This window comes from Pseudomonas sp. 57B-090624, assembly GCF_003234055.1.
In the GTDB taxonomy this organism is placed as follows: domain Bacteria; phylum Pseudomonadota; class Gammaproteobacteria; order Pseudomonadales; family Pseudomonadaceae; genus Metapseudomonas; species Metapseudomonas tohonis.
In genome coordinates, this window is the sequence record NZ_QKRU01000063.1 from 1 (window position 1) to 42189 (window position 42189).

The window sequence follows — 42189 nt, forward strand, 5'->3', positions numbered from 1 at the left end:
GAGCCTGGCAGGGTGGGGCGGTCGCGGATCGCCGGTGCTGCGCTTGCGGCGGAACCAGGCACGGCCGTTGCGTTGCCCAGGGGGATCGGCCAGCGTCGAGTCGGCGGGTGGCGGATGGAGGGCAAGGGGCTGGCGCATGGTTCCCACTCTTTATTCTTGTCGTTATCGGCGTCGGCGAATGCGCCCCGCCTGGGGCGCAGCGTCACGACGGAGTATCGGAAGGCCCGGCGCGGCGCCGCTATCCTGCAGATGCGGGATGGCACTCCATCGGAAAGGGTGGTACGGCAGTGAAGAAGGTGAGGCCGAGGGTAACGGTTTCATTGAGCGCGCCATCACAGCTGAGATATAATGCCGCGCTTCCAATTTTCCCGCCTGGGAGCCCCGCCATGCTGCGCATCAGCCAAGAAGCCCTCACCTTCGACGACGTACTCCTGATCCCGGGGTATTCCGAGGTCCTGCCGAAGGACGTCAGCCTCAAGACCCGCCTGACGCGCGGCATCGAACTGAACATCCCCCTGCTGTCCGCCGCGATGGATACCGTGACCGAAGCCCGCCTGGCCATCGCCATGGCGCAGGAAGGCGGCATCGGCATCATCCACAAGAACATGACCATCGAGCAGCAGGCTGCCGAGGTCCGCAAGGTGAAGAAGTTCGAGGCCGGCGTGGTCAAGGACCCGATCACCATCGAGGCCGACGCCACCGTGCGCGACCTGTTCGAGCTGACCCGCCAGCACAACATCTCCGGTGTACCGGTGCTGTCCAACGGTGATCTGGTGGGCATCGTCACCTCCCGTGACGTGCGCTTCGAGAACCGCCTGGACGCCCGCGTCCGCGAGGTGATGACGCCCAAGGAGCGGCTCGTCACCGTCAAGGAAGGCGCCGACAAGAACACTGTCCGCGAGCTGCTGCACAAGCACCGCATCGAGAAGGTCCTGATCGTCGACGACGCCTTCAGCCTGAAGGGCATGATGACCGTCAAGGACATCGAGAAGGCCAAGGCCTACCCGCTGGCCAGCAAGGACGACCAGGGTCGCCTGCGCGTCGGCGCCGCCGTCGGCACCGGTGCCGATACCGGTGATCGCGTCACCGCGCTGGTCAACGCCGGTGTCGACGTGATCATCGTCGACACCGCCCACGGCCACTCCAAGGGCGTGATCGACCGCGTCCGCTGGGTCAAGCAGACCTTCCCCGAGGTGCAGGTGATCGGCGGCAACATCGCCACCGGCGAGGCGGCCAAGGCCCTGGCCGAAGCCGGCGCCGATGCGGTCAAGGTCGGTATCGGCCCGGGCTCCATCTGCACCACCCGCATCGTCGCGGGCGTCGGCGTGCCGCAGATCTCCGCGGTCGCCAACGTCGCCGCCGCCCTGGCCGGTACCGGCGTCCCGCTGATCGCCGATGGCGGCATCCGCTTCTCCGGTGACCTGTCCAAGGCCATCGTCGCCGGCGCCTCCGCGGTGATGATCGGCTCCATGCTGGCCGGTACCGAAGAGGCGCCGGGCGAGGTCGAGCTGTTCCAGGGCCGTTCCTACAAGGCCTACCGCGGCATGGGTTCGCTGGGTGCGATGGCCCAGGCCCAGGGTTCTTCCGACCGCTACTTCCAGGACTCCTCCGCCGGTGCCGAGAAGCTCGTCCCGGAAGGCATCGAAGGCCGCGTGCCCTACAAGGGCGCCATGTCCGCGATCGTCCACCAGCTGATGGGCGGCCTGCGCGCCTCCATGGGCTACACCGGCTGCGCCACCATCGAGGAGATGCGCACCAAGCCGGAATTCGTGCGCATCACCGGGGCCGGCATGGCCGAGTCCCATGTGCATGACGTGCAGATCACCAAGGAAGCGCCCAACTACCGCGTAGGTTAAGGGGCCGCGTAACAGGTGCCGGAAGCTGGAAGCTGGAGGACGGAAGCATGACTTTCGCCCTGCACTTCCAGCTTCCGGCTTTCCGCTTCAAGCTCTTTCCGAAGGAAAGCTCATGGCTCATCAAGATATCCACGCCCACCGCATCCTGATCCTCGACTTCGGCTCCCAGTACACCCAGCTGATCGCCCGTCGCGTGCGCGAGATCGGCGTGTACTGCGAGATCCACCCGTTCGACATGGAAAACGATGCCATCCGCGCCTTCGCGCCCAAGGGCATCATCCTGGCCGGCGGCCCGGAGTCGGTGCACGAGGCCAACAGCCCGCGCGCCCCGCAGGCGGTGTTCGATCTCGACGTTCCGCTGTTCGGCATCTGCTATGGCATGCAGACCATGGCCGAGCAGCTCGGCGGCAAGGTGCAGGGTTCCGACCTGCGTGAGTTCGGCTATGCCCGTGTCGACGTGGTCGGCAAGGCCCGCCTGCTCGACGGCATCGAGGACCATGTCGACGCGGACGGCGTGCTGGGCCTGGACGTGTGGATGAGCCACGGCGACAAGGTCACCGCCATGCCCGAGGGCTTCCACATCCTCGCCAGCACCCCGAGCTGCCCGATCGCCGCCATGGCCGATGACGCGCGTGCCTACTACGGCGTGCAGTTCCACCCGGAAGTGACCCACACCAAGCAGGGCGGTCGCATCCTCTCCCGCTTCGTGCTGGACATCTGCGGCTGCGAAGCCCTGTGGACCCCTTCCAACATCGTCAACGACGCCATCGCCACCGTGCGCGCCCAGGTGGGCAGCAACAAGGTGCTGCTGGGCCTGTCCGGCGGTGTCGACTCCTCCGTGGTCGCAGCCCTGCTGCACAAGGCCATCGGCGACCAGCTGACCTGCGTCTTCGTCGACAACGGCCTGCTGCGCCTGCACGAGGGTGACCAGGTGATGGCCATGTTCGCCGAGAACATGGGCGTCAAGGTGATCCGCGCCAACGCCGAGGAACTGTTCCTGGGCCGCCTGGCCGGTGTCTCCGACCCGGAAGAGAAGCGCAAGATCATCGGTCGCACCTTCATCCAGGTGTTCGACGAGGAAGCCACCAAGCTCAAGGACGTGAAGTTCCTCGCCCAGGGCACCATCTACCCGGACGTGATCGAGTCGGCCGGCGCGAAGACCGGCAAGGCCCACGTGATCAAGTCCCACCACAACGTCGGTGGCCTGCCGGAAGACATGCAGTTCGAGCTGGTCGAGCCGCTGCGCGAGCTGTTCAAGGACGAGGTGCGCAAGATCGGCCTCGAACTGGGCCTGCCCTACGACATGGTCTACCGCCACCCGTTCCCGGGCCCGGGCCTGGGCGTGCGCATCCTCGGCGAGGTGAAGAAGGAGTACGCCGACCTGCTACGCCGCGCGGACCACATCTTCATCGAGGAGCTGCGTGCCTTCGACTGGTACCACAAGACCAGCCAGGCCTTCGTGGTGTTCCAGCCGGTGAAATCGGTCGGCGTGGTCGGTGACGGCCGTCGCTACGCCTGGGTCGTCGCCCTGCGTGCCGTGGAAACCATCGACTTCATGACCGCGCGCTGGGCGCACCTGCCCTACGAGCTGCTGGAGAAGGTCTCCAACCGCATCATCAACGAGATCGAAGGCATCTCCCGCGTCACCTACGACGTGTCGAGCAAGCCGCCGGCGACCATCGAGTGGGAATGACGGCGCGCGCCTGAAGGCCAGCGTCGGAGGCGCGGACCGCATGCGGTCCGCGCCTTTTTCATATCTGCCCCGGCTTCCTCTCATCTGCCGCAGCAACCTGTCGCAGCCTTTTCTTGAGAATGAAGCGCAGTTGGTCCGTATAATCGTTTCCGATTATTGCTGAGTTGATAGGAGTGGCTTATGTCGGCACGTCTCGTAACTGCGTTGGCCCGCGCCTGCGGCGCGGGTGTTCTGTCCCTCGGCCTGCTGCTGCCCCTGGCGGCTCGGGCCGACGACGCAGTGACCCTGACTCTGTACAACGGGCAGCACGAAGCGACCGGCAAGGCCGTCGCCGAGGCCTTCACCAAAGCCACCGGCATCCAGGTGCGCATCCGCAAGGGCGGTGGTGGCCAGTTGGCCAACCAGATCGCCGAGGAGGGCGAGCGCTCGCCCGCCGACATCATCTACACCGAAGAGGCACCGCCGCTGATCAAGCTGGCCGGCCAGGGCCTGCTGGCCAAGGTGGACGACAGTGCCCTGAAGCAGGTCGAGCCGCAGTTCGCCGACCCCGCCGGCAACTGGATCGGCGTCACCTCGCGCGTGCGCGTGCTGGCCTACAACCCCGAGGAGCTGGGCGACCAGCCCCTGCCGCAGAGCGTGCTCGAGGTGGCCGACCCGGAGTGGAGCGGCAAGATCGCCTTCGTGCCCAGCAGCGGTGAGTTCCTCGGCCAGGTGGCCGCCATCATCAAGCTCCAGGGCCGCGAGAAGGCCGAGGAGTGGTTGACCGGCCTCAAGGCCTTCGGCTCCACCTACACCAACAACGTCATCGCCATGAAGGCGGTGGAGAACGGCGAAGTCGCCGCCGCACTGATCAACAGCTACTACTGGATGGCCCTGAAGAAAGAGAAGGGCGAGCTCAAGAGCAAGCTGCACTACTTCGCCGACGGCGATGCCGGCGGCCTGGCCAGCGTGTCCGGCGTGGCGGTGGTGAAGGCCAGCAAGCACCCGAAGGAGGCCCAGCAGTTCGTCGCCTTCATGCTCAGCGAAGAGGGCCAGAAGGCCATCCTCAGCCAGTCCGCCGAGTACCCGGTGAACCAGAAGGTGCCGGCCGACCCGCTGCTCAAGCCCTATGACCAGCTGCGCCCGCCCAAGCTCACCGCCGCCGACATCGGCCTGGCGGAAGACGCCCTTGAGCTGGAGCGCGAGGTCGGGCTGAACTGATGCAATCCGAAGTCCTGGACCCGGCCCTGGCGGCCTCGGCGTCGAAACCCCTCGGCCGCCGTCGCCGCACCCCGCCCATCTGGCTGCAGGTGCCGGTCCTGGCATTGCTGCTGGTCGCCGCGCTGCCCCTGTTCTACGTCGCCGTGCGCAGCTGGGAGTCCGGCTGGCACACCGCCTGGCAACTGCTGTGGCGCCCTTTCGTGTTCCACCTGCTGGCCAACACCATGAAGCTGATGGTGCTGGTGACCGCCGGTTGCGTGCTGCTCGGCCTGGCGCTGGCCTGGTTGGTGGAACGCAGCGACCTGCGCTGGCGCCGCCAGTGGAACGTGCTGCTGTGCCTGCCGTTCGCGATCCCGGCCTTCGTCGCCGGCTTCTCGTGGATTTCCATCAGCCCGGTGTTCGAAGGCCTCGGCGGCACGGCGCTGGTGATGATCCTGTCCAAGTACCCGCTGATCTACCTGCCGGTGGTGGCGACCCTGCGCAACCTCGACCCGGCGCTGGAAGAGTCCGCGCGCATGCTCGGCTACACCCGGCGCCAGGTGTTCTGGCGGGTGACCCTGCCGCTGCTGCGGCCGACCCTGATGGGCACCGGGCTGCTGGTGGCGCTGCACATGCTGGTGGAGTTCGGCGCGCCGTCGATCATGCGCTACCAGACCTTCACCACCGCCATCTACCAGCAGTTCGAGCTGGAATTCAGCAACGCCAACGCGGCGATGCTCTCGGCGCTGCTGCTGGCCCTGTGCATGCTGATGATGGGCATGGAGCTGCGCCTGCGCGGGCGCGGCTTCGCCCGCACCGGGCAAGGCGTGGCGCGGCGTACCGCGCCGGTGCGCTTGGGGCTGTGGGACTGGCCGATCCAGGCGCTGCTGGTGGCACTGGTGGTGGTCGGCTCGGGCACGCCGCTGGCCATGCTCGGCTTCTGGATCCACGAGGGCAGCTCGGCCGCCTTCCCGCTGATGGACATCCTGCGCACCCTGGGGTCGTCGCTGTACCTGTCCTTCGGCGGCGCGCTGATCAGTTGCCTGCTGGCATTGCCGGTGGGGCTGGTGGTGGTGCGCTACCACGGGCGCCTGGCGCGCCTGGCCGAGCGCCTGCCTTTCCTGCTGCACGCGTTGCCGGGGCTGGTGATCGCGCTGTCCCTGGTGTTCTTCGCCCTGGGGTATGCGCCGGCGCTCTACCAGACCACGCTGCTGCTGCTGGTGGCCTATGCCTTGCTGTTCATGCCGATGGCCCAGTCGCCCATCCGCGTGGCGCTGGAAAAGGCCTCGCCGCAGCTGGAGGAGGCCGCGCGCACCCTCGGCCAGACGCCGTTCCGGGCCTTCCTGCGGGTGACCCTGCCGATCATCTTCCCGGCCATAGGCGCCGGCTTCGTGCTGGTGTTCCTCGATTGCATGAAGGAGCTGACGGCCACCCTGATCCTCGGCCCGACCGGCCTGGACACCCTGGCCACCGCCGTCTGGTCGCACACTGCCAACCTGGAGTACGCCGCCGCCGCGCCCTATGCCGCGCTGATCGTGCTGGTGTCCGGGCTGCCGGTGTACCTGCTGACCACCCGCGCCTACCTGGGGCGCAACCGCTAGGCGGCTGTGGCATCTGGCCACGGCCCGGCGCTGCCCTGATGCAAGGGGGCTGTGCCAGAATGTGCCACCCGTGAGCCGGCCCATGCAGGCCGGCCTTCCTGTCGCCGCAGAGCGACAACGCACCGCCTGATGGCCCCGCGAAGCATTACTCACAGGAGCCTGGATTCCGTGTCATTCACCCGCAGACAGATTCTCGGCGGCCTGGTCGGCCTCGGCGTGGTCGGCCTGGGCGCCGGCGGCACCCGCTATTGGCTGGGCCGCAACCTCGATGCCAAGACCCACGACTACGAGCTGATCGCAGCGCCCCTGGACCTGGAACTGGTGTCCGGCCACGTCACCCCGGCCTGGGCCTATGGCGGCCAGGCGCCGGGCGTGGAGCTGCGTTCACGCCAGGGCGACTGGCTGCGCGTGCGCTTCATCAACAAGCTCGACGAGCCCACCACCGTCCACTGGCACGGCATCCGCCTGCCTCTGGAGATGGACGGCGTGCCCTACGTCTCGCAGCTGCCGGTGCTGCCGGGCGAATACTTCGACTACCGCTTCCGCACCGATGACGCCGGCAGCTTCTGGTACCACCCGCACCTGTCCAGCGCCGAGCAGCTGGGGCGCGGCCTGGTCGGCCCGCTGATAGTCGAGGAGCGCGAGCCCAGCGGCTTTCGTCACGAGCGCGTGCTCAGCCTGAAGACCTGGCACGTGGACGAGGAGGGCGCCTTCACCCAGTTCAGCGTGCCCCGCGAGGCGGCCCGCGAAGGCACCCGTGGGCGCCTGACCACCATCAACGGCACGCCGGCACCGACCCTGGAGCTGCCCGCCGGGCAGGTGGTGCGCCTGCGCCTGCTGAACCTCGACAGCACCATCACCTACCGCCTCAACATGCCGGGCGCGGAGGTGCGCATCTATTCGCTGGACGGCCACCCCATCGCACCGCGCGAGCTGGGCAAGGAGTATTGGCTTGGCCCGGGCATGCGCATCGAGCTGGCGCTCAAGGTGCCCGCCGCCGGCCAGGAACTGCCGCTGCGCAACGGGCCGCTGCGCCTGGCGACGCTGAAAAGCATCGCCACCGAGGAGGCCGCCGGCGACTGGCCGCCCGCGCTGCCGGCCAACCCGGTGCCGGAGCCGGACCTGGAAAAGGCCGAGACCCTCAGCTTCAAGTTCGAATGGGCCGCGACCCTGACCAGCGCCGCCGGCCGGCCGAGCAACTACTGGCAGATCAACGGCAAGGCCTGGGACATCCAGGACAAGACCTGCGCCGACCGCCCCATCGCCACATTGAAGAAGGGCGGCCACTACATCTTCGAGCTGCGCAACATGGCCCAGTACCTGCACCCGATCCACCTGCACGGCATGGCTTTCAAGGTGATCGGCTCGGACCGCAAGGACATCATTCCCTACTTCACCGACACCTACCTGCTGGGCAAGAACGAGACCGCGCGCATCGCCCTGGTGGCCGATAACCCCGGCGTGTGGATGTTCCATTGCCACGTCATCGACCACATGGAGACCGGCCTGATGGCCGCGATCGAGGTGGCCTGAGATGCGCCAGCCGATGATCGTCGACCGCAGCCGTGACGAGGACTTCATGCGTGAGGCCCTGGCCCTCGCCGCACAAGGCGCGGCCCTAGGCGAGGTGCCGGTCGGCGCCGTGCTGGTGCAGGACGGCCAGGTGATCGGGCGCGGCTTCAATTGCCCGATTTCCCGGCACGATCCCAGTGCCCACGCCGAGATGGTCGCCATCCGCGATGCGGCGCTGGCGCTGGAAAACTATCGCCTGGTGGGCAGTACGCTGTACGTGACCCTGGAGCCCTGCAGCATGTGCGCCGGGCTCATCGTCCATTCACGCGTGGCGCGCGTGGTCTATGGCGCCACCGAGCCCAAGGCGGGGGTGGCGATCAGCCGTGGCCAGTTCTTCACCCAGGACTTCCTCAACCACCGGGTGCTGGTGGAGGGCGGGGTACTGGCGGGGGAGTGCGGCGCGATCCTCAGCGAGTTCTTCAAGGCGCGGCGTTCGCCGAAGGGCTGAACGCCGCGCCGTACGCTGTCAGAGCGGCGGGGTGTCTTCGCTGGGCTTGCGCTTGTCGATGCCGGGGACGTGCAGGTTGCTTTCGGCCACCTGCGAGCCTTCCATCTGCGGCTGGGTCACCCAGGTGAGGATGTCGTAGTAGCGGCGGATGTTCTGCACGAAGTGCACGGTTTCGCCGCCACGGGCATAGCCGTAGCGGGTCTTGCGGTACCACTGCTTCTGCGACAGGCGCGGCAGCATCTGCTTCACGTCCAGCCACTTGTTCGGGTTCAGGCCCTCGGCCTCGGCCAGCTTGCGCGCGTCCCCCAGGTGGGCGATGCCGATGTTGTAGGCGGCCAGGGCGAACCAGGTGCGGTCCGGCTCCAGCAGCTCATCGGCCAGGCCCTGCTTGATCATGCCGAAGTACTTGCTGCCGCCGACGATGCTCTGCTTGGGGTCCAGGCGGTTGGCCACGCCCATGGCCTTGGCGGTGTCCTGGGTCAGCATCATCAGGCCGCGCACACCGGTCTTGGAGGTGGCGGTCGGTTGCCAGAGGGATTCCTGGTAGCCGATGGCGGCCAGCAGGCGCCAGTCCACCTGGTTGTCCTGGGAGGCCTGGCGGAAGTGCTGCTCGTACTTGGGCAGGCGCTGCTGCAGGTGCTTGGCGAAGGTGTAGGCGCCGACGTAGCCGAGTACGTCGACATGGCCGTAGTAGCGATCCTTGAGGCGCTGCAGGGTGCCGTTTTCCTTGGCCTTGTCGAGGAAGCCGTTGACCTCGCCGAGCAGGCTGTCGTCCTCGCCGGGCGCGACGGCCCAGGCCAGGTTGCTGGCGTCGCCCAGGTCGAAGGCGACGCGCACGTTGGGGAAGTAGACCTGGTTCATCGCCAGTTCGTTGGAGTCCACCAGGGTCAGGTCGATCTGCCCTTCGTCGACCATGCGCAGCAGGTCGACGATCTCGACTTCGTCGGACTCCTCGTACTTCAGCTCCGGGTACTGCACCTTGAGCGCGGCCAGTTGCTCGGCATGGCTGCTGCCCTTGAGCACCAGGATGCGCTGGCCGACGAGGTCTTCCGGGCGGGTAGGGCGGCGCTCGCCATTGCGGTAGATGACCTGCGGCGTGACTTCCAGGTATGGGTGGGAGAAGCGCGACTCGTGCTGGCGCGCATCGCTGGCGACGAGGCCGGCGGCGGCGAGCACCGGGCCGTTGGCCTGGCCGAGGCGGGCGAAGAGGTCGTCGAGGTTGTCGGCTGTCTCGATCTGCAGCTCGACGCCCAGGTCATCGGCGAAGCGTTTCACCAGTTCGTACTCGAAGCCGGTTTCGCCGTTGCGGTCCTGGAAATAGGTGGCCGGGCTGTTGCGGGTGACCACGCGTAGCACACCCTCCTCCTGAATGCGCTCGAGGGTGGACGGCTGTTTGCAGCCTCCGAGCAGCAGGAGGATTCCGGTCGCCAATAGCCAGAAGGCACGACGCTTGCGGAACACGGGTGGGGTGAACATCGGCGCAGTATACGCAAACCCCGATCCTTGCCATATCTCGACAGTGGAAATCTTCTCTGCTAGCCGCAGGCCCCCGGGGGTGGGCGTTTGCGGCCGATGCGCGCTCGCCCTGCCGCTCCTCGGAAGGCCGCTTCGAGCGGTACGGCACGGGTGCCGGAATCAGGTGCTTTGCGCTAGAATGCACGGCCTCTAAGCACACCCCTTCCCAGAGGCTGTCCAGAAGATGTTGATCCTGCGCGGTGCCCCCGCCCTTTCCGCCTTTCGCCACGGCAAACTGCTCGAGCAACTGACCCAGAAGGTTCCCGCCGTCACCGGTCTCTACGCCGAGTTCGCCCACTTTGCCGAAGTCACCGGCGTTCTTACCGCCGACGAGGAAAAGGTCCTGGCGCGCCTGCTCAAGTACGGGCCCAGCGTCCCGGTGCAGGAGCCGTCCGGCCGCCTGTTCCTGGTCCTGCCGCGCTTGGGCACCATCTCGCCCTGGTCGAGCAAGGCAACCGACATCGCCCGCAACTGCGGCCTGGCCAAGATCGAGCGCATCGAGCGCGGCATCGCCTACTACGTCGCCGGCCAGTTCTCCGACACCGAGGCGCAACTGATCGCCAGCGCGCTGCACGACCGCATGACCCAGCTGGTGCTGGGCGCCCTGGAAGAGGCCTCCGGCCTGTTCAGCCACGCGCAGCCCAAGGCGCTGACCGTGGTCGACATCCTCGGCGGTGGCCGCGATGCCCTGGCCCGCGCCAACGTCGAGCTGGGCCTGGCCCTGGCCGATGACGAGATCGACTACCTGGTGAAGAGCTTCAACGAGATGGGGCGCAACCCCCATGACGTCGAGCTGATGATGTTCGCCCAGGCCAACTCCGAGCACTGCCGCCACAAGATCTTCAACGCCAGCTGGGACATCGACGGCCAGGCGCAGGAGAAGAGCCTGTTCGGCATGATCAAGAACACCTACGAGATGAACCGCGAAGGCGTGCTGTCCGCCTACAAGGACAACGCGTCGGTCATCGAGGGCTTCACCGCCGGGCGCTTCTTCCCCAACCCGGAGACCCGCCAGTACGGGGCGACCGAGGAGCCGGTGCACATCCTGATGAAGGTGGAGACCCACAACCACCCGACCGCCATCGCTCCCTTCCCCGGTGCTTCCACCGGCTCCGGCGGCGAGATCCGCGACGAAGGTGCCACCGGTCGTGGCGCCAAGCCCAAGGCGGGCCTGACCGGGTTCACCGTCTCCAACCTGCAGATCCCCGGTTTCGAGCAGCCCTGGGAGAAGCCCTACGGCAAGCCCGAGCGCATCGTCACCGCGCTGGACATCATGATCGAGGGCCCGCTGGGCGGCGCCGCGTTCAACAACGAGTTCGGACGTCCCGCGCTGAACGGCTACTTCCGTACCTTCGAGCAGGCCATCGACACCCCCCACGGTGAAGAAGTGCGCGGCTACCACAAGCCGATCATGCTCGCCGGCGGCATGGGCAACATCCGCGCCGAGCACGTGCAGAAAGGCGAGATCTCGGTCGGCGCCAAGCTGATCGTCCTCGGTGGCCCGGCCATGCTCATCGGCCTGGGCGGTGGCGCCGCTTCCTCCATGGCCACCGGTGCCAGCTCCGCCGACCTGGACTTCGCCTCCGTCCAGCGCGACAACCCGGAAATGGAGCGCCGTTGCCAGGAAGTGATCGACCGTTGCTGGCAGCTGGGTGCCGAGAACCCCATCAAGTTCATCCATGACGTGGGTGCCGGCGGCATCTCCAACGCCCTGCCGGAACTGATCAACGACGGTGGCCGTGGCGGCCGTTTCGAACTGCGCGCCGTGCCCAACGACGAGCCGGGCATGAGCCCGCTGGAAATCTGGTGCAACGAGTCCCAGGAACGCTACGTGATGTCGGTGGACGCCGCCGACTTCGAGCGCTTCAAGGCCATCTGCGAACGTGAGCGCTGCCCCTTCGCGGTGGTCGGCGAGGCCATCGAGGAGCCGCACCTGACCGTCGCCGACAGCCACTTCGGCAACAAGCCGGTGGACATGCCGCTCAACGTCCTGCTGGGCAAGCCGCCGCGCATGCACCGCAGCGTGACCCGCGAAGCCGAGCAGGGCGATGACTTCGATGCCGCCAGCGTCGACATCGCCGACGCGGTCAGCCGTGTGCTGCACCACCCGGCCGTGGCCAGCAAGAGCTTCCTGATCACCATCGGCGACCGCACCATCACCGGCCTCGTGGCTCGCGACCAGATGGTCGGCCCGTGGCAGGTGCCGGTGGCCGACTGCGCCGTCACCGCCACCAGCTTCGACGTCTACACCGGCGAGGCGATGGCCATGGGCGAGCGCACCCCGCTGGCCCTGCTGGACGCCCCGGCCTCGGGCCGCATGGCGGTGGGCGAGACCATCACCAACCTGGCGGCGGCACGCATCGAGAAGATTTCCGACATCCGCCTGTCCGCCAACTGGATGGCCGCCGCTGGCCACCCGGGCGAGGACGCGCGCCTGTATGACACGGTCAAGGCCGTGGGCATGGAGCTGTGCCCGGCGCTGGGCATCACCATCCCGGTGGGCAAGGACTCCATGTCGATGAAGACCCGCTGGCAGGACGAGGGCGTGGACAAGTCCGTGACCTCGCCGCTGTCCCTGGTGATCTCCGGCTTCGCCCCGGTGCAGGACGTACGCCGCACCCTCAACCCGCAACTGCGCCTGGACAAGGGCGAGACCGACCTGATCCTGGTCGACCTCGGCCGCGGCCAGAACCGCATGGGCGGCTCGATCCTCGCGCAGACCTACGCCAAGCTCGGCCAGGCCGTGCCGGACGTCGACGATGCCGAAGACCTCAAGGCCTTCTTTGCCGTGATCCAGGGCCTGAACCAGGACGGCCTGCTGCTGGCCTACCATGACCGTTCCGACGGCGGCCTGCTGACCACCGTGCTGGAAATGGCCTTCGCCGGTCATTGCGGCCTCGACCTGCAGCTCGATGCCCTGGCCGATTCCGCCGACGAGCTGGCGGCCGTGCTGTTCAACGAAGAGCTGGGTGCGGTCATCCAGGTCCAGCTGGGTGCCACCGCTGAAGTGCTGGCCCAGTTCAGCGCCGCCGGCCTGGGCGACTGCGTGGCCGTCATCGGCCAGCCGGTCAACGGTGCCGACGTCGCCATCGCCTTCAACGGCGAGCCGGTGTTCGCCGGCGAGCGCCGCATGCTGCAGCGCCAGTGGACCGAGACCAGCTACCAGATCCAGCGCCTGCGCGACAACGCCGCCTGCGCCGACCAGGAGTTCGATGTCCTGCTGGACGAGGACAACCCCGGCCTGTCGGTGAAGCTCAGCTTCGACGTCAACCAGGACATCGCCGCTCCCTATATAAAGAAGGGCGCGCGTCCCAAGGTCGCCGTGCTGCGTGAGCAGGGCGTCAACGGCCAGGTCGAGATGGCGGCCGCCTTCGACCGTGCCGGCTTCGCCGCCATCGATGTGCACATGAGCGACATCCTCGCCGGCCGCGTCAGCCTGGAAGAGTTCAAGGGCCTGGTGGCCTGCGGCGGCTTCTCCTACGGTGACGTGCTCGGCGCCGGTGAGGGCTGGGCCAAGTCGGTGCTGTTCAACGCCCGTGCCCGTGACGGCTTCCAGGCCTTCTTCGAGCGCAAGGACAGCTTCGCCCTCGGCGTGTGCAACGGCTGCCAGATGATGTCCAACCTGCACGAGCTGATCCCGGGCAGCGAGTTCTGGCCGCACTTCGTGCGCAACCGCTCCGAGCAGTTCGAGGCCCGCGTGGCCATGGTCCAGGTGCAGGAGTCGGCGTCGATCTTCCTGCGTGGCATGGCCGGCTCGCGCATGCCCATCGCCATCGCCCACGGCGAAGGCCATGCCGAGTTCGAGAGCGAGGAAGCCCTGCTGGAAGCCGACCTGTCCGGTTGCGTGGCCATGCGTTTCGTCGACAACCACGGCAAGGTCACCGAGAGCTATCCGGCCAACCCGAACGGCTCGCCCCGTGGCATCACCGGCCTCACCAGCCGCGATGGTCGCGTGACCATCATGATGCCGCACCCGGAGCGCGTGTTCCGTGCCGTGCAGAACTCCTGGCGCCCCGACGAGTGGCAGGAAGACGGCGGCTGGCTGCGCATGTTCCGCAATGCCCGCGTCTGGGTCGACTGACGACGCCGGCGAGCGCCCGCTTCCGGACACGGGGGAGGGCGCTTCGCTACCGGAGGTGCGCCGGGTCGAACCCGGCGCCACCCTCCTGCTTTGCCGCTGCGGGCGCTCGCCCCGGCTTCCCGATTGCCCTTCCGACTGCCGACAGGGCCTCTCGCTTCACATCGAACGTCAGCAACTGCTCATTCTTTGCCGCTGCGGCCTATCGCGACGCTTGCCGTATTGCGATGGCAGCCACGCGCCCGCCACGCCCTCGCTGAGGGACAAGTGGCGTCGGTTCTGGCAGGGCGGCTGAGCCTGCCGCGCTCGTGGCCCGGCAACCCAATGCACCAGGGAGGGCGCTCGGGCTGGCCCCGCTTATGGCCAACTGCTCTATGGCGGCGCTGAACACTTTGACCGGTAGCCAGTCGAATGCCGGTATCGTGACGCTGGTCGCGACAAAGTATTGGCGAAGTGCCATCTTCCAGTGGCATCATCTGGCCACTAGCGTCCAGCCTGTAATTGCCTGTGGAGTGATTGATGTACAAGCTGTGCTTCTACGTTCCGGAGTCCCATCTCGAGCCCGTCAAGAAAGCGGTCTTCGCGGCGGGTGGTGGCCGAATCGGTGCCTATGACAGTTGCTGCTGGCAGAGCCTGGGCCAGGGCCAGTTCCGCCCGCTCGCCGAAGCCGATCCCTTCATCGGCGAGGTGGGCCGGGTGGAGCATGTGTCCGAGTGGAAGGTGGAGATGGTCGTTGCCGACGAGCTGATCCACGATGCCGTGCGCGCCCTCAAGCAGGCTCATCCCTACGAGACGCCGGCCTATGAGGTCTGGCGCCTGTCCGACCTGGTGTTCTGAGTCGCCCGTCTCCGCTTTCGCAGGAACCACTGAACGCAAAAAAGGCGCCCTGGGCGCCTTTTCCTGTTTGTCGCTCCGCTCCCTCAGGGGCGAATTTCGATCAGCGTGCCGTCCTTCACCAGGCTCCAGATCTCCCGCATGTCGGCGTTCTTCATGGCGATGCAGCCCTCGGTCCAGTCCAGGGTGTGGAAGTACCACTCGGGGTACTCCTCGTCCAGCGGGGTGCCGTGGATCATGATCATGCCCCCGGCGGGCACGCCCTTCTGGCGCGCCTGCAGGGAGTCGCGGGCATTGGGGTAGGAGATGTGCATCGCCAGGTTGTACTTGTCGCTGGTCTTGCGCCAGTCGATCCAGTAGAAGCCCTCGGGCGTGCGCTGGTCGCCTTCGCGCAGTTTCGGCCCCTTGGGCTGCTTGCCCAGGGAGATGCGGTAGCTCTTGAGGATGTTGCCGCGGTTCATCAGCAACAGCTTGCGCTCGGATTTGACCACCAGCACCTTGTCGATGCCCTTGCCTTCGAGGCTGGGGGCGGCGCTGGCGTGGGACAGGGAGGTAAAGCAAAAGATGAAGGCAAGGAGCAACCAGCGCATTTCTACAGCATCCCCAGAGTGTTCGAATTCGGCAGTGCGTTCAGGCTTTCTTGTAGTAGGCCTGCAAGGGTGCCAACGGCTCGTTGCGGACCGGATAGACCTGCTCGATACGGTCGGCGAAGTAGCATTCTAAGGTACGTCCGACAGTCGGAAAAGCCAGCTCGGACCAAGGGATGTCACGTTCGTGGAACAGCTTCACTTCGAGGCTTTCCTCGCCGGCGGCGAAGTCCAGGTCGACCAGCTGGGCGAGGAAGAAGGTGTAGACCTGGCTGATGTGCGGCAGGTCGAACAGGGTATAGAGCTGCAGGTCGCGTACCCGTGCGCAGGCTTCCTCGGCGGTTTCGCGGGCGGCAGCCTGCTCCATGGTTTCGCCGTTCTCCATGAAGCCGGCGGGCAGGGTCCAGTAGCCCTTGCGCGGCTCGATGGCGCGGCGGCACAGCAGCACCTGCTCGCCCCAGACCGGCACGCAACCGGCGACGATGCGCGGGTTCAGGTAATGAATGGTGTGGCATAGCTCGCAGACATGGCGCAGGCGGTTGTCGCCTTCGGGGATGCGCTGGATCACGGGGCCGCCGCACTGGCTGCAGAACTTCATCGGGAATCCTCGGGTCGAGGGCGCAATCTTGGCGCGGCCGGGGGCCCCACGGCAAGCGGGACGGGGGCTGCGAGGAGCCTCGAACCTCGGCTCGGGGGTTGGGCGGCCTGCGGGTTCGTGCCATGATGCCCGGCAGAATAAAAGCCGAGAATATCCATGTTGGATGACCTGCACCGCCGCGTGCGGAGCTATTCCCCGAAGACGCTGGTGACCGACCGCTCCTTCCCCGAGGCGGCGGTGCTGGTGCCCATCACCCGCAGCGCCGAACCCGAGCTGGTGCTCACCCTGCGCGCCAGCGGCCTGTCCACCCACGGTGGCGAGGTGGCCTTCCCGGGCGGCCGTCGCGACCCCGAGGACCGCGACCTGATCCACACCGCCCTGCGCGAGGCGGAGGAGGAGATCGGCCTGCCGCCCGGCCTGGTCGAGGTCATCGGCCCGCTCAGTACCCTGGTCTCACGCCATGGCATCCAGGTCACGCCCTATGTCGGCTTCGTGCCCGACTACGTGGAGTACAAGGCCAACGACGGCGAGATCGATTCGGTCTTCAGCGTGCCCCTGGAGTTCTTCCGCAGCGACCCGCGCGAGATGACCCACCGCATCGACTACCTCGGCCAGAGCTGGTATGTGCCGAGCTACCAGTTCGGCCGGTACAAGATCTGGGGCCTTACCGCGATCATGGTGGTGGAGCTGGTCAACCTGGTCTTCGATGCCGGCATCGAGATGCGCGAGCCGCCGGCCACCTTCGTCAAACTCAACTGAGCCCCGTTTCGAGGAGCGCCTGATGAAATACCGCTTGGGCAACGCCCGTGTCGAAACCCATCCCGACAGCTGGATCGCCCCCGACGCGACGGTGATCGGCAAGGTCCGCCTGGATGCCGGAGCCAGCGTCTGGTTCGGCGCCGTGCTGCGCGGCGACAACGAGCTGATCCACATCGGCGAGAACAGCAACGTGCAGGACGGCACCGTCATGCACACCGACATGGGGTTCGCGCTGAACATCGGCAAGGGCGTGACCATCGGCCACAACGCCATGCTCCACGGCTGCACCGTCGGCGACTACAGCCTCATCGGCATCAACGCCGTGGTTCTCAACGGCGCCAAGATCGGCAAGTACTGCATCATCGGCGCCAACGCCCTGATCCCCGAAGGCAAGGAAATCCCCGACGGCTCGCTGGTGATGGGCTCGCCCGGTAAAATAGTCCGCGAGCTGACCGAGCAGCAGAAGAAGATGCTCGAGGGCAGTGCCGCGCACTACGTGCACAACGCCCAGCGCTATGCACGGGAACTGGCCGAACAGGAAGACTGATGGAACGTGAACGCCCCGTCGCCTCGCCTTGCGTGCATGTCTGCGCGCTGGACGATGACGACATCTGCACCGGCTGCCAGCGCAGCGTCGACGAGATCACCCGCTGGGGCCGCATGGACAACACCGAGCGCCGCGAGGTGCTGGTGCGCTGCGTGGAGCGCGCGCGGGCCGCTGGCCAGTTCCTGATCCAGCCCCATTGAAGAAGTCGGCGGCCATGGGTCGCCGGCCGCGTGAATACCTTTCATCTTTCGAGGAAACACCGATGCCCCGTATTGGAACCCCGCTGTCGCCGAGCGCGACCCGTGTACTGCTTTGCGGCTCTGGCGAGCTGGGCAAGGAAGTGGTGATCGAGCTGCAGCGCCTGGGCGTCGAGGTGATCGCCGTCGACCGCTACGAGAACGCGCCGGCCATGCAGGTCGCCCATCGCAGCCACGTCATCAGCATGCTCGACGGCGAGGCCCTGCGCCGCGTCATCGAACTGGAGAAGCCGCACTACATCGTGCCGGAGATCGAGGCCATCGCCACTGCCACCCTGGTGGAGCTGGAGGCCGAAGGCTACACCGTGATCCCCACCGCGCGCGCCGCGCAGCTGACCATGAACCGCGAGGGCATCCGCCGCCTGGCGGCCGAGGAGCTGGGCCTGCCCACCTCGCCCTACCATTTTGCCGACACCTTCGAGGACTACCGCGCCGCCGTCGCCAGCGTGGGCTACCCCTGCGTGGTCAAGCCGATCATGAGCTCCTCCGGCAAGGGCCAGTCGGTGCTCAAGAGTGACGACGACCTGCAATACGCCTGGGACTACGCGCAGGAAGGCGGCCGCGCCGGCAAGGGTCGCGTGATCGTCGAGGGCTTCATCGACTTCGAATACGAAATCACCCTGCTCACCGTGCGCCATGTCGGCGGCACCACCTTCTGCGCGCCCATCGGTCATCGCCAGGTGAAGGGCGACTACCACGAGTCTTGGCAGCCCCAGGCGATGAGCCCCAAGGCCCTGGCCGAGTCCGAGCGCGTGGCCAAGGCCGTGACCGAGGCACTCGGTGGTCGCGGCCTGTTCGGCGTGGAACTGTTCGTGAAAGGCGACCAGGTGTGGTTCAGCGAGGTGTCGCCGCGCCCCCATGACACCGGCCTGGTCACCCTGATTTCCCAGGAGCTCTCCGAGTTCGCCCTGCACGCCCGCGCCATCCTCGGCCTGCCGATCCCGGTGATCCGCCAGTCCGGCCCGTCCGCCTCGGCGGTGATCCTGGTGGAAGGCAAGTCCACCGAGATGAGCTTCGGCAATCTTTCGGCCGCCCTGGCCGAGCCTGACACCGCGCTGCGCCTGTTCGGCAAGCCGGCGGTGGATGGCCAGCGCCGCCTCGGCGTGGCCCTGGCCCGCGATGAGTCCACCGACCTGGCCCGCGCCAAGGCGACCCGCGCGGCCCAGGCCGTCGACGTCAAGCTGTGAGCCGAGGGGCCGCGCTGCTGTGGTGGGCATCGGCGCTGGCGCTGATGCCCCTGGTGCTGCCCCAGGCCCTGTATACCAGGCGCACCGCCCTGCGCCTGTCTCCCGCCGCCGGTCCTGACCATGGGCTGGCGGACGCGGAGTATCCGGGCGAGCCCCTGCGCGTTTTGCTGATCGGCGAATCCACGGTCGCCGGCGTCGGCGTCTCCTGCCTGCAGCTGGCATTGCCGGGGCAGCTGGCGACGGCCCTTTCACAGCAGTTGCAGCGCCCCGTCGCCTGGCGTGCCTGCGGCGAGAACGGCATCACTGCGGGCGAGGCCTGCGAGCGCCTGCTGCCGCTGGTACGGGGCGAGCCGGTGGACCTGCTGCTGCTGGTCTTCGGCGTCAACGACACCACCCACTTCAGCTCTACCCGCGACTGGCGCGAGTCCCTGCGGCAGCTGGCGTCACCCTTCATGGAGCGTGGCACCCAGGTGGTGTTCGCTGCCGTCCCGCCGCTGCAGCACTTCAGTGCCTTGCCCTGGCTGCTGCGTCGCCTGCTGGGCTGGCGCGCGCGGCTGCTCGATGAGCAGGTGCGCACGCTGGCCGAGGAGCTGGACGCCGAGCACTGCGCCGCGTCCATCGCCATGCAGGCGGACTTCCTGGCCATGGACGGCTACCACCCGTCGCAGCTGGGGTGCCGGGTGTGGGGTGGTTTGCTGGCGGAATGGATCGTGCGGGCGGGCAGGGTGCGGCCGGCCGACTGCCGCCTCCTCGAGGAAGCGGCAGGAGCCTGAGGTTTCAGCGCACCGCGCCGAGGTCGTCGTCGCGGGTTTCCTTGAGGCAGAGCACCGCCAGCAGGCTGAGCGCTGCCGCGACCGACACGTAGCCGCCGACCCAGGACAGCCCGCCCATGGCCACCAGCTTCTGGGCGAAGAAGGGTGCGACCGACGCCCCGACGATGCCGCCGAGGTTGTAGGCCGCCGAGGCGCCGGTGTAGCGCACGTGGGTGGGGAACAGCTCCGGCAGCAGCGCTCCCATCGGGGCGAAGGTCACGCCCATCAGGAACAGTTCGATGCTGAGGAACAGGGTGACCGAGAAGGTCGAGCCCTGGGTCAGCAGTGGCTGCATGGCGAAGCCGGAGAGGATCGCCAGCGAGCAGCCCACGATCAGCACCGGCCTGCGCCCGAAACGGTCGCTCAGCCAGGCCGAGAGCGGGGTGGCTGCCGCCATGAACAGCACCGCGAAGCAGAGCATCCCGAGGAAGCTTTCGCGGCTGTAGCCGAGGCTGGCGACACCGTGGCTGAGGGAGAACACGGTGGAGATGTAGAACAGCGCGTAGCACACCACCATCGCCAGGGCGCCGAGTACGATCGGGCGCCAGTGGCTGCCGAAGGCTTCGATCACCGGCATCTTCACCCGCTCGTGCTGGGCCATGGCCTTGGCGAAGACCGGTGTTTCCGCAAGCTTCAGGCGCACATAGAGGCCGACCAGCACCAGCACCGCGCTGAGCAGGAAGGGGATGCGCCAGCCCCAGGCGCGGAACTGCTCGTCGCTCAGGCACAGGGCCAGGGTGAGGAACAGGCCGTTGGCGGCGAGGAAACCGATGGACGGGCCGAGCTGCGGGAACATGCCGAACCAGGCGCGCTTGCCGGGCGGGGCGTTCTCGGTGGCCAGCAGTGCCGCGCCACCCCACTCGCCGCCCAGCCCCAGGCCCTGGCCGAAGCGCAGCAGGCACAGCAGGATCGGTGCCCAGGCGCCGATGCTTTCATAGCCCGGCAGCACGCCGATCAGCGTAGTGGAGGCGCCCATCAGCAGCAGTGAGGCGACCAGGGTCGACTTGCGCCCGATGCGGTCGCCGAAGTGGCCGAACAGTGCCGAGCCCAGTGGCCGGGCGAGGAAGGCGATGCCGAAGGTGAGGAAGGCCGAGAGCATCTGCGCGGTGCCGGATGTCTGCGGGAAGAACACCGGGCCGATCACCAGGGCCGCAGCCGTGGCTTAGATGTAGAAGTCGTAGAACTCGATGGCGGTGCCGATGAAGCTGGCGGTGGCGACGCGGGCCGGCGAGTTGGCCGGTGGCGCGCCTGCGCTGTCGCTCAAGGTGGCGGTGGTCATCTGTGGTCCCCTGTCAGTCGTCGTGGCCGTCACGGCTCGACCTAGTCTCGTGGCTGTCGTGTTGTGCTGAGGGAAGGGGATGATACGGCGGGTCGCCGGATCAGGGGCCTTGCGGGCTGCGGACGGGCCTGTGGGGCCGTGGCAGGTGGTTCTCAGGCGGCCAGGCAGGCTGGCCGGTGGCGCGTGGGCGGGTAGCTGCGGCGGCCGGATGGGCAGGGTGGGCCCGGCCAGATTATAGAAAGCGCTGGAAAACCACGGCAAGGGGCCTTGGCCGGGGCTGCGGGAGGCTCAGGCGCGCCAGGCCAGCACGCGCTGTACGCGGTTCTCGCCGGACTGCAGGATCTCCAGGCGGTAGGGGCCTATCTTCAGGCACACGCTGGTGTCGGGGATCTGCTCCAGGGCTTCGGTGATCAGGCCGTTGAGGGTCTTGGGGCCTTCGCAGGGCAGGTGCCAGCCGAGCACGCGGTTGAGCTCGCGCAGGTGCAGGGAGCCATCCAGCTCGAAGCGGCCGTCCTCCTGGGGCTGGATCGCCGGGTTGGGTGCGAGGTCATCGAGGCTGCCGAATTCGCCGATCAGCTCCTGGAAGATGTCCTCCAGGCTGACCAGGCCGATCACGTCGCCGTATTCGTCGACCACGATGCCGACGCGGCGTTGTTCCTTCTGGAAGTTCACCAGCTGGGTGAGCAGCGGGGTGCTTTCCGGCACGAAATAGGTCTCGCGGCAAGCCGCCAGCAGGTCTTCGGCGCTGACCCCGTCCTGGGGCAACAGGCGGGCGACCTGGCGGATATGCAGGATGCCCTCGATCTGGTTGATGTCCTCGCGGTACACCGGCAGGCGTGTGTGGGTGGCGGTGCGCAACTGTTCGAGGATGCGCTCCGGCGACTGGCTGATGTCGATGCCCTGGATCTCGCTGCGCGGGACCATGATCGCGGCGATGGTGACGCGTTGCAGGGCTTCGGTCAGCGTGGCGGGCAGGCGTGGCGTCGCTTCGGGTTCGACCTGCACCGGCTGGCGGCGCCGACGCGACAGGCTCCAGGCCAGCACCGAGCCGGCGAGGCAGGCGAGCAGAAGCCCGAACAGCAGGCCGGCGAAGAATCCGTCGATGGGCATCTCAGATGTGCAGGATGAATTCGCGGACCAGCTTGCTGCCGAAGTAGGCGAGCATCAGCAGGCAGAAGCCCGCCAGGGTCCAGCGGATGGCCTTGTGTCCGCGCCAGCCCAGCTGGTGGCGGCCCCACAGCAGCACGGCGAATACCACCCAGGCGATGCATGACAGGATGGTCTTGTGGGCCAGGTGCTGGGCGAACAGGTTCTCGACGAACAGCCAGCCGGAGACCAGCGACAGCGACAGCAGGGCCCAGCCGGCCCAGAGGAAGCCGAACAGCAGGCTCTCCATGGTCTGCAGCGCCGGGAAGTTGCGGATCAGTCCGGAGGGGTGCTTGTGCTTGAGCTGGTGGTCCTGGAGCAGCAGCAGCAGCGACTGGAACACGGCGATGGTGAGCATGCCGTAGGCCAGGATCGACAAGAGGATGTGCGCCAGGATGCCCGGTTCCTCGTCGATCGCCTGCACCGTCCCGGAGGGGGCGAAGGCGGCCAGGAGCACCGTCAGCAGCCCCAGTGGCAGGAGCAGCAGGAGCAGGTTCTCCACCGGAATCCGCGAGATCGCCAGCAACGTGAGGAGGATCACGGCGGCGGCGATCAGGCTGGCGGCGTTGAAGAAGTCGAGGGTCAGGCCCACCGGGGTGATCAGCTGGATATAAAGGCTGAACGCATGGGCGACGAGTGCCAGGGCACCGAGCGACACGAGCAGGCGTTTGTCCGGCGCGGTGCGCTGGCGAAGGCGCAGGCCCTGGTAGGTGGTGGCGCCCGCGTAAAGGAAGGCAGCCAGGAGGCTGGGCAGCAGAGGGTGCATAAGTCCTTGTAAGGCAAGCCCGAAAGGCGCTGAGTGTGGCACAGATGGGGGCGCTCACGAAAGACCGTAGGCGGTGTCGGCGCCGCCCGCACTTCGCTATAATCCGCCGCTTGCCGCAAGCTCACCCTCGGTTCGGACGAACCCGAAAGGAACGTGCATGTTCGAAAATCTTACAGACCGCCTCTCACAGACGCTGCGCCATGTCACCGGCAAGGCCAAGCTGACCGAGGACAACATCAAGGACACCCTGCGCGAAGTCCGCATGGCCCTGCTCGAGGCCGACGTCGCCCTGCCGGTGGTCAAGGACTTCGTCAACAAGGTCAAGGAGCGCGCCGTCGGCACCGAGGTGTCGAAGAGCCTGACGCCGGGCCAGGCTTTCGTGAAGATCGTCCAGGCCGAGCTGATCGAGCTGATGGGCGCGGCCAACGAGGACCTGTCCCTGGCCGCCGCGCCGCCTGCCGTCGTGCTCATGGCCGGCCTGCAGGGCGCGGGCAAGACCACCACCGTCGGCAAGCTGGCGCGCTTCCTCAAGGAGCGCAAGAAGAAATCCGTGCTGGTGGTCTCGGCCGACGTCTACCGTCCCGCGGCGATCAAGCAGCTGGAAACCCTGGCCGCCGATATCGGCGTCACCTTCTTCCCCTCCGACATCAGCCAGAAGCCGGTGGACATCGCCGAGGCGGCGATCCGCGAGGCGAAGCTGAAGTTCATCGACGTGGTGCTGGTGGACACCGCCGGTCGCCTGCACATCGACGGCGAGATGATGGCCGAGATCCAGGCACTGCATGCCGCGATCAAGCCCGTCGAGACGCTGTTCGTGGTCGACGCCATGACCGGCCAGGACGCCGCCAACACCGCCAAGGCCTTCGGCGAGGCACTGCCGCTGACCGGCGTCGTGCTGACCAAGGTCGACGGTGACGCCCGCGGCGGTGCCGCGCTGTCGGTGCGCGCCATCACCGGCAAGCCGATCAAGTTCCTCGGCATGGGCGAGAAGAGCGAAGCGCTCGATCCCTTCCATCCGGACCGCATCGCCTCGCGCATCCTCGGCATGGGTGACGTGCTCAGCCTGATCGAGCAGGCCGAGCAGAACATGGATCGCGACAAGGCCGAGAAGCTCGCGAAGAAGATCAAGAAGGGCAAGGGCTTCGACCTCGAGGACTTCCGCGACCAGCTGCAGCAGATGAAGAACATGGGCGGCCTGGGCGGCCTCATGGACAAGCTGCCGATGCTCGGTGGCGTCAACCTGGCGCAGATGGGCAACGCCCAGGGCGCAGCGGAGAAGCAGTTCAAGCAGATGGAGGCCATCATCAACTCGATGACCCCCGCCGAGCGCCGCGACCCGGAAGTCATCAGTGGCTCGCGCAAGCGCCGCATCGCGCTCGGCTCCGGCACCCAGGTGCAGGATGTCGGCCGCCTGATCAAGCAGCACAAGCAGATGCAGAAGATGATGAAGAAGGTCACCGCCAAGGGCGGCATGGCCAAGATGATGCGCGGCATGGGTGGCATGTTCCCCGGCGGCGGCATGCCGAAGATGTGATGGAGAGGAGCTTCGGGCGATGGCCGGCGGGTGGCTCTTGAGCGCCTGATGGCCTGAAACCCGTGGCCTGCAGCGGCCACCGACAGGTGGCTCGCAAAAGAGATTTGCAATCGGCCGGATAATCCTTAGAATATGCGGCCTTTCGGGCCCATGGCCCATGTGTGTGCACAGCTTGAAAAGCACCGACTATAGGAACGAAGTTCAATGGTAACCATCCGTCTTGCTCGTGGCGGCTCCAAGAAGCGCCCCTTCTACCACCTGACCGTGACCAACAGCCGCAATGCGCGCGACGGTCGCTTCGTAGAGCGTATCGGCTTCTTCAACCCGATCGCCACGGGTGCTGAAGTGAAGCTCTCCGTGAACCAGGAGCGCGCCACCTACTGGCTGAGCCAGGGCGCCCAGCCGTCTGAGCGCGTTGCTCAGCTGCTGAAGGAAGCTGCCAAGGCTGCTGCCTAAGCAACTTTATGAGCACGACGCCGGCACAGGCCGAGGATCTTATCGTTCTCGGCAAGATTTTCTCGGTGCATGGCGTACGTGGCGAGGTGAAGGTGTATTCCTTTACCGACCCGCTGGATAACGTGCTCGATTACCGTCGTTGGACGCTCAGGCGTGACAACGAGGTAAAGCAGGTCGAATTGGCCAGTGGACGCTTGCATGGCAAGGTCCTGGTGGCAAAGCTGAAGGGTCTCGATGATCGCGAAGTCGCTCGTACTTACGCGGGCTTCGACATTTGCGTGCCCCGCAGCGAGCTGCCGGAACTCAGCGATGACGAGTACTACTGGCATCAGTTGGAAGGTCTCAAGGTCATCGACCAGCAAGGGCAACTGCTCGGCAAGGTCGATCATCTGCTGGAGACCGGCGCCAACGACGTGATGGTGGTCAAGCCCTGCACCGGCAGCCTCGATGACCGTGAGCGCCTGTTGCCCTATACGGAGCAATGCGTGCTGGCGATCGACCTGGAAACAGGCGAGATGCGGGTGGACTGGGACGCTGACTTCTGAGCTGCATGACATGAAAAGCATGCAGGTCGAGGTCATCAGCATCTTTCCGGAGATGTTCGCCGCCATCAGCGAATACGGCATCACCAGCCGAGCGGTAAAGCAGGGGCTGCTCAAGCTGACCTGCTGGAACCCGCGGACCTTCACCGAGGACCGCCACCAGACGGTGGACGACCGGCCCTTCGGCGGTGGCCCGGGGATGGTGATGAAGATACAGCCCCTCGAGCGGGCCCTGGCAGCTGCCAAGGCATCGGCCGGGGAGCAGGCGAAGGTGATCTACCTTTCGCCGCAGGGTCGCCAGCTCAAGCAGGAGGCCGTGCGCGAACTGGTCCAGTCGGAATCCATGATTCTGATTGCCGGTCGCTACGAAGGTATCGACGAGCGCTTCATCGAAGAGCACGTCGACGAGGAATGGTCGATCGGCGACTACGTATTGTCCGGCGGTGAGCTGCCGGCAATGGTGCTGATCGACGCGGTGACGCGGTTGTTGCCCGGCGCGCTGGGCCATGCGGATTCCGCAGAGGAAGACTCCTTCACGGACGGTCTCCTCGATTGCCCGCACTACACCCGACCTGAGGTGTATGCGGACAAACGTGTTCCCGATGTGTTGCTTAGCGGCAACCACGAACACATCCGGCGTTGGCGTTTGCAGCAGTCCCTTGGTCGGACCTGGGAACGTCGAGCCGATCTTCTGGATAGCCGCTCGCTTTCTGGAGAAGAGAAGAAGCTGTTGGCGGAATACATCCGTCAGCGGGACGATAGTTAACGTATCGATGGCAGGCCGGCGGCTTGTCTTAGGAGCGCAGCGATGACCAACAAGATCATTCAGCAACTCGAAGCTGAACAAATGAACAAAGAGATCCCGGCTTTCGCCCCCGGCGACACCGTGATCGTGCAAGTGAAAGTGAAGGAAGGCGACCGTCAGCGTCTGCAGGCCTTCGAAGGTGTTGTCATCGCCAAGCGCAACCGCGGCCTGAACAGTGCTTTCACCGTGCGCAAGATCTCCAACGGCGTAGGCGTAGAGCGTACTTTCCAGACCTACTCCCCGCTGGTCGACAGCCTGAGCGTCAAGCGCCGCGGTGACGTGCGCAAGGCCAAGCTGTACTACCTCCGCGACCTGTCCGGCAAGGCAGCTCGCATCAAGGAGAAGCTGGTCTAAGTACCGCTTCCCTCAGAAGCCCGCCCCGGGAAACCGCGGCGGGTTTTTTATTGGGCGCGGGAAAGTCGGCTCGCCCGTCGAGCCCTCTGGTGTGGCCAGGGTGGATGGCACGCCACTCGCGCCCGCGCCCAGTCACGCACGCGACGTGCCCAGGGTTGTGGTTCGGGGCTCAAGCGTTGTCCATGATTTCCGCCAGGCAGCATTCCAGGCGTTCCAGTTCGAATTGCAGCTCGGTGAACTGCGCTGCCAGCGCGTCATCGCTCGCATGGTTTTCGCACAAGGCTTCCAGCGCCTCGCAATGGCTAATCAGAGGGCGTGCCTGGACGATCTTCGCGGCGCCCTTGATCTTGTGCGCCACCTCCGCGATCGCCGGCCTGTCGCCTTGATCGATGAAGTCCCGCATCAACGCCAGGTCGCTCTGGTTGCTGCGCAGCAGCGTGTCCAGCAGGCGCGTGCGCAGGGCCGGGTCGCGGCCGGCCAGGTACTCGAATTCCCGCAGGTCGCAGGAAATGGGCATGGGTTCGGGGCCCTTGGCCTGCGGCGCTATGCCGGCCAGCAGGGCGGCCAGCTCCGCCAGGCTGATGGGCTTGAACAGGCAGGCATCCATGCCTGCCTGGCGGCATCGCTCGTGTTCCTCGTTCTGTGCGTTGGCGGTGTAGCCGATGAAGCGGCAGGGTGGCAGTGCGTCGCGTCGCTCCTGCTGGCGCACCGCACGGGCCAGGTCGTAGCCGTTCATGACCGGCATGTTGCAATCGCTGATCACCAGGTCGAAGCGCTGTCGTTGCCAGAGCTCCAGCCCGCCGGCGCCGTTCTGGGCATCGCAGACCCGGTGGCCGAGGAAGAGCAGTTGCTGCTTGAGCAACTCGCGGTTGGCCGGGTGATCGTCCACCACCAGGATGTCGAGGCGCCGTTCGGGCGCGGTGATCGGTGCAACCGATGGCGTTTCGGTGCGGGGCAGGGGGTCGAGCACTTGCAGGGTCAGTCGCACCGTCACGCAGGTGCCCCTGCCGGGTTGGCTGGACATGTCGATGCTGCCACCCATCATTTCGCAGAGGGTCCGGCTGATGACCAGCCCCAGACCGGTTCCACCCAGGGTATTGGTGCCCTGGTGGCGCCCCTGGCTGAAGGGCTGGAACAGCTGGGCCAGGTCTTCCGGCTCGATGCCCGGGCCGCTGTCTTCCACCTGCACGATCAGCTCCAGGCGTTTGTCCTGGCAGGGCTGCCCGGATATCCGCAGGCTCACCCGGCCGCGCTCGGTGAACTTGATGGCATTGCTGACCAGGTTGGAGAGCACCTGCTTGAAGCGCACCGGGTCCAGCAGCACCTCGACGCCGGCCCTCGGGTCGAACTCCAGCTCCAGGGAGAGGCTCTTCTGCCGAGCCAGGCCGTCGAATACGCGCACCACGCTCTCCACCTGTTCGCGCAGGTTGCAGCGAACCGGGCTGAGGGTCAGGCGACCGGACTCGATGCGGGCGATGTCGAGGATGTTGCCGATCAGCTCCAGCAGGCTATTGGCCGAGTCATGGGCGATCTCGATGGCCGGGCGGTCCAGTTGCCCCTGGTCGGCGCGCTGAAGGGTCAGTTCGAGCATGCCGATCACTGCGTTCATCGGCGTGCGGATCTCATGGCTCATGGTCGCCAGGAACGTGCTCTTGGCGCGGCTGGCCTCATCGGCTCGTTCCTTCGCCTCCTGCAGGTCGGCCACCAGGCGCAGGCGCTCGGTGATGTCGATCCAGCCGGCGACAACGCCGCGGATGATGCCGCGGGAGTCGCGGAAGGGTTCGATCCAGTGAAAGATGCTGAAAGGCCCGTCCGGATGATTCAGCCGGCGGTCGGCTTGCAGGCTTTCTCCGCTCTCCATCACGCGGCGGTAGTCCTCCAGCAGATTCGGGGTGCAACCGTCGTCGTCGAAGATGCCCTCCAGCGGCAGCGCCCCGATCGCCTGTTCGCGGTCGATGGAGAGCGCTGCCAGGTAGTTGTCGTTGCACAGCAGCAGGCGGTTGTCGCGATCGCGCACATAGATGGGGTGCGGGGTGCCGTTGATCAGCGTCTCCATCAGCTGCAGCTGATCATTCAGCGCATGCTCGGCGGCCGCCCTCAGCTGCATCTGACGGCGCAGGTAGATGTTCCAGACCAGCGACACACTGAGCAGCAGCCCGACCACGCCCCCCACCTGATAGATGAGCCGCTCGTAGTCGCGCCAGGTCGGCCTGGCCACCTCCACCGTGGAGCGCCAGCGTTGGTTGACCAGTACCCCCAGTTCGTCCGGCGGGATGTTGATCAGGGTCTTGTCCAGTACCGACAGCAGTTCCAGGTCGCCGCGCCTGAGTGCGAAGGCTGTGGCTTCGAGCAACTGCGGCACCACGTCGGATATCCACAGCTGCTCGTCGAAGAAGCGCTGCACCAGGTGCTCGGCCACGGTGCCGGGGATGATGCTGGCATCGACGTTGCCATCGGCCGTGAGCGTCAGCGCCTCATGCATCGAGTCCAGCTCCACGGGTACGGCGCGGGGGTAGTTTTGGTGCAGCCATTGGTGCAGTCGCGGGTCGCGGGGCGTTGCGATGCGCTTGCCGTCCAGTGATTCCAGTTCCGCCGAATCGGCGTTGTCGCGGCGGCTAACGATGACCAGCCCTGCGTTCATGTACGGACGGGTGAAGGCCAGCCCCTGCACGTTCTCGATCGCCGGGTTCAGCGCGCCAATCAGGTCGGCCTCGCCGGACTTCAGCTTCTCGATCATCTCCTTCTGGCTGCTGGTGCGGATGATCTCGAAGCGCAGCCCGGTGCGCATGCGCACCTGGTCCAGCACGTCGGCGGTGATGCCGTGGTAGTTGCCATCGCTGTCGAAGAAGCTCACGGGCGACAGGTTGCCGTAGGTGGCGATGCGCAGCACCGGATGCTGCAGCAGCCAGCGCTGCTCCTGCTGGGTGAACACCAGGCTGGCGTCCGACAGCAGCGGGCCGTTGCCGCCGCTCCAGCGCTTGAGCAGCTCGCTCTGGCGTTCCGGTGGAATGCTGGCCAGTGCGGCATTCACCACCTTGCGCAGTTCCGGCTGGTCATTGCGCATGGCGAAGCCGAACCCGCCGCTGGGCATCTTGCTGTAGCCGGCGAGCCGCAGGGGCCCGGCCTGGCTCTGGTTGAGCAGGTAGTTGGCCACCACCAGGTCGCCCAGGTAGAGGTCGGCGCGGCCCAGGGCCACCGCGCGCAGGGCGGAGCGGGGATCGACCGCGGTGCTGACCCGCGCCAGCGGATAGTGAGTGCGAATCCGCTCCACCGGCTGGTAGTCGGCAGACATCACCAGGTGCATGCCTGCCAGCCCCGGTGATAGCGGCCGGCGCTCGTCGTCACGGCTGACCAGCACCGGCTGGTCGGGCGCGTAGGTGTCGCTGAGCAGCAACTGGCGGTTGTTCGTCTCGAACGAGTTGGAGGCACTGAGCAGGTCGACATGGCCCTCTTCCAGGGCCCGTAACGCCTCTTCCCGGCTGGGGTAGCGCAATACCTTGATGCCGATGCCGAGCTTGTCGGCGATGACTCCGGCGACATCGGCGGTGAGGCCCTCGAAATCACGCCCGCTGGTGGTGATGTCGAAGGGCGGCAGATCGTTGCCGATGCCCAGGCGCAGCTCGCGCTTGTCCCGCAACCAGCGCCAGTCTTCGAGATCCAGTTCCGCCTGGGTGTCAGTGGGCAAGGGTCGGCCGAGCAAGGGGAGCTGTTCCTCGGCCGGGAGGTTCGCTGTCAGCCCGGCGAGGAGCACGCCGACAAGGACGCCTGGCAGCGTGCGGGCGAGTCGCGTTCTGTGCATGGGGCTTCCTTCATGGGCGGGGTTGCGGGAACCGCCGGATCGAACTGCGGTGGCAGCGGAAAATAGCCCATTCCGCTCACGCCGGAGCCACCGCAAATGCTGCTTGGGAAATGTCCCCAGGTGGTTGCGCATGGTTCCTACAAGAGATGCTCTGAAGGCCGATGGGCAGGGCTCTGGGGTCACCGGCATCCAGAGGCGTTGCCTTGCCGGGAAAAGAGAGGTGCGCGAGGCGCGAAAGGCGCTTTCGCCCTGGCGTGGAGTGCGAGAGGTGAGGCTGCGGGGCGGGGCGGGCTGTGGAATAATCGCGCCGCCGCGGGGGCACGCCCCACGGCGTTTCCCGCGAAATGGCCGTCAATCGCGGCCATCGGGAGCCGATCTGCCCTTCCGAACGCGCACAACAACGACAACAGACACCGCACGGGTGGCAGCCACATTGGGTTTCATTCAGGTAGTAGTGGCATGACCCCGAGAGAGCAAGAAATCACCCGGCGCACAGCCTTGTCCGAAAGCCGCGTGACCAAGGCGGTGTTCCCGCCGACCACCAACCACCACAACACCCTGTTCGGCGGCACGGCGCTGGCGTGGATGGACGAGGTGTCCTTCATCTGCGCGACGCGCTTCTGCCGCCTGCCGCTGGTGACGGTTTCCACCGATCGCATCGATTTCAAGCACCCCATTCCCGCCGGCTCCATCGTCGAACTGGTCGGGCGCGTGGTGAAGGTGGGCAACACCAGCCTCAAGGTGGAGGTCGAGGTGTTCGTCGAGAGCATGTACGAGAACGGCCGCGAGAAAGCCATCACCGGCGTGTTCAGCTTCGTCGCCATCGACGACCAGAAGCGCCCGGTGCCGGTATTGCCGGACGTGGCGTCAGCCGCCGAAGCCGCCGCCTGACCCCGGTGCAGGCCCGGCCCGTGCTTGCGAGCCGGGTCGCGGGCCCGGCCATCAGTGCCGCAGGGCGATCTTCAGCGAGGCCTGGGAGAGGTCGATGTTGCTCAGGGTCAGGCTGCCGAAGCTCTGGCCCTGCGGCGCGCCGGCGACCCGCACATTGTCGAAGCGCAGCTCGCCGATGGAGCTGGGCAGGCGCACGTTGATCGAGCCGTCGGGGTTGACGGTCGAGCGCATGTGGCGGGTGTCGTAGACCACGTCCTTCATCGAGGTTTCGGCTTCCAGGCTGTCGAGCACCGGCATCACCAGGCGGCTCAAGGCCTTCACCGTGGCGATGCCATCCCCGCCTTCGGCCTGCACGAACAGGCCCTGCAGCACCTCGTCCAGGCCCTGGGCGCTGACGTCGCTCATCTCGGCGTCGCTCAGCGGGCGCAGGCCCTTGGGCGTGTGCTGCTGGCTGATGGCGCTGGGCGTCTGCTGGATGTCGGCGCTGGCCATCTGGAAGGGGCTCATCAGCGCCGCCACAAGGGTCGCGGCCAGGCGCAGATTGCTCTGTTTCTTCAAGGCCCGGTCGAGTTGCCGGCGGCTCAGCAGGCCCTGTTCGATCAGCACCTCGCCAAGACGCTTGTCGCTGGTCAGCTGGAGTTTGATGGCAGCGTCCAGCTGCTGGCTGGTGATCAGTCCCTTGTTGACCAGGATCTGGCCAAGGCGTGATTTCTGCTGATTCGACATGGGGGTGACCGGTGGAGTGGTGGCAAGGTGAAATCATCCTCCCGTAAGAAGAGGCTGTCACCAAACAAAGGATAGGCTTACATGACCGCCTGTCCATGTGCCTAGGACGTAGCCTCCTCGCCGTGCCTCGCAGGCGTCTGGGCGTCTTCCTCGACCAGCGCCACCAGGCTCCAGCCGGCCTCCGGTTTCAGGGGCGCCTCCGTGCTGGCCAGGTGCACCCAGCCGCGCGGGTCACGGGCCAACAGCAGCACCGCCTGATCACCGTTCAGGGCCCGGTAGGCGTCCCAGTCGAAGTTCGTGGTCAGGGTGGTCGTGCGGATCTCCGCGCCCCGGCTGAGCTTGCTGGCGAACTGCGGGTAGCTCAGGGCCGGCGAGCCCAGCGCCCGCCCGCGCACCTGTTTGCTGGCCCGGTGCTTGTCGGTGCGTCGGCTCTCCGCGCCGCTGGGCAGGGTGAAGCGGCGCAGGGCGGGGAAGTCGTGACGGAAGTGCATGCAGGCCAGGGCGTTCATCTCGCTGGAAGGGGAGAGCGCCAGCAGGTGGCCAAGCCCGACCAGGTCGAGGTGTGCCTCGGCGTGCTGCGAGGTGGGGTTGCCGAAATAGGTGGGCAGGTTGTCCATGCGTGCGGCGCGGATGTTTTCCCAGCTGGAGTCGGTGAGCAGCACGCGGCTGCCCAGTTGCTGCAGCGCCTTGCCGATCGCCCGCGCCACCGGGTTGGCACCGATGATGAGGAAGCCCGCCGGGGCCGGGTCCGCGACCTTCAGCAGGCGCGCCAGCGGGCGGGCCGTGGCGCTCTGCAGCACCACGGTGCCGATGATCACCAGGAAGGTCAGCGGCACCAGCAGGTGGGCCTGGTCATTGCCGTGCTGCTGCAGGCGCAGGGCGAAGATCGCCGACACCGCTGCGGCGACGATGCCCCGTGGTGCGATCCAGGCCAGCAACGCACGCTCGCGCCAGCCCAGGGGCGAGCCGAGGGTGCAAAGCGCCACGTTCAGTGGCCGCGCGATGAACTGGATCACCGCCAGCAGCACCAGCGTCGCCGGCCCCAGGGCGATCAGCGCCGCCAGGTCGAGGCGCGCGGCGAGGAGGATGAACAGCCCGGAGATCAGCAGCACGCTGAGGTTCTCCTTGAAGTGCAGGATCGGCTTGATATCCACCCCGCGCATGTTGGCCAGGCCCATGCCCATCACCGTCACCGCCAGCAGGCCGGATTCGTGCACCAGCAGGTTGGCGCCGATGAACACGCCCAGCACCGCGGCCAGGGCCGCCAGGTTCTGCAGGTACTCGGGCAGCCAGTGGCGCCGCAGCACCGTACCGAAGGCCCAGCCACCGAATGCACCGAGCAGGCTGCCGCAGGCGATCACGCTGGCGAAGGTCGCCAGGCTCTGGCTCCAGCCGCCCTGGTCGCGGCTGACGATGAAGCTGAACACCACCACCGCCAGCAGTGCACCGATGGGGTCGATGACGATGCCTTCCCAGCGCAGGATGTTGGCGATGGAGCTGCGCGGGCGCACCACGCGGAGTATCGGCACGATCACCGTCGGCCCGGTGACCAGCGTCAGCGAGCCGAACAGCAGCGCCAGGTCCCAGGCGAAGCCCAGCAGCAGGTGCGTTGCCAGCGCGATCACCGCCCAGGTCACCAGCGCACCCAGGGTGACCATGCGGCGTACCACGGTGCCGATTTCCTTCCACTCGGAGTGGTGCAGCGTCAGGCTGCCCTCGAAGAGGATCAGCGCCACCGCCAGGGAGGTGAGGGGGAACAGCAGCGGGCCGAACAGTGCCTGCGGGTCCAGCACCCCCAGCACCGGCCCGGCGAGAATGCCCGAGAGCAGCAGGAAGAGGATGGCCGGCAGGCGCAGGCGCCACGCCAGCCACTGGCTGCCGAGGGCGGCCAGGCCCATGCCGCCGAGGGCGAGGAGAATCGCGGTTTCGTCCATCAGGACTCCTTGTCGCTGGTGAAGGGCGGGACGCTTGTGGAAGACTAGACGCCGTTCATCCCGTCAGCGTTCCGCCATGCCTGCCCTCGACCACCCCCTGATCGACCGTTTTCTCGATGCCCTGTGGCTGGAAAAAGGCCTCTCGCCCCACACCCGATCCGCCTACCGAAGCGACCTGGCGCACTTCAATGCCTGGGCGGTGGAGCGCGGAGCGAGCCTGCAGCACGCCGGTCGCGACCTGATCCTCGACCACCTGGCCTGGCGCCTCGAACAGGGCTACAAGGCCCGCTCCACTGCGCGCTTCCTCTCCGGTGCGCGTGGCTTCTACCGTTTTCTCCTGGCCGAGGGCCTGATCGCCGAGGACCCGACCCTGCAGGTGGACCTGCCGCTGCTCGGGCGGCCGCTGCCCAAGTCGCTGTCCGAGGCCGATGTCGAAGCGCTGCTGGAGGCCCCGGAGCTGGACGACCCCATCGGCCTGCGCGACCGCGCCATGCTCGAAGTCCTCTACGCGTGCGGGCTGCGGGTCAGCGAACTGGTGGGGCTGACCCTGGAACAGGTCAACCTGCGCCAGGGCGTGGTCAGGGTCTTCGGCAAGGGCAGCAAGGAACGCCTGGTGCCGCTGGGCGAGGAAGCCATCGCCTGGATCGAGCGCTACGTCCGCGAGTCGCGGCCCTTCCTGCTCGACGGCAAGCCCAGCGACGTGCTCTTCCCCAGCCAGCGCGGCGAGCAGATGACCCGGCAGACCTTCTGGTACCGCATCAAGCACCAGGCCAAGGTCGCCGGCATCGCCAAGTCGCTGTCGCCCCACACCCTGCGCCACGCCTTCGCCACCCACCTGCTCAATCACGGCGCCGACCTGCGCGTGGTGCAGATGCTGCTGGGGCACACCGACCTGTCCACCACGCAGATCTACACCCACATCGCCCAGGCGCGGCTCAAGGACCTGCACGCCCGGCACCATCCTCGAGGCTGAGCCGCGCACGCCGCTCGATTGGCCCCTGAGCGCACCGGATATCCCCGCCGTACCTCCGTTCGGCTCTCTGGCGCGGTGGCGCGGGGCTTGTGTGATAATCTTCGGCATCCGCCCGAATGTCGCCGCTCCACAGGAGTAACCATGCGCGTGACCCGACTTTTCGCAGCCATGGCCCTTGGCCTGGTCAGCACCTTCAGCCTTGCCGACGATCCGGACCAGGCCATCCGCAAGACCCTCGACGGCCTCGAACTGGGCCTGCCCATCGAATCCATCGGTGAAAGCCCCATGAGCGGCATCTACCAGGTGCAACTCAAGGGCGGTCGCATGCTCTACACCAGCGCCGACGGCCAGTACCTGATGCAGGGCTACCTCTACCACGTGAAGGACGGCAAGCCGGTGAACCTCACCGAGCAGTCCGAAAGCCGCTCCATCGCCAAGGAGATCAACGCCATCCCCGAGAGCGAGATGGTGGTCTTCGCGCCCAAGGAGCCGGCCAAGGCGCACATCACCGTGTTCACCGACACCGATTGCGGCTACTGCCAGAAACTGCACAGCGAAGTGCCCGAGCTCAACCGCCGCGGCATCGAGGTGCGCTATGTCGCCTTCCCGCGCCAGGGCATCGGCAGCCACGGCTACAACAGCCTGGTCAGCGTCTGGTGCAGCAAGGACCGCCAGGCCGCGATGAACAAGGCCAAGTCCCGCGAGGAACTCCCTGCCGCCACCTGCAACAACCCGGTGGCCAAGCAGTTCGAGCTGGGCCAGATGATCGGCGTCAACGGCACGCCGGCCATCGTCCTCGGCAACGGCCAGATGATCCCGGGCTACCAACCGGCTCCGCAGCTGGCCAAGATCGCCCTGGAAGCCAAGTAACACGGGCTCCCGGCGCGCATCACATCGATTGACCAAAAATCAGCCGCTTCGTAAAGTGCGGCTCTTTTCCACGGCCGGGACCATGCCCGGCCGTTTTTCGCAGTGAAGATGGGGAGTTCAGCGTGAAGCCGGTAAAAGTAGGCATCTGTGGCCTGGGGACCGTCGGTGGCGGCACCTTCAACGTACTCAAACGCAACGCCGAGGAGATCGCCCGCCGTGCCGGGCGTGGAATCGAGGTTGCCCAGATTGCCGCCCGTCGCCCCAATCCGAAGTGTGAAACCGGTACCACCCCCATCACCGCAGACATCTTCGAGCTGGTCGACAACCCGGAAATCGACATCGTCATCGAACTGATCGGTGGCTACACCCTGGCCCGCGACCTCGTGCTCAAGGCCATCGAGAATGGCAAGCACGTGGTCACCGCCAACAAGGCGCTGATCGCCGTGCATGGCAACGAGATCTTCGCCAAGGCGCGCGAGAAGGGCGTCATCGTCGCCTTCGAGGCCGCCGTCGCCGGTGGCATCCCGGTGATCAAGGCGATCCGCGAAGGGCTCTCGGCCAACCGCATCAACTGGCTGGCCGGCATCATCAACGGCACCGGCAACTTCATCCTCACCGAGATGCGCGAGAAAGGCCGCGCCTTCGACGACGTGCTCAAGGAAGCGCAAGCGCTGGGCTACGCCGAAGCCGACCCGACCTTCGACGTCGAAGGCATCGATGCCGCCCACAAGCTGACCATCCTCGCCTCCATCGCCTTCGGCATCCCGCTGCAGTTCGACAAGGCCTACACCGAAGGCATCTCCAAACTCACCAGCGCCGACGTCAACTACGCCGAGGCCCTGGGCTACCGCATCAAGCACCTGGGCGTGGCCCGCCGTACCGACAAGGGCATCGAGCTGCGCGTGCACCCGACCCTGATCCCGGCCGACCGCCTGATCGCCAACGTCAACGGCGTGATGAACGCCGTCATGGTCAACGGCGACGCCGCCGGCAGCACCCTCTACTACGGCCCCGGCGCCGGCATGGAGCCCACCGCCTCCGCCGTGGTCGCCGACGTGGTGGACGTGGTCCGCGCGCTGACCGCCGACCCGGAGAACCACGTACCGCACCTGGCCTTCCAGCCGGATTCGCTGTCCGACCACCCGATCCTCCCGATCGACGCCTGCGAGAGCGCCTACTACCTGCGCATCCAGGCCAAGGACCACCCGGGCGTACTGGCCCAGGTGGCCACCATCCTGTCCGAGCGCGGCATCAACATCGAATCCATCATGCAGAAGGAAGTCGAAGAGCAGGACGGACTGGTGCCGATGATCCTGGTTACCCACCGGGTCGTCGAAGCGCGCGTTAACGACGCCATCGCCGCACTGGAAGCCCTCGACGACGTGGCCGGCAGCGTGGTTCGCATCCGCGTCGAACAGCTCAATTAATTTGGAGCGGCAAGCTCCAAGCCATAAGCCGCAAGCGGGCGTACCGCTTGCAGCTTGAAACTTGCAGCTTGCAGCTCAAACCGAAGGTTTGTACCCATGCGCTATATCAGTACCCGCGGCCAGGCCCCGGCCCTGAACTTCGAAGACGTGCTGCTGGCTGGCCTCGCCACCGACGGCGGCCTCTACGTACCGGAAAACCTGCCGCGCTTCACCGTCGAGGAGATCGCCTCCTGGGCCGGCCTGCCGTATCACGAGCTGGCCTTCCGCGTGATGCGCCCGTTCGTTGCCGGCAGCATCAATGACGCCGACTTCAAGAAGATCCTCGAGGAGACCTACGGCGTCTTCGCCCACAACGCCGTGGCGCCGCTGCGCCAGCTGAACGGCAACGAGTGGGTGCTGGAGCTGTTCCACGGCCCGACCCTGGCCTTCAAGGACTTCGCCCTGCAGCTGCTCGGCCGCCTGCTCGACCACGTGCTGTCCAAGCGCGGCGAGCGCGTCGTGATCATGGGCGCCACCTCCGGCGATACCGGTTCGGCCGCCATCGAAGGCTGCAAGGCCTGCGAGCACGTCGACATCTTCATCATGCACCCGCACAACCGTGTATCCGAGGTGCAGCGCCGGCAGATGACCACCATCCTCGGCGAGAACATCCACAACATCGCCGTGGAAGGCAACTTCGACGACTGCCAGGAGATGGTCAAGGCCAGCTTCGCCGACCAGGGCTTCCTCAAGGGCACCCGCCTGGTCGCGGTCAACTCGATCAACTGGGCGCGGATCATGGCCCAGATCGTCTACTACTTCCACGCCGCCCTGCAGCTCGGTGGCCCGGCCCGTTCCGTGGCCTTCTCCGTGCCCACCGGCAACTTCGGCGACATCTTCGCCGGCTACCTGGCGCGCAACATGGGCCTGCCGATCAGCCAGCTGATCGTCGCCACCAACCGCAACGACATCCTGCACCGCTTCATGAGCGGCAACCAGTACGTCAAGGACACCCTGCACCCGACCCTGTCGCCGTCCATGGACATCATGGTCTCGTCCAACTTCGAGCGCCTGCTGTTCGACCTGCACGGCCGCAACGGTGCCGCCATCGCCGGCCTGATGGACACCTTCCGCCAGGGCGGCGGCTTCAGCGTCGAGGACGACCGCTGGACCGAAGCGCGCAAGCTGTTCGACTCCCTCGCCGTCACCGACGAGCAGACCTGCGAAACCATCGCCGAGGTCTACGCGGAATGCGGCGAACTGCTGGACCCGCACACCGCCATCGGCGTGCGTGCCGCGCGTGAATGCCGCCGCAGCCCATCCATCCCCATGGTCACCCTCGGCACCGCGCACCCGGTCAAGTTCCCGGAAGCGGTGGAGAAGGCCGGCATCGAAGCGGTTCCGGCCCTGCCGCCGCACCTCGCCGACCTGTTCCAGCGCGAGGAACGCTGCACCGTCCTGGCCAACGACCTGAAGACCATCCAGGCCTTCGTCGCCGCCCACGGCAACCGCGGCAAGCCGCTCTGACCTGAACGGCAATGAAAAGCCCCTGGTGAGTGATCGCCAGGGGCTTTTTCGTTTCGGGGACCAGGATCAGTCCGCCTTGTCTTTTCCCAGGCCGTCTCGCTCCGACAGGGGCAGTGCCTCGTGGGGCGAAGACCCCAGCTCCGATGCATCCACCTGGACAGGCACGAAGCCCTCACCGGTCTTGTAGCCCTTGTAGAGGTTGTAACCGGCGTCGAAGTCGATCCACGTGTGCGGCGCCGGGGGTGTCAGTACGCACCAGGCCGGGTTGTGGGTGCTGCCCGGCTTCTGGAATGTGACGATCTTGTATTCCTGCTTTTCAAGGAGCTGGAGCTCGCTGGCATCGATGCCGAAATTGATCTTGTATTCCATGTCCCTTCTCCATCGGGCCCGCTAACGGGGCGGGCACTGATCATGAGCCAGTCCCCGCCCCGTTGCCGATTGATGGCCGTTCACAGATGCAACCGGGAAGCCCCGCGATCGCTCGCCAGGCCGCTTCAGCGGGCGCTGAATTCGAAGGTCCACAAGCCGCCAGGGCGGGTGAGGTTCACGTCCACTTCGGTGGCGGTGATGGGCGCCACGTACTGGGTCATGTCCGAGAAGTTCTGCACGATGTAGGTCTGCCCCGCCAGCGGTGGAGAGGCCACCATGAAGTAGAACCGGCCCGGCACCATCTCGAAGCTCACCGTCATGTTCAGGTCCACCTTGGGCATGCTCACCACCGGATGGCCGCCCACATACCAGTTGCACGTGAACTGGATGAAGGGGTTGGTCTGGTTGATCACGCCGCACTGCTGCGGGGTGAGCTTTTCCTGCGCCAGCGATGTGGGTGCCGGTTGCAGGCGCGGCGACAGCCCTGCCGGGCTGACCGCCTGCAGCAACTGGCCGGGCTGCACGGCCACGCGTGTGGAGATGATCTGCTCATCCGGGGTATCGCCCGAACTGGAGAGATCGGTCTCGATCTGGTCCTCGTAGTCGAACCGCTCCGTAGCGCCCGCCGAACCGGTCAGCACCCGCCAGGCGTGGATGTCGTAGTCGCGCTGCGGATTCTGTGGCTTGAGGAAGACCAGAACGGTTTTCCCCTCCATGTCCTCCACATCGAAATGCACGTTGAAAACCATCATGGGTCCCTGTCTCCTTGGTTCCGTCATAGCCCCGGCACATGCCGGAGCAGGCGTTGATGATGGATCAGAAAACGGGTTTCTGCCGGATGATGGCAACCGCCATGGCGCCGGCCGCTCCTCGACGGGGAGCATCGTGGCCCGGGCTTCAGCCCGGGAGCCTGCCCGACGCAAAAGCCCCCGGCGATCGCTCGCCGGGGGCTCCTGTCCTGCGGGTTGCGCGTGCCTCAGCGGGCGAGGAAATCGAAGGTCCACAGGCCGTTCGGGCGGGTCAGGGTCACGTCCACTTCGGTGGCGGTGATGGGCGCCACGTAGCGGGTCATGTCCGAGAAGTTCTGCACGATGTAGGTCTGCCCGATCATGGGCGGGGTGGCGACCATGAAGTAGAAGTTGGGCTCGTACTCGAAGCTCACGGTCATGCGCGAGTCCACCTTGGGCATGGTCACCACCGGGCGGCCGTTGACGTACCAGTTGCTGTCGAACTGGGTGTACGGGTTGGTCTTGTTGATCACGCCGCACTGCTGGGGCGTCAGCTTCTCCAGCGCCAGCGACGTGGACGCCGGTTCCAGCTGCGGCGACAGGCCGTTGGGGCTGATGGCCTGCAGCAACTGGCCGGGCAGGATGGCGCGGCGCCCGGAGATGATCTGGTTGCCGGCCTTCTCGCCGAGGCTGCTCACGTCCGTCTCGATCTCCGCCTCGTAGTCGAAGGACTCCGTGGCGCCGGCCGACCCGGTGAGCACCTGCCAGGCGTGGACGCGGTAGTCGCGCTGCGGGTTCTGCGGCTTGAGGAAGACCAGCACGGTCTTGCCCTCCATGTCGTCCACGGCGAAGTTCACGTTGAAAGTGGTCATGGTTCCTTTCTCCTTGGTTCCGTTACGGCCCCGACACCTGTCCGGGCCTGTTTCCATGACGGCCCATCCACCGGCCTGTGAACGCTGCATGGCACTGGCCGCCGTGCGGCGGTCCGGCGTCACGGATGCGGCGGCCTCCCGTCATTGCTGCTGGGCACCTACCGCCCAGACAGATGAAGGAGATACGCCATGGAATGCTTCAAGAAAACCCTGCCCCTGGGTTTGCTGGCCGCCTGCTGCAGCGTGCCGGCGCTCGCCCAGATCAACTGCGCGCCCGGTGCACCCGGGGTCAACCCGCTGCCGGTGCAGATGGGCGCGGGGCTCGCCAACAGCCGGATGAACCCGCAGATCAACCAGCGCCACATCTTCTGCGGCGAGATCAACGGCGCGGGGAACGCGGTGGGCTTCCACTCGCGGCCCAACAGCCACGACCCGCGCGTGGGCGTGGGGCCGATGGCACCCTTCGCCGCGCAGATCACCGCCGGGCAGCAGTTCTTCGTGCAGCCGGGCGCGGCGCATCCCGGGCCCTATCGCTATCGCGGGCTGGGGGTGCAGATCGTCAACGGCGCCGGGGCCATGGTATTGAAGGTGCCCCCGCCCGGTGCCTCGACCTTCTACCCCGACAGCTGCACCCAGCAGCAGGTGATCGAATCGGTCCGCTACGCCTACACCCACCCGTTCCAGGCCATCGGCCCGGGTGCCGGCGCCAACTTCTTCACCGGCCCTTCGGCCCCCTCCGTGGCGGCAGCGGGCTACTGCGTCGGTGAAGCGGGTACCCCCTTCACCATCGGCGGCTACGTCAACCAGATCGGCGGCCTCTGGTTCCTCAACACCGCCTACCCGATCGGCAACTTCTGATCGTTCGGCCCGCCCCCTGGGGGCGGGCCTCCCGTCCAGCGGCTCAGCCTTCGTTACCCGCCTCGCACAGGGCACCCAGCCAGTCGCGCAACTGCCGGCGTGCCAGTTGCACGCGCTTGCGCAGGTTGGGTTCGCTGACGTGCAGCAGGCCCGCCAGCTCCACGTACTCCACCCCGCAGATACAGTGCTGTTCCAGCGCCTGGCCGAGGTTGGGCGGCAGCCGGTTCAGCGCCTTGTCCAGCACCTCCACCGCCTCCTGCAGGCAGGCCTGGCGCTCCGGACCCAACTGGTGCGGCTGCCAGGCCGCGTTGTCGTGCAGTTGCTGGTCCAGCCAGTCCAGGTTGCAGGTGAGCGGCGTGCTGCGCAGCCGGTCGATGCAATGGTTGCTGGCCACCCGGCGCAGCCAGGCCGGCACATTGTCGATGCCGTCCAGCCGCCCCGGTTCGCGCAAGAGCAGGGTGAACAGGCGCAGGCGCAACTCGCTGAGCGCGTCCTCCGCGTCCTGCGGGTTGCGCGTCAATTGCTGGCAGCGCTTGCGCATCAGCGGTTCGTGGTCGATGAGAAATTTCCATAGCAGTGTCCTCTGCGTGCCTTGCTCCAGGCTCGCGTCCAGGTTGCTCGCCATAATCATTCCGTGATCCTTCTAAACGCCGGGGGCGGAGGTGCTGCACTGGCAGTCCTTGCCAGACCGGTCGAAGCAAGCAGGACGAAGGCGTGCCCGGGTTTGTGAAGCGGTTTCTAGCCGGCGGGCTGATCGGGCCGGGCGACAGGGGAGGGCATTTCAGGAGCGGGTGCAAGAAGGCCGTGGCGGTTGGCGCGAGCGGCGGGGCG

At 66.7% G+C, this 42189-nt stretch carries 36 protein-coding genes and 2 pseudogenes; 25 read left to right on the forward strand and 13 right to left on the reverse strand.

What is annotated here, in order from left to right; all coding sequences use genetic code 11:
- The first annotated feature begins 386 nt into the window (after positions 1-386).
- The 6 genes from guaB to tadA all read left to right on the forward strand — a co-directional run bounded on the left by guaB (position 387) and on the right by tadA (position 8349).
- Positions 387-1856, forward strand: a complete 1470-nt coding sequence (gene guaB, locus DMX10_RS24535) for an IMP dehydrogenase (RefSeq protein WP_111263549.1) — start codon at positions 387-389, stop codon at positions 1854-1856.
- A 112-nt stretch (positions 1857-1968) separates the two neighbouring features.
- Entirely contained in the window at positions 1969-3549 is a 1581-nt protein-coding gene (gene guaA, locus DMX10_RS24540; protein ID WP_111263550.1) for a glutamine-hydrolyzing GMP synthase, read from the forward strand.
- A 180-nt stretch (positions 3550-3729) separates the two neighbouring features.
- Positions 3730-4749, forward strand: a complete 1020-nt coding sequence (locus DMX10_RS24545) for an extracellular solute-binding protein (RefSeq protein ID WP_111263551.1) — start codon at positions 3730-3732, stop codon at positions 4747-4749.
- Positions 4749-6329, forward strand: a complete 1581-nt coding sequence (locus DMX10_RS24550) for an iron ABC transporter permease (RefSeq protein ID WP_111263552.1) — start codon at positions 4749-4751, stop codon at positions 6327-6329. The genes DMX10_RS24545 and DMX10_RS24550 overlap by 1 nt, the downstream gene beginning before the upstream one ends.
- Before the next feature lie 168 nt (positions 6330-6497).
- Entirely contained in the window at positions 6498-7862 is a 1365-nt protein-coding gene (locus DMX10_RS24555) for a multicopper oxidase family protein (RefSeq protein WP_111263553.1), read from the forward strand.
- A gap of 1 nt (position 7863) precedes the next feature.
- Positions 7864-8349, forward strand: coding sequence for a tRNA adenosine(34) deaminase TadA (tadA, locus tag DMX10_RS24560; RefSeq protein WP_111263554.1), 486 nt, complete (start codon positions 7864-7866; stop codon positions 8347-8349).
- 18 nt (positions 8350-8367) lie between these two features.
- Here tadA and mltF read toward each other — a convergent pair whose 3' ends face one another.
- Positions 8368-9825, reverse strand: a complete 1458-nt coding sequence (mltF, locus tag DMX10_RS24565) for a membrane-bound lytic murein transglycosylase MltF (protein WP_111263555.1) — start codon at positions 9823-9825, stop codon at positions 8368-8370.
- Between the two features lie 223 nt (positions 9826-10048).
- On the opposite strand from mltF, the gene purL reads away from it, so the two are divergent.
- The 3 genes from purL to DMX10_RS24580 all read left to right on the forward strand — a co-directional run bounded on the left by purL (position 10049) and on the right by DMX10_RS24580 (position 14779).
- Positions 10049-13945: a phosphoribosylformylglycinamidine synthase gene (gene purL / locus DMX10_RS24570; protein WP_111263556.1), complete on the forward strand. Its 3897-nt coding sequence runs from the start codon at positions 10049-10051 to the stop codon at positions 13943-13945.
- Positions 13923-14237 (forward strand): CDGSH iron-sulfur domain-containing protein, encoded by a 315-nt coding sequence (locus DMX10_RS24575; protein ID WP_111263557.1) that lies wholly within the window; start codon positions 13923-13925, stop codon positions 14235-14237. Before purL ends, DMX10_RS24575 begins: the two co-directional genes overlap by 23 nt.
- A gap of 224 nt (positions 14238-14461) precedes the next feature.
- On the forward strand, positions 14462-14779 hold the full coding sequence (locus DMX10_RS24580; RefSeq protein WP_111263558.1) for a YqfO family protein: 318 nt from the start codon (positions 14462-14464) through the stop codon (positions 14777-14779).
- Between the two features lie 83 nt (positions 14780-14862).
- Here the strand turns inward: DMX10_RS24580 and DMX10_RS24585 are convergent, their stop codons facing one another.
- Both DMX10_RS24585 and DMX10_RS24590 read right to left on the reverse strand, forming a co-directional pair.
- Positions 14863-15366: a murein L,D-transpeptidase family protein gene (locus DMX10_RS24585; protein ID WP_111263559.1), complete on the reverse strand. Its 504-nt coding sequence runs from the start codon at positions 15364-15366 to the stop codon at positions 14863-14865.
- A 40-nt stretch (positions 15367-15406) separates the two neighbouring features.
- Positions 15407-15961: an NUDIX hydrolase gene (locus tag DMX10_RS24590; RefSeq protein WP_111263560.1), complete on the reverse strand. Its 555-nt coding sequence runs from the start codon at positions 15959-15961 to the stop codon at positions 15407-15409.
- Positions 15962-16117: 156 nt separating this feature from the next.
- On the opposite strand from DMX10_RS24590, the gene DMX10_RS24595 reads away from it, so the two are divergent.
- The 5 genes from DMX10_RS24595 to DMX10_RS24615 all read left to right on the forward strand — a co-directional run bounded on the left by DMX10_RS24595 (position 16118) and on the right by DMX10_RS24615 (position 19484).
- A complete protein-coding gene (locus tag DMX10_RS24595; protein WP_111263561.1) occupies positions 16118-16720 on the forward strand; it encodes a CoA pyrophosphatase in 603 nt (200 codons plus the stop codon).
- A 22-nt stretch (positions 16721-16742) separates the two neighbouring features.
- A complete protein-coding gene (locus DMX10_RS24600; protein WP_111263562.1) occupies positions 16743-17267 on the forward strand; it encodes a gamma carbonic anhydrase family protein in 525 nt (174 codons plus the stop codon).
- Entirely contained in the window at positions 17267-17467 is a 201-nt protein-coding gene (locus DMX10_RS24605) for a DUF1289 domain-containing protein (protein WP_178083005.1), read from the forward strand. Before DMX10_RS24600 ends, DMX10_RS24605 begins: the two co-directional genes overlap by 1 nt.
- A 62-nt stretch (positions 17468-17529) precedes the next feature.
- Positions 17530-18711, forward strand: coding sequence for a formate-dependent phosphoribosylglycinamide formyltransferase (gene purT, locus DMX10_RS24610; protein ID WP_111263564.1), 1182 nt, complete (start codon positions 17530-17532; stop codon positions 18709-18711).
- Positions 18708-19484 carry an SGNH/GDSL hydrolase family protein gene (locus DMX10_RS24615; protein ID WP_111263565.1) on the forward strand — a complete coding sequence of 259 codons (777 nt, stop codon included), beginning with the start codon at positions 18708-18710 and terminating at the stop codon, positions 19482-19484. The genes purT and DMX10_RS24615 overlap by 4 nt, the downstream gene beginning before the upstream one ends.
- Positions 19485-19488: 4 nt before the next feature.
- Here DMX10_RS24615 and DMX10_RS24620 read toward each other — a convergent pair.
- The 3 genes and pseudogenes from DMX10_RS24620 to DMX10_RS24630 all read right to left on the reverse strand — a co-directional run bounded on the left by DMX10_RS24620 (position 19489) and on the right by DMX10_RS24630 (position 22714).
- Positions 19489-20802: pseudogene (locus tag DMX10_RS24620) on the reverse strand (MFS transporter).
- Positions 20803-21090: 288 nt separating this feature from the next.
- Positions 21091-21753, reverse strand: a pseudogene (locus DMX10_RS24625) (transporter associated domain-containing protein); the annotation flags it as partial.
- A gap of 160 nt (positions 21754-21913) precedes the next feature.
- On the reverse strand, positions 21914-22714 hold the full coding sequence (locus DMX10_RS24630; RefSeq protein WP_111263567.1) for an inner membrane protein YpjD: 801 nt from the start codon (positions 22712-22714) through the stop codon (positions 21914-21916).
- Between the two features lie 157 nt (positions 22715-22871).
- Here DMX10_RS24630 and ffh point away from each other — a divergent pair, with 157 nt between their 5' ends.
- The 5 genes from ffh (at position 22872) to rplS (ending at position 26405) form a co-directional block, all read left to right on the forward strand.
- Entirely contained in the window at positions 22872-24248 is a 1377-nt protein-coding gene (gene ffh, locus DMX10_RS24635; protein ID WP_111263568.1) for a signal recognition particle protein, read from the forward strand.
- Between the two features lie 204 nt (positions 24249-24452).
- Positions 24453-24704 (forward strand): 30S ribosomal protein S16, encoded by a 252-nt coding sequence (gene rpsP, locus DMX10_RS24640; protein WP_111263569.1) that lies wholly within the window; start codon positions 24453-24455, stop codon positions 24702-24704.
- A gap of 8 nt (positions 24705-24712) precedes the next feature.
- On the forward strand, positions 24713-25249 hold the full coding sequence (rimM, locus tag DMX10_RS24645; protein WP_111263570.1) for a ribosome maturation factor RimM: 537 nt from the start codon (positions 24713-24715) through the stop codon (positions 25247-25249).
- A gap of 10 nt (positions 25250-25259) precedes the next feature.
- Complete coding sequence (trmD, locus tag DMX10_RS24650) at positions 25260-26012, forward strand: tRNA (guanosine(37)-N1)-methyltransferase TrmD (RefSeq protein WP_043240177.1); 753 nt, start codon at positions 25260-25262, stop codon at positions 26010-26012.
- 42 nt (positions 26013-26054) lie between these two features.
- Entirely contained in the window at positions 26055-26405 is a 351-nt protein-coding gene (gene rplS, locus DMX10_RS24655; RefSeq protein WP_111263571.1) for a 50S ribosomal protein L19, read from the forward strand.
- Between the two features lie 169 nt (positions 26406-26574).
- Here rplS and DMX10_RS24660 read toward each other — a convergent pair whose 3' ends face one another.
- Positions 26575-30204, reverse strand: coding sequence for a transporter substrate-binding domain-containing protein (locus tag DMX10_RS24660; protein ID WP_158545627.1), 3630 nt, complete (start codon positions 30202-30204; stop codon positions 26575-26577).
- 459 nt (positions 30205-30663) lie between these two features.
- Between DMX10_RS24660 and DMX10_RS24665 the strand changes: the two genes are divergently transcribed.
- A complete protein-coding gene (locus DMX10_RS24665; RefSeq protein ID WP_111263573.1) occupies positions 30664-31095 on the forward strand; it encodes an acyl-CoA thioesterase in 432 nt (143 codons plus the stop codon).
- A 51-nt stretch (positions 31096-31146) separates the two neighbouring features.
- Here the strand turns inward: DMX10_RS24665 and DMX10_RS24670 are convergent, their stop codons facing one another.
- Together DMX10_RS24670 and DMX10_RS24675 are read right to left on the reverse strand one after the other, a co-directional pair.
- A complete protein-coding gene (locus DMX10_RS24670) occupies positions 31147-31821 on the reverse strand; it encodes a hypothetical protein (RefSeq protein WP_111263574.1) in 675 nt (224 codons plus the stop codon).
- Positions 31822-31922: 101 nt separating this feature from the next.
- Positions 31923-33755 (reverse strand): sodium:proton antiporter, encoded by a 1833-nt coding sequence (locus tag DMX10_RS24675; protein ID WP_111263575.1) that lies wholly within the window; start codon positions 33753-33755, stop codon positions 31923-31925.
- A 76-nt stretch (positions 33756-33831) separates the two neighbouring features.
- Here DMX10_RS24675 and xerD point away from each other — a divergent pair, with 76 nt between their 5' ends.
- The 4 genes from xerD to thrC all read left to right on the forward strand — a co-directional run bounded on the left by xerD (position 33832) and on the right by thrC (position 38531).
- Positions 33832-34728, forward strand: a complete 897-nt coding sequence (gene xerD / locus DMX10_RS24680) for a site-specific tyrosine recombinase XerD (protein WP_111263576.1) — start codon at positions 33832-33834, stop codon at positions 34726-34728.
- 141 nt (positions 34729-34869) lie between these two features.
- Entirely contained in the window at positions 34870-35598 is a 729-nt protein-coding gene (locus DMX10_RS24685; protein WP_111263577.1) for a thioredoxin fold domain-containing protein, read from the forward strand.
- A gap of 122 nt (positions 35599-35720) precedes the next feature.
- Positions 35721-37025, forward strand: a complete 1305-nt coding sequence (locus DMX10_RS24690) for a homoserine dehydrogenase (RefSeq protein WP_111263578.1) — start codon at positions 35721-35723, stop codon at positions 37023-37025.
- Positions 37026-37121: 96 nt separating this feature from the next.
- Positions 37122-38531, forward strand: a complete 1410-nt coding sequence (gene thrC, locus DMX10_RS24695) for a threonine synthase (RefSeq protein WP_111263579.1) — start codon at positions 37122-37124, stop codon at positions 38529-38531.
- Between the two features lie 66 nt (positions 38532-38597).
- Here thrC and DMX10_RS24700 read toward each other — a convergent pair whose 3' ends face one another.
- The 3 genes from DMX10_RS24700 to DMX10_RS24710 all read right to left on the reverse strand — a co-directional run bounded on the left by DMX10_RS24700 (position 38598) and on the right by DMX10_RS24710 (position 40500).
- Positions 38598-38900 carry a hypothetical protein gene (locus DMX10_RS24700; protein WP_111263580.1) on the reverse strand — a complete coding sequence of 101 codons (303 nt, stop codon included), beginning with the start codon at positions 38898-38900 and terminating at the stop codon, positions 38598-38600.
- Positions 38901-39025: 125 nt separating this feature from the next.
- On the reverse strand, positions 39026-39652 hold the full coding sequence (locus DMX10_RS24705; RefSeq protein ID WP_111263581.1) for a hypothetical protein: 627 nt from the start codon (positions 39650-39652) through the stop codon (positions 39026-39028).
- Positions 39653-39876: 224 nt separating this feature from the next.
- A complete protein-coding gene (locus DMX10_RS24710) occupies positions 39877-40500 on the reverse strand; it encodes a hypothetical protein (RefSeq protein WP_111263582.1) in 624 nt (207 codons plus the stop codon).
- A gap of 189 nt (positions 40501-40689) precedes the next feature.
- Between DMX10_RS24710 and DMX10_RS24715 the strand changes: the two genes are divergently transcribed.
- Positions 40690-41358, forward strand: coding sequence for an EndoU domain-containing protein (locus tag DMX10_RS24715; protein ID WP_111263583.1), 669 nt, complete (start codon positions 40690-40692; stop codon positions 41356-41358).
- A 43-nt stretch (positions 41359-41401) separates the two neighbouring features.
- On the opposite strand, the gene DMX10_RS24720 is transcribed toward DMX10_RS24715, so the two are convergent.
- Entirely contained in the window at positions 41402-41989 is a 588-nt protein-coding gene (locus tag DMX10_RS24720; protein WP_111263584.1) for an RNA polymerase sigma factor, read from the reverse strand.
- Positions 41990-42189 lie beyond the last annotated feature (200 nt).

Excerpts from the sequence above, each read along its gene's own strand:
- DMX10_RS24605 (WP_178083005.1), top strand. The coding sequence starts at position 17,267 with ATGGAACGTGAACGCCCCGTCGCCTCGCCTTGCGTGCATGTCTGCGCG.
- DMX10_RS24685 (WP_111263577.1), top strand. The coding sequence starts at position 34,870 with ATGCGCGTGACCCGACTTTTCGCAGCCATGGCCCTTGGCCTGGTCAGC.
- DMX10_RS24545 (WP_111263551.1), top strand. The coding sequence starts at position 3,730 with ATGTCGGCACGTCTCGTAACTGCGTTGGCCCGCGCCTGCGGCGCGGGT.
- DMX10_RS24575 (WP_111263557.1), top strand. The coding sequence starts at position 13,923 with ATGCCCGCGTCTGGGTCGACTGACGACGCCGGCGAGCGCCCGCTTCCG.
- DMX10_RS24660 (WP_158545627.1), bottom strand. The coding sequence starts at position 30,204 with ATGCACAGAACGCGACTCGCCCGCACGCTGCCAGGCGTCCTTGTCGGC.
- DMX10_RS24595 (WP_111263561.1), top strand. The coding sequence starts at position 16,118 with ATGTTGGATGACCTGCACCGCCGCGTGCGGAGCTATTCCCCGAAGACG.
- DMX10_RS24600 (WP_111263562.1), top strand. The coding sequence starts at position 16,743 with ATGAAATACCGCTTGGGCAACGCCCGTGTCGAAACCCATCCCGACAGC.
- guaB (WP_111263549.1), top strand. The coding sequence starts at position 387 with ATGCTGCGCATCAGCCAAGAAGCCCTCACCTTCGACGACGTACTCCTG.
- purL (WP_111263556.1), top strand. The coding sequence starts at position 10,049 with ATGTTGATCCTGCGCGGTGCCCCCGCCCTTTCCGCCTTTCGCCACGGC.
- rimM (WP_111263570.1), top strand. The coding sequence starts at position 24,713 with ATGAGCACGACGCCGGCACAGGCCGAGGATCTTATCGTTCTCGGCAAG.
- guaA (WP_111263550.1), top strand. The coding sequence starts at position 1,969 with ATGGCTCATCAAGATATCCACGCCCACCGCATCCTGATCCTCGACTTC.
- rplS (WP_111263571.1), top strand. The coding sequence starts at position 26,055 with ATGACCAACAAGATCATTCAGCAACTCGAAGCTGAACAAATGAACAAA.
- DMX10_RS24630 (WP_111263567.1), bottom strand. The coding sequence starts at position 22,714 with ATGCACCCTCTGCTGCCCAGCCTCCTGGCTGCCTTCCTTTACGCGGGC.
- mltF (WP_111263555.1), bottom strand. The coding sequence starts at position 9,825 with ATGTTCACCCCACCCGTGTTCCGCAAGCGTCGTGCCTTCTGGCTATTG.
- DMX10_RS24670 (WP_111263574.1), bottom strand. The coding sequence starts at position 31,821 with ATGTCGAATCAGCAGAAATCACGCCTTGGCCAGATCCTGGTCAACAAG.
- DMX10_RS24550 (WP_111263552.1), top strand. The coding sequence starts at position 4,749 with ATGCAATCCGAAGTCCTGGACCCGGCCCTGGCGGCCTCGGCGTCGAAA.
- DMX10_RS24585 (WP_111263559.1), bottom strand. The coding sequence starts at position 15,366 with ATGCGCTGGTTGCTCCTTGCCTTCATCTTTTGCTTTACCTCCCTGTCC.
- DMX10_RS24710 (WP_111263582.1), bottom strand. The coding sequence starts at position 40,500 with ATGACCACTTTCAACGTGAACTTCGCCGTGGACGACATGGAGGGCAAG.
- thrC (WP_111263579.1), top strand. The coding sequence starts at position 37,122 with ATGCGCTATATCAGTACCCGCGGCCAGGCCCCGGCCCTGAACTTCGAA.
- DMX10_RS24675 (WP_111263575.1), bottom strand. The coding sequence starts at position 33,755 with ATGGACGAAACCGCGATTCTCCTCGCCCTCGGCGGCATGGGCCTGGCC.
- xerD (WP_111263576.1), top strand. The coding sequence starts at position 33,832 with ATGCCTGCCCTCGACCACCCCCTGATCGACCGTTTTCTCGATGCCCTG.
- DMX10_RS24705 (WP_111263581.1), bottom strand. The coding sequence starts at position 39,652 with ATGATGGTTTTCAACGTGCATTTCGATGTGGAGGACATGGAGGGGAAA.
- DMX10_RS24700 (WP_111263580.1), bottom strand. The coding sequence starts at position 38,900 with ATGGAATACAAGATCAATTTCGGCATCGATGCCAGCGAGCTCCAGCTC.
- purT (WP_111263564.1), top strand. The coding sequence starts at position 17,530 with ATGCCCCGTATTGGAACCCCGCTGTCGCCGAGCGCGACCCGTGTACTG.
- ffh (WP_111263568.1), top strand. The coding sequence starts at position 22,872 with ATGTTCGAAAATCTTACAGACCGCCTCTCACAGACGCTGCGCCATGTC.
- DMX10_RS24590 (WP_111263560.1), bottom strand. The coding sequence starts at position 15,961 with ATGAAGTTCTGCAGCCAGTGCGGCGGCCCCGTGATCCAGCGCATCCCC.
- DMX10_RS24720 (WP_111263584.1), bottom strand. The coding sequence starts at position 41,989 with ATGATTATGGCGAGCAACCTGGACGCGAGCCTGGAGCAAGGCACGCAG.
- DMX10_RS24580 (WP_111263558.1), top strand. The coding sequence starts at position 14,462 with ATGTACAAGCTGTGCTTCTACGTTCCGGAGTCCCATCTCGAGCCCGTC.
- tadA (WP_111263554.1), top strand. The coding sequence starts at position 7,864 with ATGCGCCAGCCGATGATCGTCGACCGCAGCCGTGACGAGGACTTCATG.
- DMX10_RS24665 (WP_111263573.1), top strand. The coding sequence starts at position 30,664 with ATGACCCCGAGAGAGCAAGAAATCACCCGGCGCACAGCCTTGTCCGAA.
- rpsP (WP_111263569.1), top strand. The coding sequence starts at position 24,453 with ATGGTAACCATCCGTCTTGCTCGTGGCGGCTCCAAGAAGCGCCCCTTC.
- DMX10_RS24715 (WP_111263583.1), top strand. The coding sequence starts at position 40,690 with ATGGAATGCTTCAAGAAAACCCTGCCCCTGGGTTTGCTGGCCGCCTGC.
- trmD (WP_043240177.1), top strand. The coding sequence starts at position 25,260 with ATGAAAAGCATGCAGGTCGAGGTCATCAGCATCTTTCCGGAGATGTTC.